The organism is Plantactinospora sp. BB1, from assembly GCF_003030385.1.
GTDB lineage: Bacteria > Actinomycetota > Actinomycetes > Mycobacteriales > Micromonosporaceae > Plantactinospora.
In genome coordinates this window covers 5677370-5732419 of the sequence record NZ_CP028159.1, presented here as the reverse complement: position 1 = coordinate 5732419, position 55050 = coordinate 5677370, and the positions used below count along the sequence as shown (strand labels likewise).

The window sequence follows — 55050 nt, the reverse complement described above, 5'->3', positions numbered from 1 at the left end:
TCACCTCCATCCGGCTCGTCGGCTCCGGTGGCTTCCGGGCGGTGGCGGTGCCGGGCGTCGCGCCGGGTGCCTGGCCGTCCGCACCAGTCTCGCCCAGCCGGGCGGCGAGCGCGGTCCGCGCCCGGTGCAGCCAGGACTTGACCGTGCCGGGCGCGACCTCGCACTCCAGGGCGATTTCGTTGATCGACAGGTCCGCCAGGTGGTGCAGCACCACGGCCCGGCGCTGGTTCGGCGGCAGGGTCGCCAGCGCCGCCGTCAGGGCCACCCGGTCCGGACCGGGTCCGGGGACGTTCTCGGGCCGCTGGCGCTCCAGATATCGGCGGGCGGTCCGCAGTCGGCGCCACCTGCTGGTCGCGGTGTTCCAGGCGACCCGGCGGACCCAGGCGACGGGATCGTCGTACCGGGCGATCTTGTCCCAGCGGGGCCAGGCGCGGCTGAACGCCTCCTGCACCAGGTCCTGCGCCTCGGTCATGTCTCCGACGTAGGCGTACAGCTGGACGACGAGTGGCTGGAAGTGGGCACGGTAGACGTCGTCGAAACGCGGCGCCAGCTCCCCAGCCTGCACATCCGTCTCCCCGTTGGTGTTCCGCGCGCCCGCCGTACCAGCCGGTGCGGTGACCGGTGGAGACAGGACGGAGCCGCCCGGCCCCTGGAATGCCAGGGGCCGGGCGTCGACGACCGTCACGTTAGACAGCGCTGTCAAGGGCGGTGATGCCGAAGCCCGCCGTGTTGTCGGAGGGGTCCACGTCGGACAGGTCGTGCATGAAGAAGCTGGCGCTCAGCCGTACCGAGCCGGTGCCCAGGTCGCCGGGGGCGGTACCGGCCGGTGCGCCGATCAGCAGCTCCACCGCGCGCTCCTCGCCCGGCATGAACCGGCCGCCCGGCACCTCGCACCACGGGAAGGCGCACACCGCCGACGGGTCGATGCCCCGCACCTGCACGCCGTCCGGCAGTAGCGCCTCCAACTGGAGCGTGTCGTGCGGGGCGTCGCCGTCGTACCGGACGACCAGCGGGACCCGGCCGAGGAAGCTGCCGTCCGGCTGGCGTACCAGGGTCGCCGCACCCGCCTGCACGGACGCGTCGGTCTGGGTGTCCTGCACGTACGGCCTGGGGTCGCGCAGCGAGCCGGTGGTGGACCGGAACACCGTGTCGAAGCCGGTGCTGACGGTGAGCGGCTGGGCGTCGACGGTCCGCACCGCCACCGCACCGCCGACGGCCGACATGGCGTACGCCTGGGTCGTGGTCAGCACCCCGAAGTCGATGGTGTACTCCCGGCGCTCACCGCCGCGGATCGGGTTGGCGCCGCACTCGATGTCCCGGCGCAGTTCCCCCTCCCGTTCGGCGAAGAGGCAGGGAAAGTCGGAGTCGAGGTTGGCGAAGGCGCCGGCCACCGGCTCGGTGACGGTCACCCGCAGGTCGGCCGTGCCCCGGCCCCGGTAGGAGACGGTCAGCGGGACGCTGCCCCGGTAGCCCCGGTCGGTCGGTTCGAGCACCAGCCGGCCGACCGTGACCGAGGTGTCCCGTTGCTGCGGGAGCACGCCGTCGCGCGGGGCGGCCTGCGCGGCCGGCGCCGTCGCGAGGGTGGCGATCGCGGTGGCGGCACCGAGGATTCCGGCGGTCAGGTGGCGGGTCTTGACGGTGGTCATCTCAGGTCCTCCTGGTCCACTGTGGAGGGCGGTCTCTCCGCCCGTTCCCTGTTGCGGCCAAGACACGTCCGCTCCCGGATCCCGGTTGCACCCCGGTCGATGTCGTCTGGCCGACACCTCCCGGCCGGGCGGGACGCGGTGCAGCCATCGACGAATGTTGCCGTTGGGTATTTACTGTTAACAATCTTTCTTTTATGTTGAGGAGACCTTCCCGATGAAGTAAGGAGCCCACGATGCGAAGAACCGTGGTCCTGGTGGTGACGACGGCGGCAACCGTCGTCTCCGCCCTCCTCGTGGCCCCGCAGGCCGCCCAGGCGCACGGGTACATCTCGTCGCCGCCGAGCCGTCAGGCCCTCTGCGCGCAGCGGGCCGTGCCGGACTGCGGCCAGATCCAGTACGAGCCGCAGAGCGTGGAGGGCCCCAAGGGGCTGCGCAACTGCCACGCCAACATCGGGCACTTCTCGGTGCTCAGCGACGACAGCCGCAACTGGCCGGCGACCTCGGTCGGGCAGCAGGTCACCTTCAACTGGGTACTCACCGCCCGGCACGCCACCAGCACCTGGGAGTACTACATCGGCAACTCCCGGATCGCCGTCTTCGACGACGGCGGCCGTCAGCCCGGCGCCACCGTCTCGCACAGCGTCAACATGGGCGGCCGGAGCGGCCGGCAGAAGCTGCTGGCGATCTGGAACATCGCGGACACCGCGAACGCCTTCTACGCCTGCGTCGACCTCCAGATCGGCGGCGGCGGGGGCAACCCCAACCCGAACCCCACCCCCACCCGTACCAACAACCCGCCGCCGCCCCCGCCGCCGACCACCGCACCGCCGGCCGGCGGCACCTGGCGGGCCGGCACCGCGTACCAGGTCGGCAGCCAGGTGACCTACGGCGGCGCGACGTATCGCTGCCAGCAGGCGCACACCGCGATCGCCGGCTGGGAACCGCCGAACGTACCGGCGCTCTGGCAGCGCGTCTGACGCCGACCGGCGGGACGCACCCGTCGCGGATACGGACCCGTACCCCCTGCGGGTCCGTATCCGCCACGGGTCCGCCCGCCGCACCGGCCGTACCTGGAGACGAGGGGATGAACCGCTTCCGCCGTACCCTGACCGTCGCGGCGCTGGTGCTGCTCGGCGGCTGCGCGCCCGGACCGGCCGGCACCGGCGTCCCGGTCGCGGCGCCGGCACCCGCGCCGACCGGCTCGGCGACGGCCGCGCCCAGCGGCGCCGTCAACGACACCGACGTGATGTTCCTGCAGATGATGGTGACCTCGCACGGTCAGGGGCTGGCGCTGGTCCGGCTGGCGCCCGAGCGGGCGGAGCGGGAGGAGCTGAAGATCCTGGCCGCCGCGATCGAGGTCACCCAGGAGGCCGAACAGCGGACCATGCGGGACTGGCTGGCCGGCTGGGGCCGGAGCACCTCGGCGGACCCGGACGCCAACGCGCACGCCGAGCACGGCGGCCTGCCGGTGCTCGGGCCCGGACAGCTCGCGGCGCTCGCCAGGACCAGCGGGGCGAAGTTCGAGACGGACTTCCTCAACCTGCTGATCGGGCACCAGCACGACGCGGTCGAACTGGCCCGGATGGAGACGAAGTCCGGCCTGCATCCCGAGGTACGCGACCTGGCCCGGCGGATCGACCTGTCCCGGACCGCCCAGATCGACCAGATGCTGAAGATGCTGCCGAAGGCCGGATAGCCGGAGCCGGGCGGACCGTCGGCCGGGCCGCCCGGCCGGCGTCGATCCTGCGGCCGCCGGTCCTGTGGTTCACTGTCGGGTGGGCGACGGGGAAGGAGGCCGGCCGTGCAGCTACCCGCGGTTCTCGGTGAGCCGATCCGGTTCGTGCTCAACTGGGGCCGGCGCTATTCGCTCTGGGTCTTCAACTTCGGGCTGGCCTGCTGCGCCATTGAGTTCATCGCGACCAGCATGGGCCGGCACGACTTCATCCGGCTCGGCGTGATCCCGTTCGCGCACGGCCCCCGCCAGGCCGACCTGATGGTGGTCTCCGGGACGGTCACCGACAAGATGGCCCCGGCGATCAAGCGGCTCTACGACCAGATGCCCGAGCCGAAGTACGTCATCTCGTTCGGTGCCTGCTCCAACTGCGGCGGCCCGTACTGGGACTCGTACTCGGTGACCAAGGGCGTGGACCAGATCATCCCGGTCGACGTCTACGTGCCGGGCTGCCCGCCCCGCCCGGAGGCGCTGCTGCACGGGATCCTGCGGTTGCAGGACAAGATCGCTGCCGAGCGGTCCGGCGTCGGCGGGGTGGCCCGCCCGGACGAACTCGCCTCGCCGGCCGACCGGGGCGGTCCGGCGCTCGGGCGGAGCGCCGAGTCGCTCACCGCGCCGCCGGTGCCACCACCGGCCGCGCGGCAGTGACCGGCGGCGATTAGCGCCTGATCTGCCAGAATTGGCAGGTTGACCGATTCCGCCCCGTCAGTCGTGATATGACGGTTACTCTGCCGGCTCATGAGATTGCCTTGGGTGACCGGCGTCGCCGGAATGCTGGTAGTGCTCCTGGCCGCGCCGGGAGCGGCCGCGTCGTCCCCGACTCCGGCGGCGGAAGCCGTCGGCCTCGGCGCCGGCACCATCCGGGGACGGGTGGTGGACGGCTCCGGCGCCCCGGCCGACGCCACGGTCGGGATCTGGGCCGCCGACCGGGACTGGCACGCGCTGGCGTACGTCACGCCGGCCGGTGACGGGCGGTACGAGGTCCGCGACCTGGCGCCCGGCCGCTACCAGGTCTCCGTCTTCGACGACGTGCGCGGCACGCAGTGGCTGCCCGGCCGGGAGAGCCGGGCCGAGGCCGGGATCTATCCGCTGGCCGACTCCCAGGTGCTGACCCTGGACGAGGAGTGGCTGCCGCTCGGCACCGTCGAGGTGAGCGTCACCGACGCGGTGACCGGGGCACCCGTACCCCGGCCCTGCGCCCGGATCGACACCACCACCCGGACGCTGGAAGGCTGCGGCGCCGCCGGGCTGGTCCGGCTCGGGCAGGTCCCGCCCGGACGATGGACGGTGGCCGTCACCGCCGCACCCTCGCACTTCCCGCCCGCCCGGCCGGTGACCGTCGACGCGGTCCGGGGCGGCGTCGCCCGGCTGGCGGTGGCACTGACCCCGGGTGCCGGACTCACCACCACGGTCCGGGACGCGGTCACCGGCGGACCGGTGGACCGGGTCTGCGTGCGGCTGGTCCTGCCCGGCTCCGGCGGCCAGTCCGCCGGCCAGGACGGCTACTGCTCCGACGCGTCGGGCCGGCTCGCGATCGGGCCACTGGCCGAGTCGGCCACGGTGCAGCTCTACGCCCACCGGGTGGACGACCCGTACGACCGGACCGACCGGCGGTACGGCGCGCAGTGGGTCACCCCGACCGGCGGTACCGGTGACCAGCGCCTCGCCTCCCGGCTGCTGCTCCGGGCCGGGCGGACCGTCGCCATCCCGCCGATCCTGCTGGACCCGCCCGGCGCGATCAGCGGTACCGTCACCGACGCCCGCACCGGCGCCGCCCTGCCCGGCGTCTGCGCCTTCCCGTACGCCTTCCGACCCGACCGGGGCACCGGGTACGGCCGGCACTGTTCGGGGCCGGACGGCCGCTACACCATCGACGACCTCGGCCCGTACGCCTGGCCGGTGCAGTTCGTCCCGCCGCCGGGCAGCGGATGGGCCTGGCAGTGGTCCGGGGAGGTGGCCGACCGGTTCAGCGCCCGGCTGACCCCGGTCACCTCGGGCGGCACCGCCGCGCTCTCGACCCGACTCGTCGACGGGGGCACCCTGACCGGCACGGTCGGCCGCAACGGCGCGGCGGTCGGGGCCGGGCAGGTCTGGACGTACCACCAGCGGACCGGGGACGTCGCCGGGGCCGGGCCGGGCCACGTCGGCCCGGACGGCCGCTTCGTGCTGCCCGGCCATCGCGGCCAGCAGGTGCACGTCGAGTACGCCGACCCGACCACCACCTGCTGGTACGGCGCACCGACGGGTGGCGCCGGCCCGCCGACGGCGGCCACCCCGGTCGGGCTGACCGCCGGAGCCACCACGACGCTGGCCCTGGACCTGGTCCGCACCTGTGCGCCCCGGCCCGGAGGCTAGCCCGGGCGCGGGACGCGACGTCGCCACCGGCGGCGGGCGCGGCCGGTCAGGATCGACCCGCGCGGTGGACCGGTTCGCCGGACCACGGCCACCGGTGGCGGAGCCGGACTAGCCTGCGATCATGGCTACCACCCTCGGCCCGCGGGCAGCGTGGCTGGTCGACGTCCTGATCGCCGAGTTCGGCGAGTCGATGGCCGTCGACCCGGCCGCGTTCCGGCGCAAGTTCCGGAAGATGGCCGCCTCGCCGTTCGCGTTCTACCGGGGCAGCGCCTCGGTCTTCTACGCCGACCTCGTCGGGGACTTCTCCGACGAGCGGTTCCTCGACGCCCGGACCAGCCGGGTCTGGATCCACGGCGACCTGCACGCGGAGAACTTCGGCACCTACATGAACGGCTCCGGGCAGCTCGTCTTCAACGTCAACGACTTCGACGAGGCGTACGTCGGGCCGTTCTCCTGGGACCTGAAGCGCTTCGCGGCCAGCGTGGCGCTGCTCGGCTACGGCAAGGCACTCTCCGACTCGGCGATCGGCGGGCTGGTCACCCGGTTCGCCGCCGCCTACCTGACCGAGCTGCGGGCGATCGCCAGCGGCGGCGACGACGCGATCGGCTCGATCCGGCTGGACAACGCCGACGGGGTGCTCCGGCGGGTGCTCCAGCAGGCCCGGCTGCGTACCCGAGTCGACCTGCTGGCCCAGCAGACCACCGTCGACCAGTACGAGCGGCGCTTCTCGCTCGGCGAGGGCGTCTACGAGGTCGACCGGGAGATCCGGACCGCCGTCGTGGCGGCGTTCGAGCACTACCTGGGTACGCTGCCGCCGGCCAGCGCCGAGCGCCGCCCGGTGGCCGCGCAGATCAAGGACGTGGTGCTGCGCAAGGGTGTCGGGATCGGGTCGGCCGGGCTGCCCTCCTACAACCTGCTGCTGGAGGGGCACACCCAGGCGCTGGAGAACGACGTCGTGATCTACATGAAGCGGGCCCAGGTGCCGGCGGTGGCCCGGTACGTCACCGACGACGGGGTCCGCGACTATTTCCGGCACCAGGGACACCGGACGGCCGAGTCGCAGCGGGCGTTGCAGGCGCACGCCGATCCGTGGCTGGGCTTCACCGAGCTGGACGGGCACGGCCAGCTCGTCGCCGAGGTCTCCCCGTACGCCGCCGACCTGGACTGGTCGGACGTCAACGAGCCGGAGGAGCTGGCCGGGGTCCTCGGCGACCTGGGCCGGGCGGTGGCCCGGATGCACTCGGTCGCCGACGACGAGTCCAGCCACGACCTGGTCGACTTCTCCACCGAGGAGGCGATCGTGGCCGCGGTCGCCGCCGACGAGGCCGGCTTCGTCGCGCACCTGGTCGACTTCGCCCACGCGTACGGGGCCCGGGCCCGGCAGGACCACCAGATCTTCGTTGACCTGTTCCGCAACGGCGAACTGCCGGGGCTGTAGCCGCGCCGGGGCTGTAGCCGCCGGGCCGACCAACGGGGTCGACGGGTCGACGGGTCTACGGGTCTACGGGGTCGACGGGTCGACGGCCGGCAGGGTCAGTGCGGGAACTCCAGGACCACCTTGATGTCGTCGGGCTGCGTCTCGTACGCCTCGGCGTACCGGTCGACCGGCACCCGTCGAGTGATCATCCGGGCCAGCCAGTCCCGGTCGGCGGCGGCGAGCGCCTCGGCGCCGAGTTCCCAGTGCCGCCGGTTCGCGTTGACCGTGCCGAAGACCACGTTGTTCTCCAGCACCAGCTCCCGGTTCAGCGCGCCCGCGTCGAAGTCGATGGTGCGGCCGCCGGAGGAGACGCCGGTCAGGCAGACGATGCCGTTCGGCGCCGCCTGGCACATCGAGTCCAGCACCACCGTCGGGGCGCCGGTGCACTCCAGCACGATGTCGAACTCGATGCCCAGCTCCGGGATGGTGCCGGTGTGGAACTCCCCGCCGAGCGCCTCCACCAGTGCCGGCTTGTCGCCGTTCGCGGAGCGGTTCAACACGTGCAGCTCGTAGCCGCGTTGCGCGGCGAGCAGGGCGGCCAGCAGGCCGATCGACCCCGCCCCGGCGACCAGTACCCGCTTCGGCTCCCAGGCGGCCCGGGCGCCGATCCGCTCGATGTGCTCCCACGCCTTCGCCACCACACTCGTCGGTTCGAGCAGCATGCCCAGCTCGGCCAGCTCCGGATCGAGCCGTACGGCGAAGTTCGGCGAGATCCGCCAGCGGTCCCGGGCGAAGCCCTGTAGGCACTTGATGCCGTGCTCGGTGTAGAGACCGTTGCGGCACATGTCCCACTCGCCGACGGCACAGTTGGTGCACGGCACCGGGTCGGGGTGCCGGACGATCCCGGCGACCAGGTCACCCGGGGCGAACGAGCCGCTCGGGTCCTCCAGCACCCGACCCAGCGACTCGTGGCCCAGCACCAGCTCGGTCGTGCCGGGCGGCGGCTCACCGTACTCGCCGTCGATGATCTCGCGGTCGGTGCCGCAGACGCCGACCGCGACCGACTCCACCAGTACCGCACCCTCGTCGGGGCTCGGTTCCGGGAAGTCCTCGGCCAGCCGCAGCGAGTTGGCCCGACCCGGGGTCACGGTAATCGCACGCACCTGGTCATTCTTCCCCGCCGGCCGGTCCGGTACCCCCGGAGTCGTCGAATAACCGGTGCGCGACCCGACGGAGCGGCCGGGGATGGCCCTAGGATCGCGGACATGACCCCGGAACAGGTCGGTGACCGGTTGGGCACGCTGCTCGCGGACCCGGAGGTGACCGTCGGGCAGTCCGGCGGCCAGGCGTACGCGCGGGCGACCGTGGACGTGCCGGCCGGCCGTTGGCGGGACGCCGTCCGGACGGCCCGGGACGACACCGAGCTGGCCTGCGACTTCTTCGACTGGCTCTCCGCCGTCGACGAGCTGGCCGAGGGGTTCGACGTGGTGGCGCACCTCTGGTCGACCCGGCACCGGCACGGGGTACTGCTCCGGACCCGGGTGCCTCGGGACGCCCCGACCGTCGGTTCGGTGGTCGAACTCTTCCCCGGGGCGGCCTGGCACGAGCGGGAGACGCACGAGATGTTCGGCATCGACTTCGCCGGCCATCCCGACCTGGCGCCGCTGCTGCTGCCGCCGGAGTTCGAGGGGCATCCGCTGCGCAAGGAGTTCGTGCTCGCCTCCCGGGTGGCCAAGGCGTGGCCGGGGGCGAAGGAGCCGGGCGAGTCCGAGGCCGGTACCGGCCGTCGACAGGCGATGCGTCCACCGGGCGTACCGGCACCTGGCGAGTGGGGCCTCTCCGCCGCCGTACCCGTCTCCGCCGCCCCCGCCAGCGGCACTCCGGGCCGCGCCCGACCCACCTCGGGTCCACCGGCCGCGCCCGCTTCCAGCCCACCGGCCGCGCCCACTTCCAGTCCACCGGCCGCGCCCGCTTCCGGTCCGCCGGCTGACGGGTCCGGGGCGGCCGAGGACAGCGGGGGAGGTGCCTGATGCCGCTCTGGCTGGAACTGCTGGTCCGGGTCGTCGGGGTGGTCGCGGCGTTCCTGATCCTGCCGCTGGTCGTCGGGCAGGCCGAGCACAAGGTGATGGCGCACATGCAGGGCCGGCTCGGCCCGATGTACGCGGGCGGCTTCCACGGCTGGGCACAACTGATCGCCGACGGCGTCAAGTTCGTGCAGAAGGAGGACGTCACCCCGCGCGAGGCGGACCGGGCGGTCTTCCGGCTCGCCCCGGTGGTGGCGCTGGTGCCGTACCTGCTGGCCCTGCTGGTCATCCCGCTCGGCCCGAACGACCTGGTCGGGCAGCCGCTGGACATCGGGCTCTTCTTCGTACTCGCGGTCGTCGGCGTCGGTGTGGTCGCGGTACTCATGTCGGCGTGGGCGTCGGCCAACAAGTACAGCCTGCTCGGCGGGATCCGGGGCGCCGCCCAGTTGCTCGGCTACGAGCTGCCGTTGGTGCTCGCGGCGGCGAGCGTGGCGATGGCGGCCGGCACGCTGAGCCTGCCCGGCATCGTCGAGGCGTGGCAGCCGTGGTGGCTGCTCTGGCAGGCACCGGCGATGGTGGTCTTCTTCGTCGCCGGGCTCGCCGAGATCCGCCGCCCGCCGTTCGACATGCCGATCGCCGACTCGGAGCTGGTCTTCGGGTACATGACCGAGTACACCGGCCTGCGGTTCGCCTTCTTCCTGCTCGCCGAGTACGTCGGGATCGTGGTGATCGCCGCGCTGACCACGGTGCTCTTCCTCGGCGGCTGGCAGGGGCCGTTCGGCGACGACTACCTCGGCTGGCTCTGGACCCTGATCAAGGTCTTCGCCGCCTCGTTCGTGATCATCTGGTTCCGGGTGACGTACCCGAGGCTGCGCGAGGACCAGTTGCAGCGGCTCTGCTGGCTGGTGCTGGTCCCGGTGGCGCTCGGCCAGCTCGTGCTGACCGCCGGGGTGAAGCTGGCGATCGCCTGACGCCCGGCCCGGGGCCGTGGAGTCGGGCCGTCGTTGCCGCGACGGTCCGACTCCACGACCCCGGGGACCGACCACCCGTCACGCGGATCAGGGACGCCCGGGAGCGGACTGATCGAGAAGCGTCATCGGGTTTTGCCGGCACCATTCCACCGCTATCGCGGCTTTGAAGCACCGGCCCTCCGGACCGGCCCGCTCGCCACACGCCTGACACAATCCGCCGATCATCCGATGCAGCCGGATCGTCTCGACCAGGCGTGTCCAGACGACTTCGTGGGGTAGCGGCGGGCCGCTCGCCGCGACGTCCAGGTGGCCGCTGAGGATCAGTGCCTCTCGCGCGTCGAGTTCCACCGCCATCCCCTCATCTGCTCGTCGCGGTGCGACCCCGAGGTGACCGGGCGGGAGCAGGCAGCTCCGCCCGTTCGCCGGGTCGACCGCGCCGCACCGGCGGATCGGGGTACCGGCGCCCGGCGACCACGTCGCCGGGCGTCAGCGGGATCCGTTCCGCAGCGCTCTTCCGAGCAGTGTGTGGCCGCGCGCGACGCCCATCCCACCCTCGATGTCCGTCGTCGGCGGGCGGGACTTCGGGGCGGCTAGAGGTGGCGGGGGGTCAGCCGGCTGATCGGCAGGTTGACCGGCCAGGGCTCGCCGGTGTCGACGGACTGCGTCCACCGGCCCGTCTCGACGTAGATCTCCTCGACCGGGTCCAGCCGGTTGGTGTGTACGACCAGGCCGCCGTCGGTCTCGATGCGCCAGTAGTAGGGGATTCCGGCCTTGGCGTAGAGGGCCGGCTTGAGGATCCGGTCCATCGACTGCGAACCCTCGGAGACGATCTCGACGGCGAGTACCACCTCGTGTGGCTCGTACCTCGCGGTCCGGCGGGCCGCCGCGGCTGCGGTGGTGACCAGCACGTCGGGGATGAAGGAGCGCCGCTGGCTGATCCGCACCTCGACGGCCTGGGTGACGTCGTACCCGTCCGGGCAGTCCTCGTCCAGCGCGGCGGCGAGCCGCCAAGCGATGGTCTGGTGTGCCGCGGTGGGGGAGGGCGACATGATCAGAACTCCGTCGAGAAGCTCGCGGCGGTGGCCGTCGTCGGGCATGGCGTCGAGATCGTCAGTGGTCCACCCGCCGGTCGGCGGGTACGGATCGTTCAGGGCCGCGGTCATGACTTCCCTCTCGCGGATGGCGGACTTACGTCACCCGATGCCACCGTACCGCTTCAACTGGCCGGGGGTGGTCGCGCCGGAACCGCCGACACGGCAGGATAAGGCCCATGAGCGAGCGCGGCGGAGTGCTGGCATGAGCGTCCCGGGCGAGGGGTTGGCGAAGGGGCTGGCCGTCACCCTCAAGACGATGACCCGGCGCTCGCACACCCAGCAGTACCCGGATGTCGCCCCCGAGCTGCCGCCACGCTCCCGGGGCGTGATCGCGCTGCTGGAGGAGAACTGCACGGTCTGCATGCTCTGCGCCCGGGAGTGCCCGGACTGGTGCATCTACATCGACTCGCACAAGGAGGAGGTGGCGGTCCCCGGTGCGGCCCGGCCGCGCCAGCGCAACGTACTGGACCGGTTCGACATCGACTTCTCGCTCTGCATGTACTGCGGCATCTGCATCGAGGTCTGCCCCTTCGACGCGCTCTACTGGTCGCCGGAGTTCGAGTACGCCGAGTACGACATCCGGGACCTGCTGCACGACAAGGAGCACCTCGGGGAGTGGATGGCGACCGTGCCACCGCCGCCCGCGCACGACCAGAACGGCGAACCGGCCAAGGAGGAGGCCGCCGCGCGCAAGGCCGGCACCCCCGGTGCGGCCGGGGACCGTCCGGCCGGTCCGGCGGCACGCACCGGCCGCCCGGCCCGCCCCACGCCGGCCCGTCCGACCTCCGCCCCGCCGGTCACCACCGAGCGCCCCGGCTCCGCCCCGCCGGCCGTCGACCCGCCGGCCACCGGCTCCCCGGCCGACGAGGAGCCGCCGTGACCGCCGCCGACGTGCTGATGCTGGCCCTCGGGGCGGTGGCGGTCGGATCCGGGGTACTCGTGGTCTCCACCCGGCACCTGGTCCGGGCCGGGCTCTATCTGGTGGCCTGCCTCGGCGCGGTCGCCGGGCTCTATCTGGTGCTCACCGCCGAGCTGGTGGCCTGGGTGCAGTTGCTCATCTACGTCGGCGCGGTGGTGGTGCTGCTGCTCTTCGCGGTGATGCTGACCCGGGCGCCGATCGGTGCCGCCGACGACCTGGACCGGCCCGGCTGGCCGGCCGCGCTGATCGGCGGCGGGACCGGGCTGGGCCTGGCCGCGCTGCTGGTCGACGCATACCGGTGGTCCACCGTGGAGCTGCCGGAGGCCGGGACGGCGGAGCGGATCGGCACCGAGATCTTCCGCTCCTGGGTGCTCCCGTTCGAGGTGCTCTCGGTGCTGCTCCTCTCCGCCCTGGTCGGAGCGATCGCGATCAGCGTACGGATTCCGGGGCGGCGCCAGTGAGGCCCGCCATCCCGTACGTCGTCGCCGCCCTCCTCTTCGGCCTGGGCGTCTACGGCGTGCTCCACCGCCGCAACGCCGTACTGGTGCTGATGGCCGTCGAGCTGATGCTCAACGCCGTCAACCTGCTGCTGGTCACCGCCGACGCCGCCCCGCTGCACGCGGCGCTGGGTCATCCGCCCCCGGGCGTCGAGGGTGCCGCGCCGCTGCCGCTGACCGGGCAGGCGTTCACGCTCTTCGTCATCGTGATCGCCGCCGCCGAGGTGGGGGTGGGGCTGGCGATCGTGCTCCAGCTCTACCGGCTGCGCGGCACGGTCGCCATCGACGACGTACGCCTCGACGCGCACACTCCGGACGCCGGGCCGCAGGCGATCGTGGCGGCTCCGGCGCTGACCGGCTCGGCGGCGACCACACCGTCGACAGGACCGGCACCGGGAGCGGATCGATGACCGGGGCGACGGTGCTCGCCGCGCTGCTGCCGGCCGTACCCTTCGGACTGGCCCTGGTCGGGCTGCTGCTGCCGCAGCGGTCCCGGGCCGGCGCGGCGGCGCTCGGCATCGGCGGCGCGGCGGTGGCGCTGGCGGCGGCGATCGGGCTGGTCTTCGCGCTCGACGGCCGGGGCACCGAGGCGAGCGCCGAGTGGATCGACTTCGGCGGGCTGCCGGTCACCCTCACCCTCCGGCTGGACCCGGCCGCCGCCCTGGTCGCGATCGCCGTCGCGGCGGTGGCGCTGGCGGTGCAGGTCTACTCGGTCGGCTACCTGCACGACGACGACCGGTACGCCCCCTACGCCGCCCAGGTCGGCCTCTTCACCGCCGCGATGCTGCTGGTGGTGGTGGCCGGCGACCTGATCATGCTGCTGGTCGGCTGGGAGGTGATGGGCATCTGCTCCTATCTGCTCATCGCCCACGACCGGCGGCTGCCGGAGGCGCCCGCCGCCGCCGTGAAGGCGTTCCTGGTCACCCGGGTCGGCGACGTCGGCTTCCTGCTCGGCATCGTGCTCCTCGGCGTGGCGGCCGGCAGTTTCCGGATCACCGACGTACTGGCCCACGACTTCGATTCCGGCACGCTGACCGCCGCCTGCCTGCTGCTGCTCGCCGGGGTGGCCGGGAAGAGCGCCCAGTTCCCGCTGCACACCTGGCTGCCGGACGCGATGGCCGGCCCGACCCCGATCTCGGCGCTGATCCACGCGGCGACGATGGTGGCGGCCGGGATCTACGCGGTGACCCGGCTCTTCCCGCTCTTCGAGCAGGCCCCGGCCGCGCTCGCCGTACTCGGGGTGATGGCCGCGGTCACCCTGCTGCTCGGCGCGCTCGCCGCCACCGCCCAGGACGACATCAAGCGGGTACTCGCCTGGTCAACGGTGTCGCAGCTCGGCTACATGGCCGGGGCGCTGGCGGTCGGCTCGCCACCGGCCGCGCTCTTCCACCTGCTCAGTCACGCCGCCTTCAAGGCGCTGCTCTTCCTGGCCGCCGGTGCGGTGATCCACGCCGTCGGCAGCAACCTGATGTCGGCGATGGGCGGGCTGCGCCGGCCGATGCCGGTGACCTTCTGGTGCACGGTGATCGGGCTCGCCGCGCTGGCCGGGGTGCCGCCGCTGGCCGGCTTCTGGAGCAAGGACGGCATCCTGGTCGTCGCCGAGCGGGCCGCCCTGCACCACACCGGCCCGACCGCCGCCTGGGTGGGCTGGCTGGTCTGGCTCGCCGGGCTGCTCGGGGTCGGGCTGACCGCCTGGTACGCCACCCGGCTGCTGCTGCGTACCTTCCTCGGCACCTCCCGGGCGCAGACCCATCCGGTCGACACCCCGGCCGCGCACGCCAGTCCGGCGTCGGCGATCGACGCACCGGCCGGGTCGCCCGCGCACACCCCGGCCGGCCCGCCGCACGACCCGCCCGGGTTGCTGCGCTGGCCGGTGATCCTGCTCGCGGTGCCGAGCGCCGCGCTCGGGCTGGCGCTCCTCGTGACCCCGTTCCGGGACGCGCTGGCGCTGGACGAGACGCACCTGGACAGCTTCGTGATCATTCCGGTGGCGCTGCTGCTGGCCGGCGCCGGGCTCGCCTGGTGGCGCTGGCGGGCCGATCCGGCCGCCGACCCGGCGACCGGACTGGGTCCGCTGCGCCCGGCCTTCGCCCGGGCCTTCTGGCTCGACGAGGTCCAGCACGCTCTCGTCGTACGCCCGGTGCGGGCGCTCGGCCGGCTGGCCCGGCGCGGCGACGAGGGGCTGGTGGACGGGGCGGTCGAGGGGACAGGCCGGGGGACCAGCGGACTCGGCGGCGGGATGGAGCTGCTGCACCGGGCCGGGATGCCCCGGGCGGTGGTGGCGGTGCTCGGCGGTGCCCTGCTGCTCGGCCTCGCCGCCGTACTGGCCCTCGGGGGGACGACATGACCCTCGGCGGGATCGGCCTGGTCGCCACGCTGGCGGTGCCGGCGCTCGGCGCGGCGCTGCTCGCCGTACTGCCGGGCCGGTTCGACCGGGCCGCCCGGATCACCGGTACGGCCTTCGCGGCGGTGACCCTGGTGCTCGCCGCGCTGCTGGCGGTCGGCGCCACCGACACCTGGACGGCGTACCGGCCGGAGAGCGCCGCAGCACCCGGGATCCGACCGTGGCACGAGCTGGACCTGAGCTGGGTGCCCGGCCTCGACCTGCGGTTCCAGCTCGGCGTCGACGGGGTCTCCTACCCGCTGGTGGTGCTGACCGCGCTGCTGACGCTGCTCTGCTGCGCGTACACCTGGTGGCGGGTGCCGGCGCCGGGGCGGGGCCGCAGCCTCGTCGCGCTGCTGCTGGTGGTCGAGGTCGGCATCCTCGGTACCTTCCTCGCCCTCGACCTGGTGCTCTTCTTCCTCTTCTTCGAGGTCGTCCTCCTCCCGATGTACGCGATCATCGCGGTCTGGGGCGGCGAGGACCGGCGGCACGCGGCCCGGAAGTTCGCCCTCTACACCCTCTTCGGCTCGGTGTTGCTGCTGGTCGGCGTCTTCACCGTGGTCACCGCCGCCGGCACCGCCGACCTGATCGAGCTGACCGGTGGCGCCGGACTGTCCCGGGGCACCCAGTTGGCCGCGTTCATCCTGCTGGCGATCGCGTTCGCGGTGAAGAGCCCGCTCTGGCCGCTGCACTCCTGGCTGCCGGACGCGCACACCGCCGCGCCGACGGTCGGCAGCGTGATCCTGGCCGGCGTACTGCTGAAGATGGGCACGTACGGGCTGATCCGGGTGGCGGTCGGAGTGGCGCCGGAGGGGGCGCGGCAGGCCGCCGGGGTGCTCGGGGTGCTGGCGGTGGCGGCGATCATCGTCGGCTCGCTGGTCTGCCTGGCGCAGAGCGAGCTGAAGCGGCTGATCGCCTATTCGAGCGTCGGGCACATGGGGTTCGTGCTGCTCGGCATCGCCACGCTGACCGCCACCGGCATCCAGGCGGCGCTGATCGGCAACATCGCGCACGGCGTCATCACCGGCCTGCTCTTCTTCCTCGCCGGGGCGATCAAGGACCGGGCGCACACCGGTGCGCTGACCGAGCTGGGCGGACTGCGCGAGAGTACGCCCCGACTCGCCGGGCTGCTCGGCTTCGCCGCCATCGCCTCGCTCGGGCTGCCCGGCCTGGCCGGCTTCTGGGGCGAGGCCTTCGCGGTGGTGGCCGCCTGGCGGGTGGGTGGTCCACTCTGGACCACGCTGGCCGTGCTGGCCGCGCTCGGCGGCGCGCTGACGGCGGCGTACCTGCTGCGGCTGCTGCGCCGGGTCACGCACGGGCCGGCCAGCCCCAACGTGCTGACCCTGACGCCGGGACTGCACGGTGCCGAGCTGCTCGCCTGGGGGCCGCTGGTGCTGCTCGCCCTCGCCATCGGGCTCGCCCCGACCCTGGTGCTCGGCTATGCCGAGGTGCCGGTCGGGGCGCTGCTGGAGGCGATCCGATGATCGGCTCGGTCGACGGGTGGGTGCCGTGATCCAGAGCGTGGACAACGTGGCGCTGCTGCCGGCGTACCTGGCGGCCGGCACCGCCGTACTCGTGCTCCTGGCCGACCTGCTGATCGGCCGGCGCGGCGCGACGGTGGCCGTCTTCGCGGCCGGGGCCGCCGCCACCGCGCTCGGCGCGGTGCTGGTCGGTGCCGCCGGATCGCGGCGCACGTTCTGCGCCGGAGACGACTGCTCCTATCTGGCGAACGGCCGGGCGGCGCTGGTCGGCTGCCTCTTCGCGCTGCTCACCCTCGGGGTGCTGGCGCTCTCCGTCCCGCTGCTCCGCTCCGGCCAGGTGCCGCCGGGGGAGTACTGCTTCCTGCTCGCCTGCTCGATGACCGGCGGCGTGGTACTCGGCGCGGCCGGCGACCTGATCACCCTGGTCGTCGCCCTGGAGACGCTGACCCTGCCGCTCTACGTGCTGGTCGGGCTCCGGCACCGCAGCGTCGCCGGTGCCGAGGCGGCGCTGACCTTCTTCGTCGTCAGCGTGGTGGCCACCGCGATCACCCTGCTCGGCGCCGCGCTGCTCTACGCGGTCACCGGGGCGGTGCACCTGAGCCGGCTCGACGCGGTCTTCACGGCGGAGGCGAACCGGCCGGTGGCGCTCGACGGCGGCTTCCCGGCCGGGCCGGCGCTGCTGGAGCTGCCGCTGACCGTGGTCGCGGTGGCGCTGATCGTGCTCGGGCTCGCCTTCAAGGTGGCGGCGGTGCCGTTCCACGCCTGGGCGCCGGCCACCTACGACGGTGCCCCGGTGCCGGTCGCGGCGTACCTCTCGACCGCCTCCAAGCTCGGCGGGGTGGTCGCGCTGCTCGCGGTCACCGCCGCCGCGCTGCCGGCCCGGGTGACCGGTCCGCTGCTGGCGGCGGTGGCGGTGCTGACGATGACGGTCGGCAACCTGGTGGCGCTCCGGCAGCGCCGGATGGTCCGGCTGCTGGCCTGGTCGTCGGTGGCCCAGGCGGGTTACATCGTCGCCCCGCTCGGCGCGTTGGCGCTCTCGTCGGGGCGGGGCGCGGAGGCGATCGACACGGCGGTCGCCGCCGCGGTGGCGTACACCGTCTTCTTCGTGCTGCTGGAGCTGGCCGCGTTCGGGGCGGTGGTGGCGCTGCGGCCGGCGGTCGCCGACGGTGGCGAGATCGCGGACTACCGGGGCGCGGCCCGGCGCCGGCCGTGGGTCGGGGCGGCGTTCGTGCTGGCCCTGGTCGGGCTCGCCGGCCTGCCGCCCGGGCTGGCCGGACTCTTCGCCAAGGTCACCGTCGTACGCTCGCTGCTGGCCGGGGACGCCGGCTGGCTCGCCGTGGTGGTGGCGCTGAACGCCGTGGTCGGGCTCGCCTACTACGTACGGGTCGCCGCCACCCTCTACGCTCCGGAGCCGGCCGCCGAGCGGGCCGGTGACGCCGCCGCCGCGCCGGTGGTGCCCGCCGCCGATCCGGGTGCGCCCGCCGCGCCCGGCGACGGCAGCCCGGTGCCGGCCGCCGCGCCGGCCCGGCCGGCCTGGGCGGTTGTCGCCGCGCTGGCCCTGGCGACCCTGGTCGCGATCGTCGTCGGTTTCGCCCCGCAACTGATCCTGGACGTCGCCGCACTGTGAGATTCGCCGCCCCGGGCGGCTGTTGGGGCGCTTTCTCAGGTAACTCTCAGTCATATCCGGATTGTTGAGGGGGTATTCGGGTGTTGGACCGGTCAGCGGGTCCATCGGCCCGCGCACCGAAGGAGTTATCGTGCATAGCCATCACAACCGGCTCAAGACAGCCGCGCTTCTTGGCCTGCTCACCGCTCTCATCCTCGGCGTCGGTTACTGGTTCGGCGGCAGCGGCGGTCTGGTGATCGCCGTACTGGTCTCGCTGGGCATGAACGCCGCCAGCTACTTCTGGTCGGACAAGCTCGCGTTGCGTGCGATGCGGGCACAACCGGTCACCGAGGCCGAATTCCCGGCGCTCTACCAGATGGTCCGGGAGCTGGCGACCGAGGCGAAGCAGCCGATGCCCCGGTTGTACGTCAGCCCCACCATGCAGCCGAACGCGTTCGCGACGGGACGTAACCCGCAGAACGCGGCGGTCGCCGTGACCCAGGGCATCACGCAGATCCTGGACTACCGGGAGTTGCGGGGCGTCATCGGTCACGAGCTGTCCCACGTCTACAACCGGGACATCCTGATCTCCAGTGTGGCCGCCGGCCTGGCCGGCATCATCACCATGCTGGCCAACCTCGCCTGGTTCATCCCGCTGGGCGGCGGGGACGACGAGGACTCGCCGAACCCGGCCGTACTGCTGCTGACGCTGATCCTCGGCCCGATCGCGGCCACCCTGATCCAGCTCGCCATCAGCCGTAACCGGGAGTTCCAGGCGGACGCCTCGGGTGCCGCGCTGACCCGGGACCCGCTGGCGCTGGCCAGCGCGCTTCGCAAGATCCACGCTGGTACGAAGGCGCTGCCGCTGCCGGCCGACAACCGGCTGACCAGCACCGCCCACCTGATGATCGACAACCCGTTCCGGGGTGGTGGCGTGGCGAACCTCTTCTCCACCCACCCGAAGATGGAGGAGCGGGTACGCCGCCTGGAGCAGATGGCGCGCACCGACGTCGGCCCGGTCCAGTACCAGCGCTGACGTCCACGGCCCGCCAGGCCAGTGGTTGACGGCTCGTAGGCCAGTGATCGACCGGCCCCGGCTCCCCGCAAACGGGAGCCGGGGTCGGTTCGTCGTGCCTCGCCTCGGGTACGGATGTGGGCAAGATCGTGACTTCGCACTAATCGGGTTCATCGCGAGGGTCGGCCGCGTTAGTGTCGGAACGTCTTTCAGTCGTTACCTGCGACGACCGGTCGCTATCTGCGACGACCTACCTGTGACGACCCGAGGGGGTTCTGACCCGTGACCGCGCTGCGGCAGTACCTGGGAGTGTGGCGCATTCCCGGCGCGCCGATGCTGTTGATCGCCGGCATCGTCGGCCGGCTCGGCATCGGCATGACCCCGCTGGCGCTGCTGCTCGTCGTCGAGCAGGTCACCGACCGGTACTCGCTGGCCGCCATTGCCGGCGGGGTGTACGCGCTCGCCGGTGCCGCGGTCAGCCCGATCGCCGGCCGGATCGCCGACCGGGTCGGGCCGAGCCCCGTACTGCTGGTCACCGCCGTCGCCCACCCGGTGGCGCTGGTCGGGCTGCTGCTCGCCAGCCGCGCCGGCTCGGACGCCCTCGCAGTGATCTTCACCGCCTCGGCGGTGGCCGGCGCGACGTACCCGCCGTTGACCGCCGCGATCCGGGGCGCCTGGAACGACCTCACCGACCCCGCCTCCGGCCGGTACGCCCTGCGCAACACCGCGCTCGCCGCCGAGACCACCCTCTTCGAGGTGGTCTTCGTGGTCGGCCCGCTGCTGGTCGCCGCCTTCGTCCTGCTGGCCGACGCGGCGGCAGCGCTGCTCGGAGCCGCCGTGGTGACCCTGGTCGGCACGATGATCGTGGCGCTCGGCCGGGTGATGCGCGGCTGGCGGCCACACCCCCGGGACAGCCACGCCAAGGGACTCGGCCCGCTGCGGGTCGGCGGCTTCCCGGCGCTGCTCTTCTGCGTCGCCGGCCTCGGCATCGCGTTCGGCGCCGCCGGGGTGGCCGTGCCGGCGTACGCCTCCGCGCACGACCCGGCCAACGCGGAGAGCGTCGCCGGAGTGCTGCTGGCGATGTGGGGGACGGGCAGCGCGCTCGGCGGCCTCTGGTTCGGCACCCGCAAGCCGGCCCGGAACGCCGCCCGCCAGTTCGGGCAGCTCCTCGGCCTGCTCGCCGCCACCTTCGTGGTCTTCGCGGTGATGCCCAGCCCGATCGCGCTCGGCGTGGCACTGGTGTTCGGCGGGGCCACCATCGCTCCCGCGCTGACCGTGGAGAACACCATGGTCGGCCGGATCTCCCCGGTGAGCATGCTGAACGAGTCGTACACCTGGGTGGTCACCGTGGCGGTCGGGGCCAGCGCTGCCGGCGGCGCGGTGGCCGGGGTACTGGCCGACCAGGTCGGCGTACCGTGGGCCTTCATCTTCGCCGGGCTGGCGGTGGCGGCCGCCGCGGTGGTCGCGGCGCTACCCACCGGCTCGATCGCCCGCGCCGAGGCCCAAGCCGAGGTACGCCTGGAGCAGGCGCTCGCCACCGACCCCACGTAGCCGTGTGGGTCCAGCGGTAAGCACAGCCCGGGGTTTCGCGTGTACCGTCCGAAGTGGTGGCCTGCCGGAGCGATAGCGGCCGGTAGGGCGTAGTCCAGTCCACTACCGGGAGCACGCCATGCCGCGACCAGTGGCCGTCGACCCGAGATTCGGTGCCGAGCTGCGGCGCCTGCGCGGGCAGCGCGACATGTCACTGCGCCAGTTAGGTCAGGCGACCAGCTACTCGCACACCTACCTCTGGGAGCTGGAGACAGGGCGGAAGCAGCCGGGCGGCGTCGACGTCGCCGAGCGGCTCGACGCGGCCCTGCACAGCGGTGGCACCCTGGCGGCGCTGGTCATCGACACCGCGCTCGATCCCGATACGGCTGGGCGGCTCGACTGGATGGTCGCCCGGCCGCGCACCGTCGACACCCCGGCGGTGGACGCCCTGCACACCATCCTGGAGCAACAGCGCCGGCTGGACGACGTGATCGGGGCCGTCCCGCTCGTCGGCCCGACCATGAGCCACTTCGACGTCGTCCGCGCCGCCCTCGGCAGCGTCCGGGGTGAACTGCGCGACGACATGCTCGACCTGGCCGCGCAGTGGGCGCAGTTCGCCGCCTGGTTGCACCTGGCAGCCGGCTCGCTGGAGATGGCCGGACAACTGCTCGATCAGGCGTGCGGGTGGGCGGTCGAGACCGACAACCACGAGATGCTGACCACGGTACTCAGCTACCAGGGGCACCGGGCCTGGTTGGCCGGTGATGTCGGCGCACTTGTCGGGCTCACCAGGGCGGCGTTGCGGGACCGTCGGGCGTACATCGGGCAGCGGGCGTACGACTACTACCAGTTGGCACGTGGCCTGGCCCTGGCCGGCGAGGAGCGGGCCAGCGACGAGGCCCTGCGGATCGGTGTTGACCTGGCGGACGAGGCGGTCGAACACCGTGGCCCGACCCCCGCCTGGCACTACTACCGCACGCCTGCCTTCTTCCGGCTGGAACGCGGCCTGGCTCTCCAGGTCGCCGGCCGGTACGCCGAGGCGGTCGAGCACTTTGCCGCAGGACTGGCTGGCCTGGACCCGGGTTCTCGCCGGGCAGAGTGGGTCGGCGACTATCTCGTGCACCTCGGACTGGCCCACGAGGCGACCGGTGCTCGGGACGATGCCGGCGCTGCGGTGATCGAGGCCGCGAGCATCGCCGAGGCCACCCGTTCGACCCGGTTGGCGCGCCGGGCGGTCGAGCTGGAGCGCCGGCTGGGCCTGTGACGGTCGGCGCCTGTTCCGTCAGCAAACGCGTCTGCTGACGGCCACCTCCTGTTGCTCACACCCTCGCTGGACCAACCCTGTAGCGGGAGGTGCTGGTCGGCTCGCCGGAGACCGTTGGTAGCCGCCGGTCACCGTCCCGGCCGGTCGACCCTGGGCCTCCGGGCAGGGTCGACCGGCGGCAATTCCGGTGGAGAGTGGCGCTTCGTGATCTGGGATCCGAGGCGCCACGGAGTTGGAGGGTGATCATGGAAGTGGATTCCCCGGACTGGCAGCGGTCAGACCAGCGCATTTTCGAGGCGCACGCCGACGGTGGCCGGTGCGCGGAGTGTGCGCCCCGGGGTGGGTGCATGGTGCTGCTGGCGGCGGTCCGTCGCCGGGTCGACTCCGGCACGGCCGGCACACGATCCGGGCTGGTCCGGCTGTGCTGATCCGGATGGTGCGCCGCTGGGTGACGGTCCAGTGGCCGGTACCGGTCGATTGCGCCCTCGCCCGCCTGGTCCTCGGCAGGCACGCCCTGCGGGAGTGCGGCCGGTGCGGACCGGACGGCTGCCCGCTCTGGGCGTGGGCGACCGAGGTCCACCGCCGGGAGCACGCCGTCTGGGTGCTGCTCGGCGGGACGTTGCCGGCGGCGGTCACGACCGGGGACGTACGCGCGGCCCTGGAGCGCTGGAACCGATGACGGCACTGCCGCGTGCGGGACACCTGGTCCGGATCGACGGCCGGGCGTCAGTCCAGTTCGCAGGGGATCGGGCGCTGCTGATCCGGGTCGTGCGGGTCGATCCTCGAACGACGTACCACGGCTGGTGTTGGCTGACCGGCTACGTCCTGGACCGGAACGGCGAGGCGACGGAGCGGCGTGACGTCTACGTGCAGGTGACCGGGCTGCGCCCGGTGGTGGACGTGCGGAGGGTTGCACGTGTCAGATCGAGCAGAGATCCGAGTGAGGGAACGACGGGACAGCGAGCTGCTACCCGTGGGACTCGACGTAGTCCTGGCATCCGAGGCGAGGGTCAGGTCGCCATGCTGCCCGACGCCGAGTAACACTCCGTACGAACCTTTGGCGTGTTCGTTTCGCCCTGGCGGCGTGCTGAATTGTAGAGAACGGCTGGGAGGTGACCGACGACGAAGCGGCCCCGGCCACCGCGTAGCAGGTGTGGTCGGGGCCGCGTCATGCCGGCTGCGAGCGGTTGCACTCCCCGCCCTGGTCAGCGGCTCGGAGTAGCCGGCCTCAGCGGTAGTTGGTGAACTGGAGGGCGACGCCGAAGTCCTCGCTCTTGAGCAGGGAGATCACGGTCTGGAGGTCGTCCTTCTTCTTGCCGGTCACCCGGAGCTGGTCGCCCTGGATCTGCGCCTGTACGCCCTTCGGCCCCTCGTCGCGGATCTTCTTGCTGATGGCCTTGGCCTTGTCCGAGTCGATGCCCTGGATGATCTTGCAGTCGATCTTGTGGACCTTGCCCGACGCGCGCGCCTCGCCGGCGTCCAGGGACTTCAGCGAGATGTTCCGCTTGACCAGCTTCTCCTTGAAGACCTCCAGGGCCGCCTTGACCCGCTCCTCCGTCTCGGCCTGGAGGCTGACCCCCTCCTCGCCCGACCACGAGATGTCGGCCCCGGTACCCCGGAAGTCGAAGCGAGTAGAAAGCTCCTTCTCGGTCTGCCGGAGGGCGTTGTCGATCTCCTGCCGGTCGACCTTGCTGACGATGTCGAACGACGGGTTGGCTGCCATGATTCCGCTCCTGCTGTGGACGACATGAAGGTGCGCCGGGCCGGCCCGGCGGTGGTGCAACATGCCGACGGTACCCGCTTGCGCGGCGGCCCGATGCAACCGCTATCCTTGCTTCCGCTGCCGCGTTCCGCGTGGCGGCACGCCCTGGCGGGTTGCCCGAGCGGCCAATGGGAGCGGACTGTAAATCCGTCGCGAAAGCTACAGAGGTTCGAATCCTCTACCCGCCACCAGGTGCACAAAGAAGCCCCTGACCAGCGCGAACGCCGGTCAGGGGCTTCTTTCGTGAGTCTCGCTCAGTCCCGCTCCAACTCGGTCGATCTCGCTGGTCGTGTCACATACGTGTCACCGAGATCATCAAGCGACAGAACCCCCGGCGGACGGTTGATCGGCCGCCGCATCGGCGGGCGGTGCCGTGTCGTCGGCGGTCGGCAGGCCGAGGGCTGCCGCTATCCGGCGGCGGGCCGCCTCCTCCTGCCCATAGACGCACTTGGCATAGACCCTCATCAGGACGTGCACGCTGTGTCCGGCCCACTCGGCGACCTGGGTAGCCGGTACCCCGGCATTGAGCCAGAGCGACACGGCCGCGTGGCGTAGGTCGTACGGTCGCCGGGCCAGCGGTGAGCGCTGCTGGACTGCCGTGAACACCTTCGAGCGGGCATCGCGCCACGCCTTCCCGTAGGTGTTGTTCGGGATCGGTTGCCCGGCGGTCGGCACGTACCGCCCACCGGGGCCGCGCCGGGTCACGAACAGCCTGCCGTTCGATCCGGGTGGGTACTCCTTGATGTGCCGATCGAGCAGCCGCACGAGCGGTGGCGGCACCGGTACATCCCGCGTGGCCGTCTTCGCCCTGTGTTTCAGCTCTCGATCCTCGGCGGTGTCTGCTCCGTCGCCCCAGTCTCGGCCGACGGCCACTGTCGATCCGGTCAGATGCAGCAGGCCCCATTCCCCGCGCCGGGCGGGCCGCTCGTACTCGTCCGCGCGCAGGTGGAGTACCTCTTCGGGGCGAAGCGCGGCGTAGTACATGCACCCGAAGAACGCCTCCAGTTCGGGAACAGTACGCCCGATCTCCGTAAGGAGCGCCCGAGCCTGATCGGGGTTGACCACGGCACGCCGATCAACCTCATCCGCCGTCTTCGGTGCGGTCCAAGTGACCAGGGACATCGGATGCGTATCGAGTAGCCGTAGTTCGACGGCGTACTTGAGAGCGCCGGAGAAAACGGCCCGCTTCCGGGCGATTGTGCTTGGCGAAGCGGGAGCGCCGTCCATCCGCAGAGCCAGAGTGTCGAGAGCCTTGCGGACCAACGCAGCATCGGCGAGCGCGGCCAGGTCGACGGTATTGGCCTTGAGCCAGCGCACGGCCGGGGCAAGGTCGGCGGGCGGTTCTCCGGCGTCCCGGCGGGTCTTGTTGAACACCCACCCGTAGAGCGCCGCGCGTAGCGCCTTTTCGGTCGGCACGCCCCGATCGGTGGCGAGTAACGCGGGTGTGACGGTGGCCAGCGTTTCGGCGATTCCCTTGCGATGCTTGGCCGACGCGCGGGGCCACTTCATGTCGACGTAGGCCACAGCGTGATCGAACCAGGATCGGGCATTGAGCGCCCGCATCATCGGCTCAGGTAGGCCGCTGGCCTCATCGAACGCCACGCCTTCCCGTTGAGCTACCACCAGTTTCGATCGGAAGCTCTCGGCCAGCGCGCGGGTTGCGAACGTGTCGCGGAACGGGCGGCCCGCCACCTTCCAGCGCACGCCGTAGGAAAAGCCCTTGGTCAGTTGGCGCTTTTGGATGCTGTGGATTCGTACGTCGTAGGTGCTCAAGCGGCCTCCTCGTGATCGTTGAGCCAGGTGTCGAGGTCTCGCCGGCGGACGTAGAGGCTGCCGTTGGGGTATTTGATGGTTCGGGGTGCGCGGCCGGTGGCCTTCCAGCGGAAGAAGGTGGAGCGGGGTACGCGGAGTTCGTCAAGGACTTCGGCGAGGGTAAGTAGGTTGCCGGTCGGGGTGGCGCGCTGCGGTCGGGTGGTCATCGGCGGGCGTCCTCCCTCGGGGCGGCGTCGAGGTAGATGCGCTGGAACATGGGGGATCGGCGGTCGGGGTAGGGGCGGGAGACGGAGCGGATGTGCAGCACCTTGGCCAGGGCAGCCAGCGCAGCGCCTGTTTCAGCGGGTGTGCCGTGCAGCCTGATTCGCATCGTGAGCGCCTTCCGGTCGATGCTGGTCACTTGTGGAGGATCGGGGAGACATCGCCACAGAACGGCGTATAGCGGGCCGCTGAGAGCGCCGTAGAGCCAAGATCTGAGGCGTCCCGGTGTAAGGCGTAGGGCCGATCCGTCTCAGGGGCTCTCAGCGGGCCGTTTCGGGGTGTCGGCACGGTCGGTCGGGACCGGCGTGGGGCCGGGCGATGGCGCCGGAAGCGTTGACACGTTGACAATCGGCGGCCGGGCGAGCGTTTCCGCAGGTAGTGGTCGGTGTGTAGGTGTCAACGGGCCGCGTTGACAGGCGTTGACACCGTTGACACCGGTCGGGCCGACGGTCGGGTGTCAACGCCTGTCAACGGGTGTCAACGGGCCGCGTTGACAGTCTCGCGGGTGTCCTGAGCTGCGGAAACCTCGCCATCCGGTGCGGGTGTCAACGTGTCAACGCTTCCCGGGTCCTCCCCGGTGGCGCGGGGGTGCAGTTCGTACCGGCCGTCGGCGTTGTGGCGAACCCATCCGAGGGCAGCGAGTTCGGCCAGCACCGCCGACACCTCGTCAGACTTGGGAAGTCGGCGGGAGACGCGTCGGTGGAGTTCCCGGCGGGTGAAGCTGGTCATGCCCTTGCTGGCCAGCACTCCGAGCACGTAGCGGGCGTTCTCCATCGCGGCGTCGCTGCCGATGGTGGACATGGCGGCCCGGTAGTGCGCGGCGAAGAACTCCGCCAGCCGCACGGCGTCGGCCATCCGGTCGGCGTCGACCGGACGCCGCCAGGCGTCGGCGGGGTGGTGGGCGACGTGCAGCAGCCCGGCCAGGCGCAGCGTTGCGCCGGCCAGCTTGTTGCCCCATTCCCGCATGTCGTACAGGCTTCCGCCGGGCCGTAGCTCGGCCTCCACCGCCTCAGCGGCGGCCCGCCGGACACGTCCCGCCTCGGGGGTCAGGGTGACCACCGCCGGGTCTTCCCACTCGGCCAGCATCGCGGCCAGGTCGTGAATCCGGTGCCGATAACCGGTGATCACCTGCTCCGGCACCGGTTCGGCGTCCACGGACCGCCATCCGGCTAGGGACCGGGGCAGCGCGAACAGGAACCGGGCCGGCAACCCTCGGCCGGCAAGGTCGGCGTTCCCGCCGAACTTCCGCAACACGCTCGGTTGCGCCATCACGCACACGGTCAACGCTGGCTTGTCGACCGACGCGCCTTCCCTGGTCTGCCGCTCGTTGCTCATCGGCTGACCAGCGTGACCCTTCAGGTACGGGTCAAGGTTCGGCGTACCGGAGTACCGACCTGCCAGGGTGTCGAAAATCCCGCCCTCGTCCGAGATGATCGCCATCCGGCCACCGTTAGCAGCCATCAGCCCTATCAGCGCTTCCGGGGTGGCATCGTCCACGATCAGCCGGGGCAGGCCGGGCACGGTGATCGCCTCGGCCGCGATGGCAGCGGCCACCGCGTCGGCCGACGCCTGATCCCGCTTGTCCGGGTCGGTGGCCTTGGCCGCTTGGGATTTGGCCTGTTCGGCCTGCCGGTCGGCGATGTCCCGCAGCGCGGCGGCCTCGGCAATCCTCGGCCGCATCGCCTCGGCGAGCGTCGACTGTGCCGAGAACAGCGGCGCCGTCATCGCCCGATGTACCGGGGACTTCCGCTCACCGGGGCCGGCGATGACGGCAGCGAACACGTTCACCGGTTCCCGCCACCCGGCCACCGGCTCCACTTCAAGGCGGCCACCCGCGCACGCGGACAGCACGGCCACGGCCAGGGTGCCGGCCATCGCCTGATCGGTCTGGGTGAACCGGGCAACGCCGGTCACCTGCTCGGCGAGCCAGCGGGGGAACACGTCGACCGGGAACGGCGGCGGCGCCGTGTTCGGCCCGGTCAACGGCACTGGAACATCCCACAGCGGGCCGCCCGGGTCGGGCCGGTCGGTGTCCTCGCTGGTATCGGTCACGAGGTGAAGGCGTGGTGCGGCGGTCATGCTGCGGCCTCCAGTTCGAACAGGTCACCTTGGCCATAGGCGTAGGGCGGCCGGGCGGGCAACGCGGGCGGGAAGTCGTCGGCGAGCAGCTGCAACGCGATGAGTCCGCCCTTGGTGCAGCCAACCGGCGTCCATCCGGCCCGGCGGTAGCAGCGACCAGGATCGCGCTTGCGGCGGGTCTTGCGCGGGTCAACGAAGGTGACCATCCCCAAGGCGGGTAGGTCGGGCCAGTGGGCACGCGTGGCAGCAACGGCGGCGGTGATCAGCGACGATGCCCGGTGTGGGCAGGCCGGTTCCCGGCGGAACAGAGAGCAGACCATCGCACCGGCCCATGCGTGTTGCACGTACGCGGCAATGGGCCAGGAGGTCACCCACAGCGCGTCGGCGTCGTCGGTGAGCAGCACGACACACCGGCCCGGCGGCACGAACTGCGGTGAACCGATCTTCTGCCGGTTGTAGTGCCGGTCGGCCAGCGGCAACGCTCGGGGATCGGCTCGGTACGACCACCGCCACGGTTGCAGCTGCTCGGCGTTCACGCTGCCACCGCCCGGGGCCGACGCTGCCCGGCCGCGATGCCGGATCGGACCGTGCGCGCGATCTCGACCCGGCCGAGTCCGGCGGACAATCCCGCGTGTTCCAGCACGCTCGTAGCCTGGTCCTCGGCGAGCGCCGCACCGGCTACCAGTTGGCCGAGCGCGACAGCGGCGACGTACAGCGACCGGTTCCGCTGGCCCTCCGGCGCGGTGGCGACGCGGGCGGTTTCCCGGTCGATCGCGGCCCGCACGTAGGCGCCTTCCCGACCACCGGGCAGCGCGACGACCACCGGCCGTTGCGGTGGCAGCGGTGCCGGGCGTAGCAGGTCGGCGAGCCAGCCGGGCAGTGGTGCCGGGTCGGTGTCTCCGTCGACCAGGTACGGCCGTCCGGCGACGGTGCTGCCGGCGGCGACCACGTATCCGCCGTGGGCGCGGGTGTCGATGGCCGGGCCGAGGGTGCCGGCGGTGTTGCGCAGCTCGGGGCCGTCGGGGTGGCGGTAGTACAGGTGTAGGCCACCGCGCCCGGTCTGAACCGTGTACGTCTCCCACGCGTCGGGGCCGTGTGGCTCGCACAGCGCGCCGAACACCTCGGCCCCGTTCGGCCCGCCGGGCGTCTTCGGTACGTCGAGATCTACCACGACCAGCCGGGACGGCCCGCACGCGATGCCGATCCCGTAGGGGCCGGCCGTCCAGCAGCGTTCGATGCGGTCCGGGTCGGTGGTGGCCCGGGACTCCCAGTCCCTCACGGCCGGGCGCTTGTCGTCAGGGCGTAGCGGGAAGACGTGCCAGCCGCGCGCGGCGTGCGCACGGGCGGTGGTGAGCAGGTCAGACACGAGGTTGCTCCCTTCATCAGGGGTGGTGCGTCCGGCGATGGCGGCCGGGGTGTGCTGCGGGCAGCGGGGGCCGGGCAGGAACATCCGCACCCGGTCTGCGGAGTGGCAGTGCCGCCGGTCGGTGCCGATCCAGTGCCGGCACCGACCGTTGGCGTCCCGGGCCACCGGGTCACCTCCGGCGGCCGGGTGCCGGGTGTCGGTGTCCGGCGAGCGCGGCCCGGGTGACCAGCGCGCGAAGGTCGGTCAGCATGGCGTGAAGCTGCCGACGGGCGGCCGGTTCGGCGTCGACCAGCGCGACCCGGATACGGATCTCGGCGTGGTCGGTACCGGTGTCGGTGGCGACGCGGGTGAGCACCGCCCGGCCGTGCCCGGGAAGGTCCACGATGATCTCTTCCGACCGGTGCTCGGCGAGGTTGCAGCGGTGATCCCGGCCGCACCAGTCGGTGTGCCGGTCCGCCCGGCGCTTCATTGCTGGCCCCGCTCGTACTCGCTGCGGAAGTAGTCGTAGAGGCGGCGGCCGACCCGCACGCGGCGGCCGGTGCCGTCACACCAGTGGCAGTCACGGTGCCGCCGGTCGAGCCGGTTGCGGCGGCCGGAGCAGTGCCAGCAGCGTCCGAACGGGGCCGCCGCGCACAACACGGCGTACCACGCTGCGTAACCAACGGGGATGAGGCTAGCTAGGACGGCGGCGAGGGTCACGGAATGCCTCCAACAGCCGGTTTCAGGGTGCAAGACGATGCGGCCCCTAGGGACTAGGCGCCTGATCAGGTGATGTATGGATTCCTAGGGCCGGTCCTAGGTCTAGGGGCCGTCGCTCCTAGACCTAGGACCGGTCGACGGGCTACCCGGCCGCGCCGCGCCCCTTCTTCCCATCACGCTCGGTGAGCGCGGTCAGGACGTGGTCGCGGTTGAAGCCCTGCCGGTTGCCGGACTCTCCGGTGTCCGGGTCGCTGCCCCACACCTGCCCGGGGGTGACGCCGTGCGGCTTGAGCGCGGCGCGTAGCTGGTCGGTGGTCAGCCCCGCGTACAGGTCGGGCCGCAGCTCGGCGAGTTGCTTGACCAGCACGCTCGCCCAGACCTTCGGCTTCTTGTCCGACATGACGGCCGCCAAATCGTCCAGCAGGGTGTCTCGCCGGACGGCGGCGGTGTCGATGGTCTGGCCGGTGGCGTGGCCGGTGATGGTGCCTGCCTTCTCCCGCAGCGTCCGGGCACGCCGTACCACCTGCTCAGCGGTCGGGCCGTCGATGAAGTACGTCCGGGTGATCACCGGGTCGTCGCCCTCACCGGCCAGGTAGCCGATGCCCCGGTCCCGGCGGGAGAACGTGGTGGCCTTGATCCCGTTCTTGTGCATCGACGTACCGAGCACCATGTCGTTCTCGGTGTGTCCCATGACCTTGAGGCAGAACCGGAGCACCGCGTTGGCGCTGATCCCGGTCGGCAGGCTCTTGGCGTCGGGGCGTTGGGTGGCCAGGATCAGCGTGATACCGGCGGCCGGTCCGCGCTTGATCAGGTCGGTGCAGATCTCTTCGAACTCGGCCCCGTACTTCGGGTGCTCGAACCACACCTGACACTCGTCGACCCCGGCCACGATCGGGAACAGGCCAAGCTTGCGCTGGTTCGCCAGGTCGTCGGTGACCTTGTTCTCCGGGCACAGGTCACGCGGGAGGTTCCGGATCACCTTCGTCCGCCGTCGCAGCTCGGTCCGTAGTTCCCGCATCGCGGCCAGGCCGTAGGCGATGTCCTCGTCGTCGTCACCGGCCCGGTACCGGTGCGCCACCGGCTCCAACGCCGACAGGTCCCCGGTCCCCTTCAGATCGAACGCGTGCAGCTGCGCACGCGGGTCGAGACACGCGCCGAGCAGGGCCAGACGCAGGGAGAACGTCTTGCCCATACGCGGGATCGACCCGACGATCATCGAAGCGAACATCAGGGTCAACGTGACGAGCCGGCCGCGCGGGTCGGTGCCGAACGCGAACGGCTTGAACAGGTTGACCGTGCCGGACTTGAGCAGCGGCCACGCGGCCTGCTTCGACCGGGACATGTCCTTGTCGGCGACGAACAGGATCAGCCGGCCGGGGTGTACCTCGGCGTTGGCCTCCGGCCACACACACCCGAGCGGCCGGGTCAGCGCGGCGGCCAACTCCTCCCGCTTGTCGACCACCGCCGACGCCGTGACGCCGCGCGGTAGCTCGACGTCGGCCCGCCAGCCGGCGCCGTTCTCCCGGGCGACCGGGGCCGGGAACCACCGCTTGCCGGTGTCCCCCCGCCGGATCGCGTCGTTGATGCCCCTGATGTTCAACGCGGCCAACGCCTGTACCACCTCAACCGAGGTCAGCGGCGCGGCCTGAGTACGAACAACGGCGGTGTCCAGCAGCGGCTTGTCGTCGCGGCCACCGAGCAACCCGAACAGCGTCACCAGCATGCCGAGCACCGCCCACCGCGACCACGACGGGGCGAACACCAGCGTCACCCCACCGGCCAGCGTCACGGCCGTACCGAAGGCGGCGACGATGCCGCGCCACCGCACCCGCCGGTCACGCTGCCGAGACAGCTTCAGGTACTCCTCGGCGTTCTCCCGCCGGACGGTCGCCTGCCGTACCTGCTCGCCTTCCAGGTCGAACAACCACCGCACCGTCGTGCGACCGACCCGGTAGGCGCCGACCGGGGAGCGGAACACCAGCTTGCCGACGTACTTCGGGCTGCGGAGCAAGTGGTAGCCGGTCGCGTGCAACCCGAACCCGGCCGCCCATGCCAGGTTGCCGGTGAACTCCCGCCCGGACCGTAGCCAGCCCGGCAGGATCGGCACCCGGTGAGCGTCCCGGAAACTCGCCAGGCTGAACCGCGGTCGCCGCTGCGCTTCCACACTGTCGACCAGCACCGGCCCGCCGGGCTCGGCGTCGTCCAGGTCGTCACCATCGTTGCCGTCGGCGTCCGGGTCGCTTCCGGTCCGGCGGACCCGCTCGGCTTCCAGGTCGACCACCTCAGCGTCCGGCCCGGTGTCGTGCATCTCGGCCTCTGCGGCCTGCCAGTCGAAACGATCATCGTTCGGGGAAGTCATGATGTGGATTCCTCCCGAAGTCGTTTGGGCTGAGGGATGGGGGCCGGCGGCACGGCATCGGTTTCCAGGCCAGGGGCCGTGCCGCCGGGCGAAATCAGCGGCGGTGGTGGCGCTTGTCGATCAGTGCCATGTACTCGGGACTGCCGAAGGGCGGGCAGTCGCAGGGTGCGTGCTGGCACAGGACGCAGCGGATCTGTGAAGCGTCGATCCGTCCGGCCGCGTAGGCGTCCAGATCCGGCGACCAGATGGCGCCGAGGCTGTCCAGCAGGTCCCTTGCTGTGTGGGACATCAGAGCTTCACCGCCTCGGCCAGCGCGGGTACCTCGGCGCCGTTCGCGGTGGCCGGCGGCTCTTGCCGCTGCCGGGTCTTCTGCTCGGCGGCCCGGACCTCGGCCACTCGGTCACGGCCCCACCGGTCCGACATTCCGAATTGCCGGCCGAGGGCGGCACCGGAAAGCGGCTTGCCGGCCGTCACGCTCTGCCGGTAGGCACGGCGGGCCGTGTTGCGGCGGGAACGCTCGTCATCGGCCGGGGTCGGTTCGGTGTCGTTGGGTGCGGGCACCGACGGCAGTGGGGTGGTATCCGTCGTGACCGGCGTGGACTCCAGTACCGGGATGCTTGCCGGTTCGATCTTCGTTTCGGCAGGCAGAGTCGGGATTTCCGGTTCCGGCTTGGCGAGCTTTCCCCGACGGGACAGCACCTCTACCGCCAGTAGGAAACTCACCGCCGGTACGACCGCCACGAGTCGGGCGTTCATCGTCGGCGCGGCCGATGCCACGTTTGCCGCCACTGTGGCGACCACGCCGAACACCAGCGCTACCCGGGCGGAGAAACGCGGCTTCCGGCCGTCCCGCTTGTCCGCCAGCATCGCAAGGGTGGCAACCAGGATCAGACCATCGATCGCCAGCGGCAGTACGGCGGCAACCGCCTCGTGTTCACCGGCTCCGGTGGCCACGTCGTAGATGTGCGAGTAGGACGCGAACCCGGCGACGGCGGCTACCAGGCCGGCAACCGCCCGGGACGTGAAGGTCGTGCGGTTCATGCTGCTACCTCCTGCGGGTAGGCACAGTCGACGCACTCGCCGAGCGAGCGCGGGATGCAGTAGGGCCGGACAACGCCGCAGGTCGGGCACGTCCGGCGGGCCGCCAACGCCTTGCCGATGGCGACGAGTTGCGCGGCGGTGGCGGTACGCTTCGGCCGGGCCAGATCCAGCCGGTACAGGTACGCGATGCGGGTACCGCCGACACCGGCCCACATGATCTGCGCGGCGACCGGCTGACGGCCGGGACACAGCCCGGCGGACCGCAGTTGCCGGCGGGTGGCGTAACCCGGCGGGGCACCCCGCCACCAGTAGGTCGGGATGCCGTACCGGGCGCCGTCCGGATCGCGGTAGGCGGCGCGGATGCGGGACATCAGGCCGCGCGGCCCGGGTCGGTACGGGTAGCGGCCAGGTCGGCGGCGGCCCGGGTAACCCGGGCCTCGGCACGCCGCAGACGACGCCAGTCCAGCGCGGTCGGGCCGCCGTGATCCTCGGCGTAGATCATGCTGATCTCGGCGTCCAACACGTCCAGCTCGGCGGCGATCAGCGGCCACTCGTGGTCGATCGCGGCCAGGTCGGCGGCGGTCGGCTCGCCCGGGTGCAGGTCGAAGCTCATCGACTCTCGGTCCTCTCGCAAGGTCAGCGGCGGCGCTTCGGCGGGCAGTGGTCGGTACGGGTCGAGACCACGCCGCACCGGCACTGATGCAGGGGCGACGACTTCCGGGTGGTCACCCGGACACAGCCAGCGAGGTTCATGACGATCACTCCTCAGATCGGGAGCCGCCGGGCCGGCACGCGGCACGGCCCGGGGCCATTCATCAGGGGTTTCAGCGCTCGCTATCCGTCCGCTCGCCACGCTCGACCCGGACCTACGGGTGTCGTCGCACGGATGCTGCTCGCGGCCTCGCAAGCGCCTTTTCCTGTCGCTGTGGAATTGATCAATGAACGACCTGATCCGGCGTCCCATGGGCGTACGGCAACGAAGTGCCGCCGTTCCCCGAGCCATCCGGCCGGCTTGTCGTACCTGGCTAGTCAGGTCCGATGAGATGACGGTAGGCTGGCCTGGCTAGTCAGGTCAAGGGGTGCTGGCGAACTTTCCTAACTTGGCTAGTCAGCGCTACCGTAGTCAGGTGAGCGAGAACCTTGACTTCCTCGGTCAGCTAGACCCCGACGACCCCAAACAGGCCTCGCAGCAGATCGCGAACAAGCTGCGGGCTGCCATCCTCACGCGCCGGCTTGCCCCCGGCGACAAGCTGCCATCACAGCCCGAGCTAGCCGCCCGCTACGGCGTAGCGCGGGAGACGATCAAGAGAGCATTGGAGCTGCTTCGGGCGGAGCGCCTGATCGTGTCCCGGCAGGGCAGTGGCGCGTTCGTCCGGGCGCAAACGCAGCGGGCCGTTGAGCTGCGTCCGCACATCGAAGCGGCCTTCGAACGGCCCCATGTTGCGATCGACTTCGCCGGGTTTTCCGGCGAGACGCTGCGCGATGCGCTCGCCGAAGTGCTGGACAAGGTGCGTGTCGGCCGGCTCGCGCCAGAGACGATTGCAGTGCGAGTCCTGATCTCCGACATGACGGTGCCGATGGCGCTGCCGTCGCGGGCCGAGACGCAGACCGACGACCCGGCGGTACGTGAGCGTGCGGAGCGGATCACCCGGCGGGCGGCAGACGGCATCATCGATCAGGTCACTGAGCTAGGCGACCTGGGCCTAGTTCGGTCGACCACTGTTGAGGTGCGGATGCACCGGGCGTCCCCGCTGTTCAAGCTCTACATCCTCAACGGCGAAGAGGTCTTCTACGGCTTCTATCCGGTGGTTGAGCGCACCGTCTCGATCAAGGGTGAACCCATGGCGATTTACGACCTGATGGGCAAGGACGTGCCGCTGTTCCACTACGCGGTGACTGACGACGACACCTCGCACGGCACGCAATTCGTAGGAGCGTCCCGCCAGTGGTTCGACTCGATGTGGTCGACCGTCGCCTACCGGTACGACGGATGACCGCCGCCAGCCTCGGCCGGCTGCTCGCTGAGGGCGGTCCGCTACTACTCGACTTCGACGGCCCGGTGTGCAGCATCTTCGCGGGCTATCCGGCGCCGAAGGTAGCGGCCGAGCTGGTCGGCGTGCTGCGGCTGCGAGGTGTCGAGGTACAACCGGCTCTTGCCAACGAAACGGACCCGCTTGAGGTGCTGCGCTGGACCGGCGCGACGGGCGATAACGACCTCACGCGAGCGGTGGAGGATGCGCTTTGTGCGGCAGAACGCCAAGCTGCTGCGAGCGCTGATCCCACGCCCTACGGACGGGAGGTCATCGTGGCCGCTCGACAGGCAGGGCTACCCGTGGCGGTGGTCAGCAACAATTCCGCCAGTGCGGTGGCAGCCTATCTGGCGGCGCATCGGCTTGCCGGGTACGTCTCGCCCGTGGTTGGCAGGGCCTACGCCGAGCCGGCTCGTATGAAGCCCAACCCCGATCCCATCCTCCAAGCCGTTCGATCCCTTGGCGAGTCACCGAGTCGCTGCGTTCTGATCGGCGACTCGCTGTCGGACATCGAGGGAGCGCACGCTGCCGGAGTGCGCATCATTGGCTACGCGAACCGTAGAGCTAAAATCGACTCTTTCAATGCTGCCGGGGCGGATGTAGTTATTACGAGTATGAGAGAGGTTGCTCAGCATCTCTTGGGACTTGGTGAGTGAGAACTTGTATCAGAACAGCTCCTGCTGTGGGTTAGTAAGGTTAACCAGGTCCGAATACACCATTACTTCATTCGCCTTCATTACCCGATGTGCTGAGTAGTTCAGGGCGAATACCTCGCGGCGGCGGTTATTGTAGAGTCGTCCGACGTCTGGGACGTTATCGTATGTAAGCACCCACATCTGGTCAGCGCGCTCGTTCAAGCAGTCGGCAAGCTTGGCGTGTGCCTCTTGGTCGAATGAGTTGAGGTATAAAGACCCTGCTTTGTCGAAGTAGGGTGGATCGGCGTAAATGAAGCCGTTCCGCTCGGCGCAGTACTCCTCGATGACCTCGATGCCGTCCGAATTGCTTACGGCGATGTGGCGCGCATACAGTGAGATGATCCGAAGGCGTTCTGCAAGTGTCTCCTTGTTGAATCGGGCATCGATTTTGTAGTTCCCAGTCTGGTCCTTGCCGCCGATCGGTCCTCCATTTAACACTCCTGAACGGTTCGTCCTGTTCAGATAGAAGGTGGCGAAACCCAATTCGAGGTAGTTATCCCTACTTGCGGTGAGGTATATTTCTTTCTGGCGCTCCCATTCGTCTACTGTGAGGACCGCCTGTTTGAGCAGTGCAGAAAATCCCTTCGGTTCTGCTGTCACCGCCTGCCAGAAGGCGAAGACCGCAGGGTCGAGATCGTTGATTACGATGCGCTTTACCTCGCCCGAAGCCAGCAGGGCCAATGCGGCGCCCGCGCCTCCGGCGTAGGGCTCGACGTAGATGGCGTTCCTCGGTCGATTGGCTCTAATAAGCGTGCGGAGACGACTAAACAGCGAACCTTTGCCGCCTGGATACCTGAGAGGAGAAATGGAAAGGCGTCGCAGGTCACGGCTCGCGCGGGTAGCGGCGCTCATGGCTTCAGCATCCATTCCAGGATAGGCTTAGTGGAATTCCATGCAGTCCTAACCTCTGATGGCGTGGCGCTTATCAAAGGGTTATGGTTGATGGCGTTTAGGTGATCGGTAGTGGCAACGTAATCCGCCAACTGTCCATTCTTGACTTTCCTAATCACGCCTGCAATCGCGGTTGCGCCGTCGGCTCTAACCCTTTGCTCCAGCCAATCAAGGCAGTTGTCTAGCATCACGTGACCACGTACCGAAACCTCGCTCCTGATGTTTACGTTTAGGACGTCAGCGTACATCTTGATGGTTTTCTCAAGAAGAGTGCGCATCAGGTCGAAGGTTGCATTTGGAAACGCCTCGATGTTGAGCTGGCTTATCTCTAGCAAGAGATTCGGAATCGCTGATGTTGCCATAGCGGCTGGTGCGGCTAGCCCTGTCGTGTCGAGTTTTTTGCTGATGCGCCTACTGCCGGTGCTTCCGGATGATGAGCCATTTCCGTCTTTCGACTCAGAATCGCCGCCAGTGGTGCTGCCACCCGAACTGCTACCGTGGTTAGGGCCACTCGTGCGTCCGCCCGAAGCACCTCCAGCGGTAGAGGAACCTCTACCCGTTCCTGGTCCTCCAGACCCGCTCGTACCCGTACCCGCAGGATCACCGCTCCCGCCCTGCTTTTCGAGAGTACGAACGAAGGCCTCAAGTTCCGCCATGTATTCGGTGTACGTTGGGCTGTCTTGTCGGTTCAGAACGCGGGTGTTCAACCTCTTTCCTACGATGTCGCCTACAACTTTTTCTGCGACGGCGAAGAACCGCCTCTCGGTGCCAACTATTTCAGCGACGGCAGTTCTGTTGGAAACCCGGATACCGGCCAAACTCTGAAATTTGTCATACTCGTAGAGTCGTTCAAGGATCGACACCTTGACCTTGCGGTCATCATTGAGTGCCTTTCTCAAACTATCGTTTGAGTACGGAACGGACTTGAATAGCTTTAACGCCGAGGCTCGGATTACAAACTTCCGAACCTGAATGGTCGGGTAGAGTGCTAAGAGTTCGTCGAGAGTGCGACCGGCCTCGACCTGGGCTTCGAAGAAGGCGGCCTGTCTGTCCGGTCCCCAGGGAACGCGCGGATTGCTAGTGTGGAGTGCCGCGATAAGCTGATCGGCCTCGACCTGGCTGGGTGCAACCTTAACCCGGATGGTCCGGAGTGCTTCCCTATCGTCTTCGCTAATGGCGCTGACATGCTTATTGATACTGCTGGCGTAGGTGGGGACCAGGTAGGGATTCTGGATGGCCTTCAACGCGGCTAGGCGGCGATTCCCCTCTACCACTACGAGCGAGTCCTCGCGTTGTAGTACGACAGGCAACTCATGGGTTAGGTAGCCCAACAGGGCGATCGCCTGCACTAGTTCGAGCGCTTTGGCGTTCTTGAAGAGGTCGTTGATGATCAGTGGTTGCGGGGTCTCGTGCTCCTGCACTAGCCGCACGTTCCGGGGATCGAGGATGACGTCATCCAAGACGTCTACTTCTAACTCCTGCCAGCTTCGCATGTTCAGCAGCATCATGATCCTCGGGGAGGTTATGGATCATAGTCAGGTCCGGCGATGCTAACAGGACTTACCTGATTCCAAAAGTCCACAGTAGAGGGCCGCCGCCTCAAGAGCTTGACGGCTCTTAGGTCCTCCCGCAGTCAATCAGCAATCCGACAGAGCTTCGTGTCTCGTTGCGGGGAGGGACCGGGGGGGCATGCGCACCGAGTGCGTGGACTACTTAGATCAGCAGAGGTTGCAAGCATGGGGTACGGCGATGCTGCTCGTCTCGGGCTGTCTCGGTCAGAGGTCCCGATGTTCAGCAGCGTCCTGCAACTGCTGGCACTGCTCAGCCCCCGCCTTGCTGTGTCGCATGCGTGTCACGAAGGAGGCCCGTAGGCGCGTTCGTGCTGGTTAGGGCCTCGGACGTGGCGCTCTGTAAATCCGTCGCGAAAGCTACAGAGGTTCGAATCCTCTACCCGCCACACGGTGCGAAATCAGCCCCTGACCTGGGACAACCGGGTGAGGGGCTGATCTTGTTTGGTCCCGGCCGGTCTGGCCGAGTCCAGCCCTCCACAGCGAGTCGTGGGCAGATGGTGGGCAGGTCGATCTTGGGTCCTCTGGGGCTCGGACGGGTGGCCGGGCGGGGCTGTCTGGACCTGTCTTGGTCCTGGTGTCCACATCTGGCTGAGGGCTACGCCGGTCAGGGCCACAGCGAGGCGTACGGCGGGCGTGGGGCGCACGGTGGTCGTCGGTCTACGACCGGTGGTGGAAGCTCGCTCGGGAGAGGGCACTGACCGAGTCGCAGGCGGCTTCGCCCCTCGCCCGCCGCCCCTACGATCTACGTCACGCGGCTGCGTCCCTCTGGCTGAATGCAGGCGTCCCGCCGACCGAGGTTGCCCGGCGCTTGGGCCATGGCGTTGCCGTCCTGCTCCGGGTTTATGCCAACTGCATCGACGGGGGAGACGACACCATCAACGACAGAATCGGCGGTGCGCTCGGGTAGAGCTGCCGAAGAGTCGGAGAGTTCATGGGACAGAGGGACATCGAGAGGCAGGGCGTGAGTCTCAGATCGTTAGAGCATGGTCAGGTCTTAGCTGGCGTGGTGGCCGAGATCGAAGACTTCGGGGTGTTCGTCGAGATCGGTGGAGTCATCGGCATGGTGAACTGCGCGGAGCTTTCCTGGAGCCGTTTTGATCATCCATCCGACGTCGTGGGGGTAGGGGACAGCATCACGGTGATGGTGCTGGGTGTCGACCTGGAACGTGAGCACGTGTCGCTGTCGCTCAAGGCGTTGCAGCCGGATCCACTGGCCGAGTTCGCCAGGGCGCGTCTCGGAGCCGTTGTACGCGGCGAGGTCACTCTCATCACGCCGATCGGCTTCTTTGTGGCTGTTGGAGACGGAATCGAGGGGCTGGTGCGCGGCAGCCACCTCGACCCCGCTCCGACGGTCGGCGACAAGCTGACGGTGCAGGTAGCGGAGATCAACCTTGTCCTTCGGCGCGTCCGGCTCGTGCCGGCCGAGCCTGAGCCTTCCTGAGTCTTCGGGACGGGCGGGAGGGCTTCGGCTGTGGGCGTGGGCAGATGGTGGGCGGCTCGTTGGCAGGCCGGGGCGTGAATGGGAGTACCCGCAGCTCAGAGCCACTGTGCTGCCCAAGACCGCAGACGCTCTGTAAATCCGTCGCGAAAGCTACAGAGGTTCGAATCCTCTACCCGCCACAAGGTGCGAAACCAGCCCCTGACCTGGGACAACCGGGTGAGGGGCTGCTTTTGTTTGGTCCCGGCCGGTCCGGCCGAGTCCGGCCGCAGGACGTCGATCCTGCTCACCCCGGCCGGCCGGTCTGCGCCAGACACAATGTCATCGAAACCGTCCAACCGGCTCGGATCCGCTGGTGGATTCGCATTCCGCCAGCGGACCCGCCCGTTCCCGTGAGACCGCCGGTGTTACGAGCAGCAACCACCCGAGGCGGCTCCCACGGTGGCCGTTTCCTTGCCGCCACTGGTGTCCCCGGCCTCGCCGCACTTGCAGTTGTCGTCGGCGCCGGGCTGTGCGTCGGCGCTCTTGCCGTACTGGTCGGAGTCGCCCTTGACCACGTACACCTCCCACGGTTCGTTGCCAGGGCCGCGTACCCACACCTTGTCCTGCACCGCGTAGCAGCAGGAGGTGTCGTTCTCGGTGAGGGTGATCAGCCCGCTCTGGGTGAGCCGCTCGGTCGCGGCCGCCACCTCCGCGCCGTCGAAGACCTCGACGCCGAGGTGGTCCATGACGGTGGGCTGGTCCGGGGCGCCTTCCAGCAGGACGAGCTTCAGCGGCGGCTGCTCGATGGCGAAGTTGGCGTACCCGGGGCGTCGCTTGGCCGGCTCGACCCCGAACAGCTTGGAGTAGAACGCCACCGACCCTTCAAGGTCGGAAACGCGTAGCGCGAGTTGGACGCGGGACATCCCGCACCTCCCTGCCTAGATGGATATCTAAACAGCAGGTTGCCACGTTGGCTAGATGACTGTCAAACTAGATGGGTGTCGAGACAAGAGCTACCCCTACTCAGCGCCGAAAGCTGCTGTCCGCCGCTGGTCGCCGAAGCCCTGACCGAGGAGACGGCCGCCGACCTGGCCCGGGGCTTCAAGGCGCTGGGTGATCCAGTACGCCTGCGCCTGTTGTCGCTCATCGCGGCCCGAGCCGGCGGGGAGGTCTGCGTGTGTGAGCTGACCGACGCGTTCGACCTGACCGGGCCGACGATCTCGCACCACCTCAAGGTGCTGCGGGAAGCGGGCCTGGTCGACTCCCAGCGTCGAGGCACCTGGGTCTACTACTGGGTGATGCCCGGCCGGCTCGGTGCACTGTCCCGGCTGCTCGACACGTCGGCGATGACGTCCCGAGCATCCGGGTGAGCCTGGCCCGGCGTACGTCGGCGGAGTTCGCCGGTACGGCCCTGCTGGTCACCGCGGTGGTCGGCTCCGGCATCGCGGCTGCCCGACTGTCGCCCGGGGACGTGGGACTGCAACTGTTGCAGAACGCGTTCGCGACGGCTCTGGCACTCGGCGCGCTGATCCTGATCTTCGGGCCGGTCTCCGGGGCGCACTTCAACCCGGTGATCTCGGCGGCGGACTGGTGGCTCGGTCGACGTACCGGTGCAGGGCTGAGCCCGGCCCAGCTCGCGGCGTACGTGGCCGCGCAGGTCACCGGAGCGGTCGCGGGGGCCGTCCTGGGGAACCTGATGTTCGACCTGCCTGCCGTGACCTGGTCCGGCACGGCCCGGATGGGCGGGCACCTCTGGCTGGGCGAGGTCGTCGCCACCGCCGGCCTGGTGCTGCTCGTCGTCGCCCTGGTCCGCTCCGGTCGGGTGAACGTGGCACCTGCCGCGGTCGGCGCCTACATCGGTGCCGCGTACTGGTTCACCAGCAGCACGAGTTTCGCGAATCCGGCCGTGACCGTAGGCCGAATCTTCTCCGACACCTTCGCGGGCATCGCCCCCGCCTCGGCACCGGGTTTCGTCGCAGGTCAACTCGTCGGCGCCTTGGTCGCGCTGGCCGCCCTGGCGTGGTGGTACCCCGTGCCGGGGCGGCGTCTCGACGACCTGGTCCTCCGGCGTCCGGCGCACGAGGAGGCGCGGTTATGACTCCCGCAACACCGAGTTTGTCAGGAAGAACGATGACCGGTAAGCCGTCGGTCCTGTTCGTCTGTCTGCACAACGCCGGGCGTTCCCAGATGGCGGCCGGCTGGCTCCGTCAACTGGCCGGGGACAGCGTCGAGGTGCGGTCCGCCGGTTCGGAGCCGGCTGGGCAGATCAATCCGGTGGCCGTCGAAGCGATGCGGGAAGTCGGCATCGACATTTCGACCGAACAACCCAAGATCCTCGAATGGGAGACCGCCGAGGCCAGTGACGTCATTGTCACGATGGGCTGCGGCGACACCTGCCCTGTCTTTCCCGGCAAGCGTTACGAGGACTGGTCCCTCGCCGACCCCGCCGGCCAGCCCCTGCCCGTCGTCCGCGAGGTCCGCGACCAGATCCGGGACCGGATCGTGCGCCTCCTCGCAGAACTGGACCCGACCACGCCGGGAGCAGATTGACCTGGTTGGTGGCGTGGCGGAACCCTGCGGCCTACTTCACCAGCCGCATCGGCTGACCGGTCACGATGCCGTAGCCGACGGCGATAAAGATCATGACGCCGGCCGCCGCGAAAGCTACCCCAAGCACCCTTTCCAGCAGGACGAAGCGCGCCAGACGCTCCTCGGGCGAGCCGTCTGGCAGCCAGCGCCACGGCGGGACTCGCCGTAGCACGCTCGCGGTGGAGATCGACCGCCGTACGTGCCATTCGGTGACGCCGCGAAAGTTGGTGGCCAGGGCGACACCTACCAGGCTCACCGCAAGGCTCAGGACGGCACCCGCCAGGGGACGCCACGTCTCCATCCGACCCCCTCCGGTACGCCGACCGGATCGTAGTCGACACCCCGACTGTCGCGGCCGTCTCGCCGTACCCCTGTCTGATCGGCGTTCGTGCTGTTCGAGGGATTGGTGCACAACACCGCGCTGGACCGTACCGGCGAACTCGGCGACGTACTCGCCGTCGAGATCGTGGACATCAACCTCGTCAACCGGCGGGTTCGGCTGGTGCCGACCGACCCTCAGCCCTCGTAGGTAGCTGCGGGCACCACACCCGTTCTGGCAGCGGCCGACGAAGCGACAGCAGCCCGTCCGGCGGTCGACCCGGTACCCGAACGTGAAATCGCGTTCCGGTCCGCCGGTCGCCGGGCCGGTGCGAAACTGGGCGCGTACCAGCCGACCGGCGCCCCGGCGCCGGTCGACCCGAGCCGGCAGGTGGAACATGTCGAACGACAACGAAATCCGTCCCTTCCGGCTCGACACGCCGGAAGACGCGATCGCCGACATGCATCGCCGGATCGGAGCCACCCGCTGGCCCAGCCGGGAACTGGTCACCGATCGCTCCCAGGGCGTGCAGCTCGCGACCGTCCAGGAACTGGCCCGGTACTGGACGACCGAGCACGACTGGCCCGCGTTCGAGACGAGGCTGAACGCGCTGCCGCAGTACACGACCGAGATCGACGGTGTCGAGATCCATTTCATCCACCTGCGGTCGCGGCACGAGAACGCACTGCCGCTGATCATCACGCACGGCTGGCCGGGGTCGGTCGTCGAGCTGCTCGGGGTGATCGGCCCGCTCACCGACCCGACCGCGCACGGCGGTACCGCCGAGGACGCGTTCCACCTGGTGCTGCCCTCGCTGCCCGGCTACGGCTGCTCGGGTGAACCGACCGAGCCCGGCTGGGAGTCCACCCGGATGGCGCGTGCGTGGGCGGAGTTGATGAACCGGCTCGGCTACTCGCGTTACGTTGCCCAGGGCGGCGACGTCGGCGCCACCGTCACGGACGCGATGGCTCGACTGGCCCCCGAGGGGCTGCTCGGCATCCACGTCAATCTGCTCGTCGCGGCGATCGGTCTCAAGGACCAGTTGCCGGCGCAGTCCGGGCCGGAGCGGGCGGCGTACGACGCGCTCAACACCTTCACGACGGACGGCTTCGGCTATTTCCTGGAGCAGTCCACCCGCCCGCAGACGATCGGCTACTCCCTGCTGGATTCACCCGTCGGGTTGGCGGCCTGGATGCTCGACCACGACACGAGCAGCTACTACAAGATGTCCCGGGCGTTCGTCGACGGCGGGGCCGTCGGCGGTCTCACCCGGGAGAGCATCGTCGACAACATCACGCTGTACTGGCTGACCGGCACCGGCGCCTCGTCCGCGCGATGGTACTGGGAGTTCGCCCGGGCCCAGGCCGCTGCCGACGCCGCTGGGCAGACCCCGCCGCCGGTCTCGGTACCGGTCGGCTTCACGACCTTTCCCGACGAGCTCTGGGCCGCCCCGCGCAGCTGGGCCGAGACGGTCTACCCCGACCTCGCGTACTTCAACGAGGTCGGCAGCGGCGGCCACTTCGCCGCCTGGGAGGAACCGGAACTCTTCTCCACCGAACTACGCGCCGCGTTCCGGCCGCTGCGGTAACCCTGAACCCCGCCCGCTCCGGCTCGCGGCTCTGGGCCAGGCCACGGTCGGGCAGCCGGGCGCGCTGGTGGCGCCGCAGCCATTCTGTCCGCGCAGGCGGCGCCACTCTTCGTGTACGGCGTAGACGCGGCGCAGGCCGTCGTGCTCGTCGCGCAGCTCCAGGAACTCGTCGAGGAGGTCGAACAGCGTCTCGACGGCCCGGGCGTCAAGCTCGGGGCCCAGGTCGCGGACGTTCTTGGCGCCGACGGGTTCGGTCAGGTGAGCGACGATGCTCCACCAGAGGTGGTTGTCCAGGCAGCCGGCCCGGGTCACCAGCCAGGGCTGGAAGCCGGTCAGCAGGGCTCGGGCGTTTCCCTCGTTGCAGCCGTCGACGAACGACACGACGCTGGCGAAGTCCGCCCGGATGAGCCACATTCCGGGTCGTCTGCGGATGTCCGCGAAGAGGTCCCGGTAGTTCGAGATCGAGATCGGCACCGCCGGATTGTGCCTGGTCGTCGACTGTCCCGCGCTCCCGTCCCGCGCTCCCGTCCCGCGCTCCCGTCCCGCGCCGGGGCCTCGACGGCGGGCGCGCGGGCCGGCCGGGGGCTCGGAAATCGGGGACAGAAAATTCCGACGGCGATGTCGAGAACCGGTGACCTGCTCCGTCCCCGGCTGTGAACGCGGCCAGAATGGGTCGCACACCGGTACCGAGGAGAAACACGATGGCCAAGTACCTGCTGCTCAAGCACTACCGTGGCGCTCCGGCTGCGGTCAACGACGTACCGATGGAGAAGTGGACGCCGGAGGAGATCACGGCGCACGTGCAGTACATGAGCGACTTCGCGGCCCGGCTGGAGGAGACCGGCGAGTACGTCGACGGTCAGGCGCTCGCCCCCGAGGGGACGTTCGTCCGGTACGACGGCGAGGGGCGCCCGCCGGTCACCGACGGCCCGTTCGCCGAGACCAAGGACCTGATCGCCGGTTGGATGGTGATCGACGTCGACAGCTACGAGCGCGCCGTCGAACTGGCCGGGGAGCTGTCGGCGGCTCCCGGGGCCGGCGGGAAGCCGATCCACGAGTGGCTCGAGCTGCGCCCCTTCCTGACCGAGCCGCCGACCATCACGGAGTGACCGACAGATGAACGAGGCCCTGATCCGGAGCCTCACCCCGAGCGTGCTCGGCATCCTCGTCCGCCGCGGGGCCGACTTCGCGGCGGCCGAGGATGCCGTACAGGACGCGCTGGTCGACGCGGTCCGGACCTGGGCGGCCGATCCGCCCCGGGACCCGAAGGGCTGGTTGGTCACCGTGGCCTGGCGCCGGTTCCTCGACGCGAACCGGGCGGACGCCGCCCGCCGCCGTCGTGAGGACCTCCTCGACGAGGAGCCGGCGCCCGGGCCCGTGCCCGTGGTGGACGACACGCTCCAGCTCTACTTCCTCTGCGCCCACCCGTCGCTGACGCCGTCGTCGGCGGTCGCGCTCACGCTGCGCGCCGTCGGCGGGCTGACCACCCGCCAGATCGCCCAGGCCTACCTGGTACCGGAGGCGACCATGGCGCAGCGGATCAGCCGGGCCAAGCGCACCGTCTCGGGGGTACGGTTCGACCAGCCCGGCGACGTCGCCACCGTGCTGCGCGTCCTCTACCTGGTCTTCAACGAGGGCTACTCCGGCGACGTCGACCTGGCCGCCGAGGCCATCCGGCTGACCCGGCAGCTCGCGGCCGCGATCGACCACCCCGAGGTGGCGGGACTGCTCGCCCTGATGCTGCTGCACCACGCCCGACGCGCCACCCGGACCGCGCCCGACGGCAGCCTGGTGCCGCTGGCCGAGCAGGATCGCGGCCGGTGGGACACCACACTGATCGCCGAGGGCGTGGAGATCCTCCAGGCCGCTCTCGCCCGCGACCGGCTGGGCGAATTCCAGGCCCAGGCGGCCATCGCGGCACTGCACGCCGACGCGCCGGCCGCCGAGGAGACCGACTGGGTGCAGATCGTCGAGTGGTACGACGAACTCGCGCGGCTGACCGACAGCCCGGTCGTCCGGCTCAACCGGGCGGTCGCCGTCGGCGAGGCGGACGGACCGCGCGCCGGGTTGGCGGCGCTCGCGGCGCTGGACGACTCGTTGCCCCGCCACACGGCGGTGGCGGCGTACCTGCACGAGCGCGACGGCGACCCGGCGACGGCGGCGCGGCTCTACGCCGAGGCGGCCCGAAAGGCAGCCAACCTCGCCGAGCGCGACCACCTGATGCGCCAGGCCGCCCGCCTCAACACCCGCCGGTCGGCAGGGGTAGGGATCGAGGGCGGCACCCGTCGCGACCCATCTATGGAATGATCGCTGACCGTGCGCCCCACGCGTGTCCTGTTGACGGTCTTCGTCGCTGCCGGCACGCTGTCGGCCCTGGCAGCGCTGGTCTCCGCCGACCGCGCCGCCGCCCAGGCCGCGCTCGTCGCGTCGGCCGCGCTGGTCGGGTACGTCCTGGTCGCCGGTCCGGCAGCGCCACGGGTACGACCGGCGCTCGCCGCCGGCATCGCCCTGCTCGCGCTCCCCACGGCGGTGGAACTGTGGCGGGACTCCGGCCAACCGGCCCCCCGCAACCTGCTGATCCCGTTCTACACGCCGCTGGACGGTACTGCCGGGTCGACCGGGCGGCCGACTCTGCCACAGCCGGCACTCGACCAGTGGCGGCAGGCACTCGACCAGGAACGGCTCGCCTGCGTGGCGCTGCTGCTCGGTGTGCTCTGCCTCGCCGTGGCCGTACTCGCGCTGCCGGTCCGGCAGCGGCCGAGGGCCACGGTACTGGCGAGAACTGTCGCCGTACTCCTGCTCGTGGTCGTCGGTGCGGACGTCTGGTCCCGGATCGACGGCGACCCGCTGCTCGGCCTGCTCCGAGCCGGCTGGCCGGCGCTGCTGGCCACCCTCGCGGCGGCGGCCGTGCTGGCGCTGTCGGCGTCGCGTGCCGACCGGACCGGCCTCGTACCGCTCGGAGCGCTGCTGGTCACGGTCTCGGCGGCGCTCGCCTTCGAGGATCTCGTCGGCGATTGGTCGGCCTGGTGGTCGTTCGCCAACCCGGATCACGGCGTCTTCCTGTCGGTCGGCGTGGCCACCTCGCTGGCCGATCTGGTCGACGTGTCGGCGGCGCTGCTGGCCGCGCTGACGCTCACCGGGCCGCTGCTGCTCGCGGTCGGCGCCCTCCGCGCCGCCCGGACCGCCGTCGGCCCGACCTGATCACTGCCCTGCAACGAGCGCCTCGAACCCGGCCGTGCCGGGAGCGCGGCACGTCTGGCCCGTAGAGTCCCTGCGCGTGGGAGATCTGGTCGGGACGCTGCTCGCGGCGGTCGGGCTCTTCGCCGGTACGAACGTCGATGACATCATCGTGTTGACCGTGCTCTTCCTCTCCGCCCGCGCGGCGGGCCGGCCGCGACCGTGGCAGATCTGGGTCGGCCAGTACGCCGGGATCGCCGTCCTGGTCGTCGTCTCCGCCGTCGCCGCACTCGGGCTGACGATCGTGCCGGACCGATGGGTGGGGCTGCTCGGCCTGGTCCCGTTCGCTCTCGGGGTGCGTGGTCTCGTCTCGGCGCTGCGGGCCCGGGGCGAGGTCGAACCGCCGTCGCCCGTGGTGGCCACCGGCCTCTTCTCGGTGATCGGGGTGACGGTGGCGAACGGCGCCGACAACCTCTCCGTCTACACGCCGACGTTCCGCACGATCGGCGTCGCCGACAGCCTGCTCACCGTGGCGGTCTTCGCCGTCGGGGTCGCGGCCTGGTGTCTGGCCGGGTCCTGGCTCGGGTCACACCAGAGGGTCGTCGACCTGGTACGACGCTTCGGGCACTGGATCGTGCCGGTCGTCTTCATGCTGATCGGTACGGTGATCGTGGTCGAGTCCGGCGTACTCGGCCGACTCGCGGGTTGACCGGCCAGGCGTGCGGACGCGTCCGGGTGGCAACGAAGGCGTCCGCTCGTGGGTGTGGGGCGGCGGCAACGGCCGGGCTGGCCTAGCGTCTGCGCATGGGTTCCAGCGGCCAGATCCCCGAACTGCTCTTCGTGCTCACCGTCTATCTCGCGCTGACCGTGGTCATGTTCGGGGCACTGTACTGGGTGATCCGGCTGGCGGTACGTCATGCGATCGAGGACGCCGACCGGCGCCGGGCGAGCCAGCGGCGGTGACCGTCGGGGTTGGGCCGGCGGGTGGCGGCCCGTCGAGATTGGGCCGGCGGGTGGCGGCCCGGCCGCCGCCGGGTCCGACCAGCCGGCCCCGGACAGCCACGACCGGCGGGTGCCGAGCCCCAACCTCCGCTACGGCGTGAGCCGGGCGACGCTGCCGATCTCCAGGGCGACCCAGACCACCCCGTCCGGGCCGACGGTGATCCCGTGCGGCTCCGACCCCGGCGTCGGCAGGTCGTACTCCCGGATCGTGCCGTCCGCGCCGAGCTGCCCGACCCGGTTGGCGCCCCACTCGGTGAACCAGTGGCTCCCGTCCGGTGCGGCGGCGATCGCGTGCGGCCGGGCGGCCCGGTCCGGCAGCGGAATCTCGGTGATCTTTCCGTCCGGGGTGATCCGGCCGAGCTGACCGGCGGCGATCTCGACGAACCAGACCGCGCCGTCGGCGCCGGCCGTGATGCCGACCGGTCCGGCGTCGGCCGTCGGCAGCGGGTGCAGGGTGATTTCGCCGTCGACCTCGATCCGGCCGATCGCGTTCGCCTGGTTGAGGGTGAACCAGAGTGCCCCGTCGGCACCGGTGGTGATCATCGAGGGGAACGCACCCGTCCCGGGCAGCGGATACTCCTCGATCCTGCCGTCGGTGTCGATCCGACCTATCCGGTCGGTGTTCATCTCGGTGAACCAGAGCGCGCCGTCCGGCCCGGCGGTGATGCCGTACGGGCCGCCGGCCGGCGACGGGATCGGGTACGAGGTGAGCTGACCGGCGAGGGAGATCCGCCCGATCCGGTGGTCCTGGGACCGGGTGAACCAGAGCGCACCGTCCGGTCCCGGGGCGATGACGCAGGGGCGGCTCCCCGATCCGTCGAGTGGGTGACGTCGTACCTCCCCATCGGGGGACATTCGGATGATTTCCCCGGCATGCACCAGGGTGACCCATATTGCGCCGTCCGGCCCGACGGTCAAGCCGTACGGGCCGGCGCCGGAATCGGCTATCGGAAACTCCCGTACCGACGGATGACGCGAAGATGTCATTTCGGTTTTCCTTCCTTCTGAATTCGATCGGCGCGACCCGCGATCGGTGCGATCCGGCCGAATCGCAAACCGGCGCCGCGGTGCTTTTCGGGTCAACCCGTGGCGGCGACCGGTTCCGGGGCGAGTGCCCCGGCGGCCATCACCCGGTGCTCGCCGCGCCACCGCTCGCGCAGCCGCCGGTCGTGACTGACCACCAGCACCGCGCCCGGATACTCCGCGAGCGCCGCCTCCACCTCCTCGACCAGTCCCGGCGACAGGTGGTTGGTCGGCTCGTCGAGCAGCAGCAGGTCGGCCGGCGCGCTGACCAGCCGGGCCAGCGCGAGCCGTCGCCGCTGGCCGGTGGATAGCTCCCCGACGGGTACGCCGAGCCGCTCCCGGTCGAAGAGCCCCAGCGAGAGCAGCTCGTCGACGTACTCGGCCGGTGATCCGGGCCGGCCCCGGGCGAAGGCGGCCAGCAGCGGTTCCCGTGGCCGTTCGACCTCGACCTCCTGGGCCAGGTAGCCGATCCGCCCCCGCCGGACCACCCGACCGGCGTCCGGCACCAGCTCGCCGGCGAGTACCCGCAACAGGGTGCTCTTCCCCGCGCCGTTCGCTCCGCTGATCAACAGCCGATCCCGGCTACCCAGCGTCAACCGGGTTTCGCGCAGCCGCCCCCGCACCGCCACCCCGTCGGCGTGCAGCAGCACCCCGCTGGTGCCGTCGGCGGAGAACGTCGGGCTGAACCGGAGCGGCTGCGGGGGCGGCGGCACGGGGTGCTCGGTCAGCCGGCGCAGTCGCTGTTCGGCGTTGCGTACCCGGCTGGCGACGGACTGCTGCACCCGGCCGGCGTCCCGGTCGTACCCCATCTTGTTCCGGTCCTTCATCTCCCGGCCCGGCGCGACCTGCCGGGCCGTGGTCGCCACCGCCTCGCGCAGCCGGCCGACCTCGGTCTGCCAGTCGAGGTGTGCCTGGGCCCAGCGCCGCCGGGCGGCCGCCTTGGCGGCGAGGAAGCCGGGGTATCCGTCGCCGTACCGGACCAGGGTGTGCCGGTCACCGTCCACTTCGATCAGTGTCCCGGCGACCCGGTCGAGGAAGACCCGGTCGTGCGAGACCAGCACCGTGCTGCCCCGCCGGCCGCGCAGATGCTCCTCCAGCCAGTGCAGCGAGTCGTCGTCGAGGTGGTTGGTCGGCTCGTCGAGCAGCAGCACCTCGGAGCCGGCCGAGAGCACCGCGGCGAGGTGCAGCCGGGCCTGCTCGCCGCCGGAGAGTTCGCCGAGTCGCCGGCTCCGGTCGATCCCGGCCAGGCCGAGCGCGTGCAGCGTCCGTTCCACCCGGGCGTCGGCGTCGTACCCGCCGCGCAGCTCGAAGACGGTGGCCAGCTCGCCGTACTCGGTCAGTTGTCGCTGGTCGCCGTCGCCGAGCAGGGGTTCCAGCTCCCGCAGTCGGGCCTCGATCCGGCGCAGCTCGGCCAGGGCGTCGTCGATCGCCTGCCGCACGGTCAGGTGTCCCGGCAGCGGCGCGTCCTGCCCGAGATAGCCGAGCCCGCCGTCGGTGACGACGGTGACGCGTCCCTCGTCGGGGCGTTCCCGTCCGGCGAGCAGCCGGAGCAGGGTGGATTTGCCGGAGCCGTTCTCGCCGATGATCGCGGTGCGTTCGTCGGCGGCGATGGCGCAGCTGACCGCGTCGAGCACGGTCCGGTCGGCGTAGCGCTTGGTGACGTTGTGCAGGCTGAGCTGGGTAGGCATGGGAGCGACTCCGGTCGTCGACGGATCGGCCGCCGGGTCGTGCGGCGGCTCGGGACGCGGGGGACGCTCACCTGATCATCGGACGGGTACCTACCTTAAGTCTACGGATGTAGCAGTAAGATAGTGCCATGACTCCGCCCCGACCGCCAACCGGTTCCGCCGCCGGGCCCGCCCGCCGGCCCGGGGGGCGCAGCGCCGAGGTCCGCCGCCGGGTGCTCGACGCGGTCCGGGACCACCTCGTCGAGTACGGCTACGACGCGCTCGGCATCGACGCCGTGGCGGAGCGGTCGGGGGTGCACCGCACCACGGTCTACCGGCGCTGGCGGGACGTCGGTGGGCTGCTCGCCGACGTACTCGTCGAGGGCATCGGGGACGACTGGCGACCACCCGACAGCGGCTCGCTGGAGGGCGACCTGCTCGCGGTCAACGTGGAGGTGTACGCGGCGCTCACCGCCGATCCGCCGGTCACGACGGCGCTGATCGCGGCGTCGTTCCGTTCGGCGCCGGCCGCCGACGCCCTCCGCTCCTTCTGGGCCGACCGGTACGACCGCTGTGCCGTCATCGTGCACCGGGCGGTACGGCGCGGCGAGGTCCCGGCCGGCTGCGATCCGCGTCGACTGCTCGTCGCCGCCACCGCGCCGGTCTACCACGAGCTGGTGCTGCTGCGGACCTCGCCCGACCGGGAGTTCGCGCTCCGGGCGGCCCGGGACGCCGTGACGGCCGCCCGGGCCGGGGCCTTCACGGCCGGCGCCCTCACGGACTGTGATCCGCGCGACGTGGCGGTGCCGGCCTCGCAGACTCCGGCCGGTGCGCGCTGAGTCTGCTGTGGACGATGGTCCGAGCTATCCCTAGTGTCCCGATGTCGACCCATTCTGCGGCGGCGCTCCGTCCGTGATGGGTGGAGTTACGCGATTGCAGTGGTTTAGCCGAAATCCGGCGACAACGGTATTTGATACGCCTGATCGCGTACGGGTGGTGAGTCTTATTGAGCGGGGAGTGAATCCTGTCGGGCATTTGCTCGCAAGCTGGTTGCGGCCGGCCGGCGGAGTTGTCCCTACCGAACGGTTAGACTTTGCCGATCCCCGGGTGGTCGCCCTTCCGATGGCTTTGCGGGTTCCTCTGACTGTGGCACCATCATGGAACATCTACCTTCTACGACGCTACCTCGACGGGAGCAACCGATGCCTGCATGGAGGTTGGGCCGCCTCATAGGCTCCCTACTTCTGCTCGCGGCGCTCGCCGTCAGTGGCTTCGCCGCGGCGACCGCGGTGACCGATCTGGCTGTGCGGGACCAAAGCGGCCACATCTGGATCGCTGACTCGACCGACCCTCCGGCTGACTCGACCGACCCTCCAGCCGAGGGTGACACGACCGAGTCGGAGGCCGGGCTCCAGACTCTCGGCTGGGACTGGGTCTAGCGGCCGCCCCGCGAGGGACGAACTCTCTTCCATTGGGAGTGGTATGGCTGGGCGCCCACCGGCAGCACGTCGATCCCCCGAACACGCCTGGCTGATCACCGGCCCGCTGGCCATCTTCGCCGTCGTCCTGGCGGTGGTGCTCGGGGTCCTCGACGGTCCGCCCGGCGAGTGGGGTTGGGCGGCCCTGGTGCTCGGTCTCGCGCTGCTGGGTGACACGCCGCTGCTGTTCTACGTCGTCCGACGACAGACCACGGCCATCACGTTCATCGAGATTCCCCTGCTCTTCGGGCTCTACCTGCTGCCGCCGCTCACCGTCGTACTCGTCTTCACGCTCGGTTCGCTGATCACCCAGATCTACCGGCGGTTCCCGCCGGCGAAGTTGTGGTTCAACGTCGCCAAGTCCGCCGCGGCGGTGTCGCTGGCGAGTCTGGTCGTGCTGGCGCTGCCGGAGATGCACGGCTTCGGCCCGAGCACCTGGGGTGTGCTCGTCGCCGCCGTGGCGACCCACGCGCTGGTGACGCTGGGCGCGGTCGCCGGAGTCTTCGCGATCATGCATGGCGCGCAGGCGGGCTGGGAGGTGTTCCGCACCTCCGGTCCCGGCCTGCTCACGGTCATGCTCAACGTGGCCCTGGGCCTGGTCATCGTGATCTGCCTCCGCGTCACCCCGTGGTCCGCCCTGCTCCTGCTCGCACTCGCCGCCGCGTTGCTCCTGCTCTACCGCTCGTACGCACAGTTCTTCCGCCAGCACCGGACCCTCGCCGACGTCTACGAACTCACCAAGGCGATGAGCGAGCGCGGCCAGGACGGCACCCTGGCCGACTCGCTGCTGGGTCGGGTGCGGGCGCTGATGCAGGCCGAGTACGCCACCCTCTGGCTTCCCGCCCAGGGCCGGCACCCGGAGGTCCTGCTCACCGCCAGGGTCGAGGACTCGGGACTGCTCGACTTCTCCCGGACCCCGCTGATCGCCCGGGAGCGCGCCACCGGGGAGAGCCGGACCGTCGCCGCCGGCAGCCGGATGGGCGGCCACCCGGACGTGCGGGAGGCGTTGCGGGAAGCGGGCCTGAAGGACGTGATCGTCACGCCGCTCCGCTCCGGCCAGGCGGTGATCGGGTCCCTGGAAGTGGTGAACCGGCTCGCCGACATCGGGCACTTCACCCCCGCGGACGTGCCGGTCTTCGAGACGATCGCCGCGCACGCCGCGGTCGCCCTGGAGAACTCGCGGCTGGTCGACCGGCTGCGGCACGACGCGTACCACGACGGGCTGACCAACCTGCCCAACCGGCGGCGGGTGACCGGGGCGCTGGAGGAGGCGGTCCGGGTACGCGCCCCGAACGAGGTCGTCGCGCTGCTCCTCTTCGACGTGGCCGGGCTCCGCCAGGTCAACGAGTCCGTCGGGCACGCGGCCGGCGACCGGGTACTCGTCGAGGTGGCGAACCGGCTGCGCTCTTCGGCGCCCTCCGCCGCGCTGGTCGGCCGGGTCGGCAGTGACGAGTTCGTGGTGACGCTGCGGATGGAGAGCATCGACGCGGCGCTCGACCTCGCCGCCGAGCTGCGCGAGCAGATCCGCGACCGGATGGTCTTCGACGTGCTCGTCCTCGACGTCGACACCGTGGTCGGGGTCGCGGTGCATCCGGACCACGGCGACGACCCGGCGACCCTGCTCCAGCGCGCCGACCTCGCGGTGACCCGGGCCAAGTCGGCCCCGGACGGCATCCAGCTCTTCAGCCCCGGGCTGGAGTCCCGGTCGTCGCGGCGGCTCGGCCTCGCCGGCGACCTGCGCCGCGCGCTCGACCACGCCGAGGTGGAGGTCTACTACCAGCCCAAGGTCACCCTGACCGACCGGCGGCTGGTCGGGGTGGAGTGCCTGGCCCGGTGGGTGCACCCGGCGCACGGGACGGTGGCCCCGGAGGACTTCGTGGCGGTGGCGGAGCACACCGGCCAGCTTCCCGAGCTGACCAGGCTGGTGCTCGGCGAGGCGCTGCGGCGCAGCCGGGACTGGACCAGCGGCGGCAACACCCTCGCCGTCTCGGTCAACATCTCTCCGCGTACCCTCGCCGACCAGCAGTTCCCGGCCCTGGTGCAGGGGATGCTCGCGGAGTACGGCGTCGCCCCGGAGCTGCTCACCCTGGAGATCAAGGAGGCCGGCGTACTGGACGGCACCGAACGCGCGGTGCCGGGGCTGCGCCGGCTGCGCGACGTCGGGGTACGCCTCGCCGTCGACGACTTCGGTACCGGCCACTCCTCGCTCTCCTACCTGCGTCGGTTGCCGGTCAACGAGGTCAAGGTCGACCGCTCGTTCGTGCAGGGGATGGCGACCGACCCGGTGGACCTGGCGATCGTCAACGCGGTGGTGACGCTCTCCCAG

General features: G+C 70.8%; 58 protein-coding genes and 1 tRNA gene (2 of these 59 only partly in view). 34 read left to right on the top strand and 25 right to left on the bottom strand.

Annotation, left to right across the window (positions count from 1 at the left end):
• Together C6W10_RS25090 and C6W10_RS25085 are read right to left on the bottom strand one after the other, a co-directional pair.
• A protein-coding gene (locus C6W10_RS25090; protein ID WP_107264258.1) for an RNA polymerase sigma factor crosses the window boundary here: on the bottom strand, nucleotides 1-565 show its 5' portion. Its footprint begins 5 nt before the window's first position; only the first 565 of its 570 coding nucleotides appear in the window; the start codon lies at nucleotides 563-565; its stop codon lies off the left edge, out of view.
• A 121-nt stretch (nucleotides 566-686) separates the two neighbouring features.
• Nucleotides 687-1646, bottom strand: a complete 960-nt coding sequence (locus C6W10_RS25085) for a hypothetical protein (RefSeq protein WP_107261028.1) — start codon at nucleotides 1644-1646, stop codon at nucleotides 687-689.
• Between the two features lie 233 nt (nucleotides 1647-1879).
• Between C6W10_RS25085 and C6W10_RS25080 the strand changes: the two genes are divergently transcribed.
• The 5 genes from C6W10_RS25080 to C6W10_RS25060 all read left to right on the top strand — a co-directional run bounded on the left by C6W10_RS25080 (nucleotide 1880) and on the right by C6W10_RS25060 (nucleotide 7171).
• Nucleotides 1880-2623, top strand: coding sequence for a lytic polysaccharide monooxygenase (locus C6W10_RS25080; protein ID WP_107261026.1), 744 nt, complete (start codon nucleotides 1880-1882; stop codon nucleotides 2621-2623).
• Nucleotides 2624-2730: 107 nt separating this feature from the next.
• Nucleotides 2731-3342, top strand: coding sequence for a DUF305 domain-containing protein (locus C6W10_RS25075; protein WP_107261024.1), 612 nt, complete (start codon nucleotides 2731-2733; stop codon nucleotides 3340-3342).
• Nucleotides 3343-3447: 105 nt separating this feature from the next.
• Entirely contained in the window at nucleotides 3448-4026 is a 579-nt protein-coding gene (locus C6W10_RS25070) for an NADH-quinone oxidoreductase subunit B (protein ID WP_107261022.1), read from the top strand.
• A 90-nt stretch (nucleotides 4027-4116) separates the two neighbouring features.
• Nucleotides 4117-5733, top strand: a complete 1617-nt coding sequence (locus C6W10_RS25065) for a carboxypeptidase-like regulatory domain-containing protein (RefSeq protein ID WP_107261021.1) — start codon at nucleotides 4117-4119, stop codon at nucleotides 5731-5733.
• Nucleotides 5734-5854: 121 nt separating this feature from the next.
• The gene (locus C6W10_RS25060) at nucleotides 5855-7171 is read left to right on the top strand and encodes a DUF2252 domain-containing protein (RefSeq protein WP_107261019.1); all 1317 of its coding nucleotides are present in this window, start codon (nucleotides 5855-5857) and stop codon (nucleotides 7169-7171) included.
• 95 nt (nucleotides 7172-7266) lie between these two features.
• On the opposite strand, the gene C6W10_RS25055 is transcribed toward C6W10_RS25060, so the two are convergent.
• A complete protein-coding gene (locus C6W10_RS25055; protein ID WP_107261017.1) occupies nucleotides 7267-8313 on the bottom strand; it encodes a glucose 1-dehydrogenase in 1047 nt (348 codons plus the stop codon).
• Between the two features lie 102 nt (nucleotides 8314-8415).
• Here C6W10_RS25055 and C6W10_RS25050 point away from each other — a divergent pair, with 102 nt between their 5' ends.
• Both C6W10_RS25050 and C6W10_RS25045 read left to right on the top strand, forming a co-directional pair.
• Complete coding sequence (locus C6W10_RS25050) at nucleotides 8416-9180, top strand: NADH-quinone oxidoreductase subunit C (protein ID WP_107261015.1); 765 nt, start codon at nucleotides 8416-8418, stop codon at nucleotides 9178-9180.
• A complete protein-coding gene (locus C6W10_RS25045; RefSeq protein WP_107261013.1) occupies nucleotides 9180-10145 on the top strand; it encodes a complex I subunit 1 family protein in 966 nt (321 codons plus the stop codon). Before C6W10_RS25050 ends, C6W10_RS25045 begins: the two co-directional genes overlap by 1 nt.
• 87 nt (nucleotides 10146-10232) lie before the next feature.
• On the opposite strand, the gene C6W10_RS25040 is transcribed toward C6W10_RS25045, so the two are convergent.
• The gene (locus C6W10_RS25040) at nucleotides 10233-10499 is read right to left on the bottom strand and encodes a hypothetical protein (RefSeq protein ID WP_107261011.1); all 267 of its coding nucleotides are present in this window, start codon (nucleotides 10497-10499) and stop codon (nucleotides 10233-10235) included.
• Between the two features lie 236 nt (nucleotides 10500-10735).
• Complete coding sequence (locus C6W10_RS25035; RefSeq protein ID WP_107261009.1) at nucleotides 10736-11308, bottom strand: Uma2 family endonuclease; 573 nt, start codon at nucleotides 11306-11308, stop codon at nucleotides 10736-10738.
• A gap of 133 nt (nucleotides 11309-11441) precedes the next feature.
• Here C6W10_RS25035 and C6W10_RS25030 point away from each other — a divergent pair, with 133 nt between their 5' ends.
• The 11 genes from C6W10_RS25030 (at nucleotide 11442) to C6W10_RS24985 (ending at nucleotide 22613) form a co-directional block, all read left to right on the top strand.
• Complete coding sequence (locus C6W10_RS25030) at nucleotides 11442-12119, top strand: NADH-quinone oxidoreductase subunit I (protein ID WP_107261007.1); 678 nt, start codon at nucleotides 11442-11444, stop codon at nucleotides 12117-12119.
• On the top strand, nucleotides 12116-12619 hold the full coding sequence (locus C6W10_RS25025) for an NADH-quinone oxidoreductase subunit J (protein ID WP_107261005.1): 504 nt from the start codon (nucleotides 12116-12118) through the stop codon (nucleotides 12617-12619). Before C6W10_RS25030 ends, C6W10_RS25025 begins: the two co-directional genes overlap by 4 nt.
• Nucleotides 12616-13065, top strand: a complete 450-nt coding sequence (nuoK, locus tag C6W10_RS25020) for an NADH-quinone oxidoreductase subunit NuoK (protein ID WP_107261003.1) — start codon at nucleotides 12616-12618, stop codon at nucleotides 13063-13065. Before C6W10_RS25025 ends, nuoK begins: the two co-directional genes overlap by 4 nt.
• Entirely contained in the window at nucleotides 13062-15002 is a 1941-nt protein-coding gene (locus C6W10_RS25015) for an NADH-quinone oxidoreductase subunit L (protein ID WP_107261001.1), read from the top strand. The genes nuoK and C6W10_RS25015 overlap by 4 nt, the downstream gene beginning before the upstream one ends.
• Nucleotides 14999-16522, top strand: a complete 1524-nt coding sequence (locus C6W10_RS25010; RefSeq protein ID WP_107260999.1) for a NuoM family protein — start codon at nucleotides 14999-15001, stop codon at nucleotides 16520-16522. Before C6W10_RS25015 ends, C6W10_RS25010 begins: the two co-directional genes overlap by 4 nt.
• Nucleotides 16523-16538: 16 nt before the next feature.
• The gene (locus C6W10_RS25005; protein ID WP_234361410.1) at nucleotides 16539-18146 is read left to right on the top strand and encodes an NADH-quinone oxidoreductase subunit N; all 1608 of its coding nucleotides are present in this window, start codon (nucleotides 16539-16541) and stop codon (nucleotides 18144-18146) included.
• 130 nt (nucleotides 18147-18276) lie between these two features.
• Complete coding sequence (htpX, locus tag C6W10_RS25000) at nucleotides 18277-19161, top strand: zinc metalloprotease HtpX (protein ID WP_107260995.1); 885 nt, start codon at nucleotides 18277-18279, stop codon at nucleotides 19159-19161.
• A 261-nt stretch (nucleotides 19162-19422) separates the two neighbouring features.
• On the top strand, nucleotides 19423-20691 hold the full coding sequence (locus tag C6W10_RS24995) for an MFS transporter (RefSeq protein ID WP_107260993.1): 1269 nt from the start codon (nucleotides 19423-19425) through the stop codon (nucleotides 20689-20691).
• A gap of 118 nt (nucleotides 20692-20809) precedes the next feature.
• Nucleotides 20810-21934 carry a helix-turn-helix transcriptional regulator gene (locus C6W10_RS24990; protein ID WP_107260991.1) on the top strand — a complete coding sequence of 375 codons (1125 nt, stop codon included), beginning with the start codon at nucleotides 20810-20812 and terminating at the stop codon, nucleotides 21932-21934.
• A 245-nt stretch (nucleotides 21935-22179) separates the two neighbouring features.
• Complete coding sequence (locus tag C6W10_RS37500) at nucleotides 22180-22362, top strand: hypothetical protein (protein ID WP_159104733.1); 183 nt, start codon at nucleotides 22180-22182, stop codon at nucleotides 22360-22362.
• Nucleotides 22363-22382: 20 nt separating this feature from the next.
• A complete protein-coding gene (locus C6W10_RS24985) occupies nucleotides 22383-22613 on the top strand; it encodes a hypothetical protein (protein ID WP_159104732.1) in 231 nt (76 codons plus the stop codon).
• Between the two features lie 549 nt (nucleotides 22614-23162).
• Here C6W10_RS24985 and C6W10_RS24975 read toward each other — a convergent pair.
• Nucleotides 23163-23657 (bottom strand): YajQ family cyclic di-GMP-binding protein, encoded by a 495-nt coding sequence (locus C6W10_RS24975; protein ID WP_107260987.1) that lies wholly within the window; start codon nucleotides 23655-23657, stop codon nucleotides 23163-23165.
• A gap of 146 nt (nucleotides 23658-23803) precedes the next feature.
• Here C6W10_RS24975 and C6W10_RS24970 point away from each other — a divergent pair.
• Nucleotides 23804-23887 (top strand) — tRNA-Tyr (locus C6W10_RS24970).
• A 124-nt stretch (nucleotides 23888-24011) separates the two neighbouring features.
• Here the strand turns inward: C6W10_RS24970 and C6W10_RS38755 are convergent.
• From C6W10_RS38755 to C6W10_RS24905, 12 genes are all read right to left on the bottom strand, one after another.
• Nucleotides 24012-25469 carry a tyrosine-type recombinase/integrase gene (locus C6W10_RS38755; protein ID WP_234361409.1) on the bottom strand — a complete coding sequence of 486 codons (1458 nt, stop codon included), beginning with the start codon at nucleotides 25467-25469 and terminating at the stop codon, nucleotides 24012-24014.
• Nucleotides 25466-25675: an AlpA family transcriptional regulator gene (locus C6W10_RS24960; protein WP_107260985.1), complete on the bottom strand. Its 210-nt coding sequence runs from the start codon at nucleotides 25673-25675 to the stop codon at nucleotides 25466-25468. Before C6W10_RS24960 ends, C6W10_RS38755 begins: the two co-directional genes overlap by 4 nt.
• On the bottom strand, nucleotides 25672-25869 hold the full coding sequence (locus C6W10_RS24955; RefSeq protein ID WP_107260983.1) for a hypothetical protein: 198 nt from the start codon (nucleotides 25867-25869) through the stop codon (nucleotides 25672-25674). The genes C6W10_RS24960 and C6W10_RS24955 overlap by 4 nt, the downstream gene beginning before the upstream one ends.
• A gap of 338 nt (nucleotides 25870-26207) precedes the next feature.
• Nucleotides 26208-27809, bottom strand: coding sequence for a YfjI family protein (locus tag C6W10_RS24950; protein ID WP_107260982.1), 1602 nt, complete (start codon nucleotides 27807-27809; stop codon nucleotides 26208-26210).
• Nucleotides 27806-28345 carry a hypothetical protein gene (locus C6W10_RS24945; protein ID WP_107260980.1) on the bottom strand — a complete coding sequence of 180 codons (540 nt, stop codon included), beginning with the start codon at nucleotides 28343-28345 and terminating at the stop codon, nucleotides 27806-27808. Before C6W10_RS24945 ends, C6W10_RS24950 begins: the two co-directional genes overlap by 4 nt.
• Nucleotides 28342-29340, bottom strand: coding sequence for a bifunctional DNA primase/polymerase (locus C6W10_RS24940; RefSeq protein ID WP_234361408.1), 999 nt, complete (start codon nucleotides 29338-29340; stop codon nucleotides 28342-28344). The genes C6W10_RS24945 and C6W10_RS24940 overlap by 4 nt, the downstream gene beginning before the upstream one ends.
• 4 nt (nucleotides 29341-29344) lie before the next feature.
• Entirely contained in the window at nucleotides 29345-29644 is a 300-nt protein-coding gene (locus C6W10_RS24935; RefSeq protein ID WP_107260978.1) for a hypothetical protein, read from the bottom strand.
• Between the two features lie 372 nt (nucleotides 29645-30016).
• Nucleotides 30017-32233 (bottom strand): cell division protein FtsK, encoded by a 2217-nt coding sequence (locus tag C6W10_RS24925; protein ID WP_107260974.1) that lies wholly within the window; start codon nucleotides 32231-32233, stop codon nucleotides 30017-30019.
• 94 nt (nucleotides 32234-32327) lie between these two features.
• On the bottom strand, nucleotides 32328-32522 hold the full coding sequence (locus C6W10_RS24920; protein ID WP_107260972.1) for a hypothetical protein: 195 nt from the start codon (nucleotides 32520-32522) through the stop codon (nucleotides 32328-32330).
• Nucleotides 32522-33274 (bottom strand): DUF2637 domain-containing protein, encoded by a 753-nt coding sequence (locus C6W10_RS24915; RefSeq protein WP_107260970.1) that lies wholly within the window; start codon nucleotides 33272-33274, stop codon nucleotides 32522-32524. Before C6W10_RS24915 ends, C6W10_RS24920 begins: the two co-directional genes overlap by 1 nt.
• On the bottom strand, nucleotides 33271-33645 hold the full coding sequence (locus C6W10_RS24910) for an RRQRL motif-containing zinc-binding protein (protein WP_107260968.1): 375 nt from the start codon (nucleotides 33643-33645) through the stop codon (nucleotides 33271-33273). The genes C6W10_RS24915 and C6W10_RS24910 overlap by 4 nt, the downstream gene beginning before the upstream one ends.
• Nucleotides 33645-33887 (bottom strand): DUF6284 family protein, encoded by a 243-nt coding sequence (locus tag C6W10_RS24905; protein WP_107264256.1) that lies wholly within the window; start codon nucleotides 33885-33887, stop codon nucleotides 33645-33647. The genes C6W10_RS24910 and C6W10_RS24905 overlap by 1 nt, the downstream gene beginning before the upstream one ends.
• 514 nt (nucleotides 33888-34401) lie before the next feature.
• Between C6W10_RS24905 and C6W10_RS24900 the strand changes: the two genes are divergently transcribed.
• Nucleotides 34402-35268, top strand: coding sequence for a winged helix-turn-helix domain-containing protein (locus tag C6W10_RS24900; protein ID WP_107260967.1), 867 nt, complete (start codon nucleotides 34402-34404; stop codon nucleotides 35266-35268).
• A complete protein-coding gene (locus C6W10_RS24895; protein WP_107260965.1) occupies nucleotides 35265-35960 on the top strand; it encodes an HAD family hydrolase in 696 nt (231 codons plus the stop codon). The genes C6W10_RS24900 and C6W10_RS24895 overlap by 4 nt, the downstream gene beginning before the upstream one ends.
• Before the next feature lie 9 nt (nucleotides 35961-35969).
• On the opposite strand, the gene C6W10_RS24890 is transcribed toward C6W10_RS24895, so the two are convergent.
• Nucleotides 35970-36866 (bottom strand): DNA adenine methylase, encoded by an 897-nt coding sequence (locus C6W10_RS24890; protein WP_199853739.1) that lies wholly within the window; start codon nucleotides 36864-36866, stop codon nucleotides 35970-35972.
• A complete protein-coding gene (locus tag C6W10_RS37495; protein WP_159104731.1) occupies nucleotides 36848-38398 on the bottom strand; it encodes a hypothetical protein in 1551 nt (516 codons plus the stop codon). The genes C6W10_RS24890 and C6W10_RS37495 overlap by 19 nt, the downstream gene beginning before the upstream one ends.
• 994 nt (nucleotides 38399-39392) lie before the next feature.
• On the opposite strand from C6W10_RS37495, the gene C6W10_RS24880 reads away from it, so the two are divergent.
• Nucleotides 39393-39902, top strand: coding sequence for a S1 RNA-binding domain-containing protein (locus C6W10_RS24880; protein WP_107260959.1), 510 nt, complete (start codon nucleotides 39393-39395; stop codon nucleotides 39900-39902).
• Between the two features lie 404 nt (nucleotides 39903-40306).
• Here C6W10_RS24880 and C6W10_RS24875 read toward each other — a convergent pair whose 3' ends face one another.
• Nucleotides 40307-40804: an ArsI/CadI family heavy metal resistance metalloenzyme gene (locus C6W10_RS24875; RefSeq protein ID WP_107260957.1), complete on the bottom strand. Its 498-nt coding sequence runs from the start codon at nucleotides 40802-40804 to the stop codon at nucleotides 40307-40309.
• A 75-nt stretch (nucleotides 40805-40879) separates the two neighbouring features.
• Here C6W10_RS24875 and C6W10_RS24870 point away from each other — a divergent pair, with 75 nt between their 5' ends.
• Genes C6W10_RS24870 through C6W10_RS24860 form a run of 3 tightly spaced genes read left to right on the top strand, consistent with a single transcriptional unit; the run spans nucleotide 40880 to nucleotide 42431 of the window.
• A complete protein-coding gene (locus tag C6W10_RS24870) occupies nucleotides 40880-41251 on the top strand; it encodes a helix-turn-helix transcriptional regulator (RefSeq protein WP_107260955.1) in 372 nt (123 codons plus the stop codon).
• Entirely contained in the window at nucleotides 41248-41979 is a 732-nt protein-coding gene (locus tag C6W10_RS24865; RefSeq protein WP_234361407.1) for an aquaporin, read from the top strand. The genes C6W10_RS24870 and C6W10_RS24865 overlap by 4 nt, the downstream gene beginning before the upstream one ends.
• 32 nt (nucleotides 41980-42011) lie before the next feature.
• On the top strand, nucleotides 42012-42431 hold the full coding sequence (locus C6W10_RS24860; protein WP_107260951.1) for an arsenate reductase ArsC: 420 nt from the start codon (nucleotides 42012-42014) through the stop codon (nucleotides 42429-42431).
• A gap of 31 nt (nucleotides 42432-42462) precedes the next feature.
• Here C6W10_RS24860 and C6W10_RS24855 read toward each other — a convergent pair whose 3' ends face one another.
• Nucleotides 42463-42771: a hypothetical protein gene (locus C6W10_RS24855; RefSeq protein ID WP_107260949.1), complete on the bottom strand. Its 309-nt coding sequence runs from the start codon at nucleotides 42769-42771 to the stop codon at nucleotides 42463-42465.
• Between the two features lie 87 nt (nucleotides 42772-42858).
• Here C6W10_RS24855 and C6W10_RS37490 point away from each other — a divergent pair, with 87 nt between their 5' ends.
• Entirely contained in the window at nucleotides 42859-42999 is a 141-nt protein-coding gene (locus C6W10_RS37490; RefSeq protein WP_159104729.1) for a hypothetical protein, read from the top strand.
• A 187-nt stretch (nucleotides 43000-43186) separates the two neighbouring features.
• Entirely contained in the window at nucleotides 43187-44377 is a 1191-nt protein-coding gene (locus C6W10_RS24850) for an epoxide hydrolase family protein (protein ID WP_107260947.1), read from the top strand.
• Here C6W10_RS24850 and C6W10_RS24845 read toward each other — a convergent pair.
• Nucleotides 44348-44851 carry a hypothetical protein gene (locus C6W10_RS24845; RefSeq protein WP_107260945.1) on the bottom strand — a complete coding sequence of 168 codons (504 nt, stop codon included), beginning with the start codon at nucleotides 44849-44851 and terminating at the stop codon, nucleotides 44348-44350. The genes C6W10_RS24850 and C6W10_RS24845 overlap by 30 nt on opposite strands.
• A gap of 227 nt (nucleotides 44852-45078) precedes the next feature.
• Between C6W10_RS24845 and C6W10_RS24840 the strand changes: the two genes are divergently transcribed.
• The 5 genes from C6W10_RS24840 to C6W10_RS37485 all read left to right on the top strand — a co-directional run bounded on the left by C6W10_RS24840 (nucleotide 45079) and on the right by C6W10_RS37485 (nucleotide 48517).
• Complete coding sequence (locus tag C6W10_RS24840) at nucleotides 45079-45486, top strand: YciI family protein (protein ID WP_107260943.1); 408 nt, start codon at nucleotides 45079-45081, stop codon at nucleotides 45484-45486.
• A 7-nt stretch (nucleotides 45487-45493) separates the two neighbouring features.
• Nucleotides 45494-46684 (top strand): RNA polymerase sigma factor, encoded by a 1191-nt coding sequence (locus C6W10_RS24835; RefSeq protein ID WP_107260941.1) that lies wholly within the window; start codon nucleotides 45494-45496, stop codon nucleotides 46682-46684.
• A gap of 9 nt (nucleotides 46685-46693) precedes the next feature.
• The gene (locus C6W10_RS24830; protein ID WP_159104728.1) at nucleotides 46694-47578 is read left to right on the top strand and encodes a hypothetical protein; all 885 of its coding nucleotides are present in this window, start codon (nucleotides 46694-46696) and stop codon (nucleotides 47576-47578) included.
• 76 nt (nucleotides 47579-47654) lie between these two features.
• Nucleotides 47655-48263, top strand: a complete 609-nt coding sequence (locus tag C6W10_RS24825) for a cadmium resistance transporter (protein WP_199853738.1) — start codon at nucleotides 47655-47657, stop codon at nucleotides 48261-48263.
• 95 nt (nucleotides 48264-48358) lie between these two features.
• Complete coding sequence (locus C6W10_RS37485) at nucleotides 48359-48517, top strand: hypothetical protein (protein WP_159079483.1); 159 nt, start codon at nucleotides 48359-48361, stop codon at nucleotides 48515-48517.
• Between the two features lie 129 nt (nucleotides 48518-48646).
• On the opposite strand, the gene C6W10_RS24820 is transcribed toward C6W10_RS37485, so the two are convergent.
• Together C6W10_RS24820 and abc-f are read right to left on the bottom strand one after the other, a co-directional pair.
• Nucleotides 48647-49411 (bottom strand): virginiamycin B lyase, encoded by a 765-nt coding sequence (locus C6W10_RS24820; protein ID WP_234361406.1) that lies wholly within the window; start codon nucleotides 49409-49411, stop codon nucleotides 48647-48649.
• A gap of 224 nt (nucleotides 49412-49635) precedes the next feature.
• On the bottom strand, nucleotides 49636-51267 hold the full coding sequence (gene abc-f, locus C6W10_RS24815; RefSeq protein ID WP_107260936.1) for a ribosomal protection-like ABC-F family protein: 1632 nt from the start codon (nucleotides 51265-51267) through the stop codon (nucleotides 49636-49638).
• Nucleotides 51268-51479: 212 nt separating this feature from the next.
• Between abc-f and C6W10_RS24810 the strand changes: the two genes are divergently transcribed.
• Both C6W10_RS24810 and C6W10_RS24800 read left to right on the top strand, forming a co-directional pair.
• A complete protein-coding gene (locus C6W10_RS24810; protein ID WP_199854071.1) occupies nucleotides 51480-52085 on the top strand; it encodes a TetR/AcrR family transcriptional regulator in 606 nt (201 codons plus the stop codon).
• Nucleotides 52086-52728: 643 nt separating this feature from the next.
• Nucleotides 52729-55050: the 5' portion of a bifunctional diguanylate cyclase/phosphodiesterase gene (locus C6W10_RS24800; RefSeq protein ID WP_107260930.1), read on the top strand. It continues 207 nt past the right edge of the window; 2322 of the gene's 2529 nt are visible here — the first part of the coding sequence; it begins with the start codon at nucleotides 52729-52731; its stop codon lies beyond the right edge, outside the window.

Coding starts and splice junctions, on each gene's coding strand:
- C6W10_RS24975 (WP_107260987.1), bottom strand. CDS start 23,657: ATGGCAGCCAACCCGTCGTTCGACATCGTCAGCAAGGTCGACCGGCAG.
- C6W10_RS25045 (WP_107261013.1), top strand. CDS start 9,180: ATGCCGCTCTGGCTGGAACTGCTGGTCCGGGTCGTCGGGGTGGTCGCG.
- C6W10_RS24905 (WP_107264256.1), bottom strand. CDS start 33,887: ATGAGCTTCGACCTGCACCCGGGCGAGCCGACCGCCGCCGACCTGGCC.
- C6W10_RS25080 (WP_107261026.1), top strand. CDS start 1,880: ATGCGAAGAACCGTGGTCCTGGTGGTGACGACGGCGGCAACCGTCGTC.
- C6W10_RS25075 (WP_107261024.1), top strand. CDS start 2,731: ATGAACCGCTTCCGCCGTACCCTGACCGTCGCGGCGCTGGTGCTGCTC.
- C6W10_RS25010 (WP_107260999.1), top strand. CDS start 14,999: ATGACCCTCGGCGGGATCGGCCTGGTCGCCACGCTGGCGGTGCCGGCG.
- C6W10_RS37495 (WP_159104731.1), bottom strand. CDS start 38,398: ATGATGCTGCTGAACATGCGAAGCTGGCAGGAGTTAGAAGTAGACGTC.
- C6W10_RS24855 (WP_107260949.1), bottom strand. CDS start 42,771: ATGGAGACGTGGCGTCCCCTGGCGGGTGCCGTCCTGAGCCTTGCGGTG.
- C6W10_RS24950 (WP_107260982.1), bottom strand. CDS start 27,809: ATGACCGCCGCACCACGCCTTCACCTCGTGACCGATACCAGCGAGGAC.
- C6W10_RS24820 (WP_234361406.1), bottom strand. CDS start 49,411: ATGTCCCCCGATGGGGAGGTACGACGTCACCCACTCGACGGATCGGGG.
- C6W10_RS24920 (WP_107260972.1), bottom strand. CDS start 32,522: ATGTCCCACACAGCAAGGGACCTGCTGGACAGCCTCGGCGCCATCTGG.
- C6W10_RS24910 (WP_107260968.1), bottom strand. CDS start 33,645: ATGTCCCGCATCCGCGCCGCCTACCGCGATCCGGACGGCGCCCGGTAC.
- C6W10_RS24895 (WP_107260965.1), top strand. CDS start 35,265: ATGACCGCCGCCAGCCTCGGCCGGCTGCTCGCTGAGGGCGGTCCGCTA.
- C6W10_RS25015 (WP_107261001.1), top strand. CDS start 13,062: ATGACCGGGGCGACGGTGCTCGCCGCGCTGCTGCCGGCCGTACCCTTC.
- C6W10_RS25035 (WP_107261009.1), bottom strand. CDS start 11,308: ATGACCGCGGCCCTGAACGATCCGTACCCGCCGACCGGCGGGTGGACC.
- C6W10_RS24840 (WP_107260943.1), top strand. CDS start 45,079: ATGGCCAAGTACCTGCTGCTCAAGCACTACCGTGGCGCTCCGGCTGCG.
- C6W10_RS37485 (WP_159079483.1), top strand. CDS start 48,359: ATGGGTTCCAGCGGCCAGATCCCCGAACTGCTCTTCGTGCTCACCGTC.
- C6W10_RS25085 (WP_107261028.1), bottom strand. CDS start 1,646: ATGACCACCGTCAAGACCCGCCACCTGACCGCCGGAATCCTCGGTGCC.
- C6W10_RS24935 (WP_107260978.1), bottom strand. CDS start 29,644: ATGAAGCGCCGGGCGGACCGGCACACCGACTGGTGCGGCCGGGATCAC.
- C6W10_RS24990 (WP_107260991.1), top strand. CDS start 20,810: ATGCCGCGACCAGTGGCCGTCGACCCGAGATTCGGTGCCGAGCTGCGG.
- C6W10_RS24960 (WP_107260985.1), bottom strand. CDS start 25,675: ATGACCACCCGACCGCAGCGCGCCACCCCGACCGGCAACCTACTTACC.
- C6W10_RS24875 (WP_107260957.1), bottom strand. CDS start 40,804: ATGTCCCGCGTCCAACTCGCGCTACGCGTTTCCGACCTTGAAGGGTCG.
- C6W10_RS24880 (WP_107260959.1), top strand. CDS start 39,393: ATGGGACAGAGGGACATCGAGAGGCAGGGCGTGAGTCTCAGATCGTTA.
- C6W10_RS24835 (WP_107260941.1), top strand. CDS start 45,494: ATGAACGAGGCCCTGATCCGGAGCCTCACCCCGAGCGTGCTCGGCATC.
- C6W10_RS25030 (WP_107261007.1), top strand. CDS start 11,442: ATGAGCGTCCCGGGCGAGGGGTTGGCGAAGGGGCTGGCCGTCACCCTC.
- C6W10_RS24850 (WP_107260947.1), top strand. CDS start 43,187: ATGTCGAACGACAACGAAATCCGTCCCTTCCGGCTCGACACGCCGGAA.
- C6W10_RS25065 (WP_107261021.1), top strand. CDS start 4,117: ATGAGATTGCCTTGGGTGACCGGCGTCGCCGGAATGCTGGTAGTGCTC.
- C6W10_RS25050 (WP_107261015.1), top strand. CDS start 8,416: ATGACCCCGGAACAGGTCGGTGACCGGTTGGGCACGCTGCTCGCGGAC.
- C6W10_RS24915 (WP_107260970.1), bottom strand. CDS start 33,274: ATGAACCGCACGACCTTCACGTCCCGGGCGGTTGCCGGCCTGGTAGCC.
- C6W10_RS24925 (WP_107260974.1), bottom strand. CDS start 32,233: ATGACTTCCCCGAACGATGATCGTTTCGACTGGCAGGCCGCAGAGGCC.
- C6W10_RS25040 (WP_107261011.1), bottom strand. CDS start 10,499: ATGGCGGTGGAACTCGACGCGCGAGAGGCACTGATCCTCAGCGGCCAC.
- abc-f (WP_107260936.1), bottom strand. CDS start 51,267: ATGCCTACCCAGCTCAGCCTGCACAACGTCACCAAGCGCTACGCCGAC.
- C6W10_RS24890 (WP_199853739.1), bottom strand. CDS start 36,866: ATGGATGCTGAAGCCATGAGCGCCGCTACCCGCGCGAGCCGTGACCTG.
- C6W10_RS25060 (WP_107261019.1), top strand. CDS start 5,855: ATGGCTACCACCCTCGGCCCGCGGGCAGCGTGGCTGGTCGACGTCCTG.
- C6W10_RS37500 (WP_159104733.1), top strand. CDS start 22,180: ATGGAAGTGGATTCCCCGGACTGGCAGCGGTCAGACCAGCGCATTTTC.
- C6W10_RS24860 (WP_107260951.1), top strand. CDS start 42,012: ATGACCGGTAAGCCGTCGGTCCTGTTCGTCTGTCTGCACAACGCCGGG.